The sequence below is a fragment of the Yimella radicis genome (assembly GCF_054778255.1).
In genome coordinates this window covers 57,477-114,024 of sequence record NZ_BAAGZR010000006.1, presented here as the reverse complement: position 1 = coordinate 114,024, position 56,548 = coordinate 57,477, and the positions used below count along the sequence as shown (strand labels likewise).

Sequence of the window (56,548 nt, the reverse complement as noted above, 5' to 3'; positions counted from 1 at the left end):
TCGGGTGGGCGAGTACACCGCGCGCCTCGGCAAGCAGGCTGCGGTGGGTGATCACGCAACCCTTCGGGCGTCCGGTGGTGCCGGAGGTGTAGATGATCGAGGCGGGTGAGTCGAGCGTCAGACCGTCCAGGCGCGCCTCGATCGCGTCGTCGGGCACGTCCACCCCGCGCCGACGCAGGAGGCCGGTAGCGCCGTCGTCGATGACCATGATGTCGGCATCAGCGAGGTCGGCCCCGGAGAGGTTGTCGCGCGCAATCGCGTCCTCCACCAACAGGATTCGTGCACCGGAGTCCTGGACGATCCACTCGACCTGCGACGGCGAGGACGACGGATAGATCGGTACGGTCGCGCCACCGACGGCCCACACGGACGCGTCGAGCAGGATCCACTCATATCGAGTGTTGGCCATCAGTGCGACGCGGTCGCCGGCACCGACGCCGGACGCGAGGAGTCCCTTGGCCGTCGCCTTCACCTCGGCCAGGAAGCGTTCGGCGGTGACCGGCAGCCACTGTCCGTTCTCGAACCGCTCGAAGCTGGTGTGCTGCGGACGCTCGGCAGCACGACGCCACGGGAGGCGGGCGAGAATCCCGTCCTCGTCGAGGGTGAAGTCCTGCTCCACCGCGAACTCACGGACGGACGTACTGCTGCTCACTCGGGATCCCCCTGATCGGTTTGGAAACGGCCGAATCAGGTTAGCCGCCACACGGATGGGACCTACGTCGCGGCCGAGCCGGACGGTCAGCGGCCAGAGACGTTCTCCAGCACGAGCGCCAGTCCCTGACCCACTCCGATGCAGATCGCAGCTACACCCCACCGCTGGCCCGACGCTTGCAGCGCCCGGGCCAGGGTGCCGACCACGCGACCGCCGGACGCGCCGAGCGGGTGACCGATCGCGATCGCGCCTCCGTGGGTGTTCACGATCTCGGGGTCGATGTCCCAGGCATCGACGCAGGCGAGCGACTGGGCGGCGAACGCCTCGTTCAACTCCACCAGGGACACGTCCGACCAGTTGATGCCGGCCTTCGCGAGCGCGCGATTTGCAGCTTCCACCGGCGCGAACCCGAAGAACTGCGGCTCGTTCGCTGCCGCGCCACGGCCGGCGATCCGCGCGAGCGGCTGCAGACCGGTCAGGTCGGCAGCGGCCTCGGACCCCACCAGCACCGCGCTCGCACCGTCGTTCAGCGGCGAGGCGTTACCGGCGGTGACCGTGCCGTTCTCCTTGCGGAACGAGGTCTTCAGGCCGGCCAGCTTCTCGACGGTGGTGTCGGGACGGATGGATTCGTCACGGGTCAGCTCGACCTCGGGAACGGCAACGACCTGGTTGTCGAAGAAGCCGTCGCCCCAGGCTCGGTTCGCCAAACGGTGTGAGCGAGCGGCGAATTCGTCCTGTCGGTCACGGGTGACGCCGTGCTTCTCACGCAATTGCTCGGTCGCCTCACCCAAGGACACCGTCCACTCCGGTCGCATCCTCTTGTTGACCAGACGCCACCCCAGGGTGGTCGAGACCAGGTCCATGTTTCCGGCCTGGAAGGGCTTCTCCGGCTTCGGCATCACCAGCGGTGCGCGGCTCATCGACTCGACGCCGCCGGCGATCACGACGTCCGCATCGCCGACCTCGATCGCACGGGAGGCGAGCATCACCGCGTCCAGGCTCGAGCCACACAGCCGGTTGACCGCGGCGGCCGGAATGCCCACCGGTAGGCCCGCGAGCAACCCGGCCATACGCGCCACGTTGCGGTTCTCCTCGCCCGCACCGTTGGCGTTGCCGAGAAGGATCTCGTCGATGCGTTCGGGGTCCAATGCCGTTGCGCGCCGCGCTTGTTCACCGACGACCAGTGCGGCGAGGTCGTCCGGGCGCGTGCCGGCGAGCGCACCGCCGTAACGACCGAAGGGGGTACGAACGGCGTCGTAGACGAATGATGCGCCCATGGAGAGCTCCTTGTCGCGGCAACGATCACATCGACGGATGGTGATGACTTTAGGAGCACCGAGACCTGCGACGATCGCCGGTATGAGTTCCACGAGCGCCGAACTGGTCGAACGAACGCTGGCCCGCATCGCCGAGGTGAACCCACAGATCGCAGCGGTGTGCACGGTGGCCGACGACGCTCCGACCCAGGCACGGGCACGTGACGCCGAAGCACCCCACGGACCGTTGCACGGCGTCCCGGTCCTGGTGAAGGACAACATCGACACGGCCGACCTGCCGACCACCGCCGGCTCCCTCGCGCTCGCCGAACTGCCGAACCCTGCGCGGGACGCGGCTCTCGTCACCCGTCTGCGTGATGCCGGAATGGTGATCGTCGGCAAGAGCAACCTGAGTGAGTGGGCGAACATCCGCGACGAGAACTCGATCAGTGGATGGAGCGGATATGGCGGGCTCACCCGCAACCCGTACGCGCTCAACCGCTCCGCCGGTGGGTCGAGTTCGGGCAGCGGCGCCGCGGTGGGTGCGGGCATCACGGACTTCGCGATCGGCACCGAGACGGACGGCTCGATCACCTGCCCGGCGGCGTTCAACGGGTGCGTCGGGCTCAAGCCGACAGTCGGTCTGGTGCCGACGACCGGGGTCATACCGGTGTCGGTCTCTCAGGACTCACCCGGTCCGATGACCACGACCGTCGCACAGTCGGCCGCTTTGCTCTCGGTACTGACCGCTGACGACTACGCCATCCCCGAGCCCGACGACAAACCGTTGCGCGGCAGGCGGATCGGTGTCCCGCGCAAGACCTACTGGGGTTACAGCGCCCACGCGGACGCGCCCGCGGAGCGCGCCCTCGACCTGCTCTCCCGGGCCGGCGCGACGATCATCGACCACACCGATCTCGCGCCCGAGTACAGCTGGCCGGACGAGGAGATCGTGCTGCTCGCCGAACTCCGGGTGCACCTCACCGACTACCTGGCGACCCGCGGCGGCCAGGGCCCGCGTGACCTCGCCGATGTCGTGGAGTTCAACAGGGTCAACGCCGATCGCGAGCTGCGGTACTTCGGCCAGTCGCTGTTCGAGAAGGCCCTCGAGGGTCCCGACATCGAGTCACCGCAGTATGAGCAAGCGCTCGCCCGGTGTCGACGTGCGGGACGCGAGGACGGGATCGACGCGGTGCTGCGCGAGCACGATCTGGACGCGTTGGTCTCCCCCGCCTACCCGCCGGCGTTCCTGATCGACCATGTCAACCAAGAGCACGTCTCGGGTTCGTGCACCGCACCGTCCGCTCAGGCCGGCTACCCGCTGCTCACCGTTGCGTCCGAACTGGCGGTCGGCCTGCCGGTGGCGGTCACGTTCTGGGGCACGGCACACAGCGAGCAGACCCTGCTGGAGATCGGGCACGCCTACGAAGCGGCGCGCGACGCGTCCACCGGCCGGCTGCCCGGGCCGACCTTCGTCCCGTACGTCTGAGCACCATGACACGACGTAGGATTCTCGGGTCAGCCCCGCACCACACTCAGAGGATGTAGCCGCAGTGAAGGACAAGACCGGACTCAGTATCGGCTACAGGTTGCTGTGGCGGCTGGAGTACGCCGGCCTCACCGTCTTCGGCCCGGCGCAGGTGTCCACCCAGGGTGATCCGAAGTCGCGGCTGCGGCTGGAGCGGGCCCAGAAGGTCAAGGCGGCTCACGAGAAGCGCGGAACCGAGGCACCTGCGGAAGTGCTCGCGATGATCGCCCGCGACGGTGGACTGCCGCCGTTCCGCGAGCGGCACGCCAAGCGCTGAGGCAGTGCCACCCCACGGGGTGATTTAGTGCCGAATCAGTGCAGCATCGGACATTTGTCCGCGAAAACTCCATACGGTAACCCTTGCCCAACGACCGGGCGAAGACCCGAGTCCTCATCGATTTCCCAGGAGGTGCTCAGCCGTGAAGGTTGCATTCCTGACAGCCACCGAAGGCGTCGAAGCCGTCGAATTGACCGACCCGTGGGAAGCCCTGCGCAACGCAGGTCACGACACCGAACTGATCAGCACCGAGTCCGGCACCGTTCAGTTGTTCAATCACCTCGACAAGACCGAGACACAGAAGGTCGACAAGGTGGTAAAGGACGTGAGCGTCGACGACTACGACGCGCTCGTCCTGCCCGGTGGAGTGGCCAACCCGGACGAACTACGCACGAACGATGACGCGGTGCAGTTCGTCAAGGATTTCGTGGCGAGCGGCAAGCCGGTCGCAGCGATCTGTCACGCACCTTGGACATTGGTTGAGGCAAACGTGGTCAAGGGCAGGACACTGACCTCGTGGCCGAGTCTGAAGACGGACATCGAGAACGCCGGTGCCACCTGGGTCGACCAGGACGTCATGGTCGACGGCAATCTCATCACCAGCCGCAACCCCAACGACCTGCCGGCGTTCCAGCACGCCGTACTCTCCGCCTTGAATTGATCGCACGCGGTCGTGCTTTCGGACGCGGTCGACCCGCTGCCGGAAACCGAATGGCCCGGCAAGGACATCGACCTGACCGAACGCGAGGCCGAGGTGATCGGGCTCATCGCACAGGGCTACTCCAACGAAGAGATCGCCCTGCTGTGCTACTTGTCGATCAACACCGTGAAGACCTACATCCGCTCGGCCTACCGCAAGGCGGGCGTCAACACGCGCGCTCAGGCCGTCGCCTGGGCGCTGCGTCACGGATTCCGTCCGGAACGCACGCCGTCACTGTGACGTTGCTCCACATGGTGGCCGTGAACATACGACCATTCACGCGCTTATCTACGATGGTTCCTCGAAGCGATCCGGCGTAGGTACGGCGCCGCACGCGAACACACCCCCAGGAGCAGAGCCTTGTCGAAGACCGACACCACGAAGACCGGCCGCGAGCGCCTCGCCGAGGAGCGGGCACGTCAGGCACGCGGTGAACGCAACCGCAAGATCGGCATCATCCTGGCGGTGGTCGTGGCTTTCGCCCTCGTCGCTGGTGGGGGTTTCGCACTGGTTCAGTCGCAGAGCGGTGACGACACCGAACCCACCGACTCGCTCGCCGGGTCCAAGGTCATCAACTCACCCGTCAAGGGCGTGCGCCAGTGGACCGACCTGAGTCGTGACCACACCAACGCCGAGCAGAAGTACCCGATGAACCCCCCGGTCGGTGGCGCCCACCACCCGGCGTGGTCCACCTGCGGCATCTACGACAAGGAGATCCCGAACAACCACACCGTGCACTCCCTCGAGCACGGGGCGGTCTGGATCACCACGAACGACAAAGTGTCCGCGGGCGACATCGCGACGCTGAAGAAGGTCGCGAGCCAGGACTACATGATCATGTCCAAGGTGCCTTCGCAGAGCTCCCCGATCGTGTTGTCGGCCTGGGGTCTGCAGCTGCGCGTGGACAAGGCGTCCGACCCGCGTATCCAGCAGTTCGTGAAGGCCTACCTGCAGGGTCCGCAGACCCCTGAGCCCGGTGCTGCCTGCTCGGGTGCGTACGACCCGGCCACCGGCAAGACCGGCGGACAGATGTGACCGAGCGCGACGCGCTCAACCACCACGTCGAAGCCGACGAGGAAGTCGAGCAACAGCGCCGCGCACTGAGTTGGAACGAGGCGAAGAAGCCATTCCTGCTCTCGGTGGCAGCGGCGACCGCGATCGTGCTGGCGGTGCTGGCCGGGTACTGGCTGGGTCAGCCGAAGTACCCGTCCGACGACAGCGTCGACGCCGGATTCGCCCGCGACATGAGTTCGCACCACGCGCAGGCGGTGAACATGTCGATGGTGGTGCGCGCCAAGGACGTCGCGAACGACGTCAAGACACTCGCCTACGACATCGCCACCACCCAGGAGAACCAGCGCGGACAGATGATGGGCTGGCTGCAGCAGTGGGATCTACCGCTCGCCGTCAGTGGCGAGCGCATGGCCTGGATGAAGAAGACAGGCCACAACCACGCCGGGCTGCCGCAGGGTCAGATGCTGCTGCCTGACGGACGGATGCCGGGCATGGCCTCCACCGCCCAGCTGCGTCAGTTGGAGAACTCGGACGGCAAGGCCGCGGAGATCCTCTTCCTGCAGTTGATGATCGTGCATCACCGTGCCGGCGTCGACATGGCCAAGGCGGCGCAATCGTCCGGCGACCAACCGCGCGTGGTGCGTCTGGCACGGTCGATGGTCGAAGGACAGTCGGGCGAGATCAACCTGATGACCGACATGCTCAAAAAGCGCGGGGCGACCCCCTGGCCGGCTGCGTCCTGACCTGTCAGAGCCCGCTGAGCGTCTCGCCGTCGAAGCGCACGAGTTCGAGGCGGTCGAACTCCCGCAGCCATCCCTCCATCGGCCACCGACCCCAGGTGGAGTGGAAGATGCGTGCATTGCGGACGATGTCGTCCAGGTGGTGCACCGGCGGCATCCGGTTTTCGTGGAACTGGTGATACGCCCGTGCGCCGCCGACCCAGACCAGGGACGCGCCCGCAGCCTGGAACCGCAGTGCGAAGTCGGTGTCCTCACCGCCGTAACCGACGTATCGCTCGTCGAAGCCGCCGATCGCCGTCCACGAGTCGGCGCTGAGCGCGAAAGACAGCGACCAGAACAACCGGACGTCGTCCGCCTGCCTTGACTGCGCCGGTTCGAGCACCGGACGGGCCGGGTGCGGTTTTGCCAGGCTGTCGAGTTCGCCTGCGGGATAGGGGCGTTCGTGCTCCGGCAGGTAGGCGACGTCACCGGCGAGGACGGACGGCTCGCTCGCCTCATCCATCGCCGAAGCATAGGTACCGATCAGGCCGGGCGACGGAACGCAGTCGACGTCCAGGAAGACCAGCGCGGTCGCACCACGGGAGATGGCGGTCTGCGCGGCACGATTACGGGCCGCTGCCAGCGGGAGCGCTCCATCGACCGTGGGTAGGTGTTCGACGATCGCACCGGGCCAGGCGTCCTGAGCCAGGTCTTCGATGTCCGGATCACTCATCGCAACGACGATCACCATGTCGGGCGCCCGGTCCGAGCGCCGGCAACCCGCCAGCAGGCCACGCAGGTGATCGTGGCGGCCATGCGCGATCGTCAGCACGGCAACTGTCATGGAAGGTTCACGATCGGTCCGCCAAAGCCTCGACGGCGGCCGCGAAGTCCGGTGCACCGTGGCCGGTGCTCCAGCGTGACCAAGCGTCCCCGCCTTGCGTGCGAGCCTGTCGGAGCAGGGCCGGCCATTCCCCGGACGAGGGCCAGTCGTCGACTGCAGGCACGATCCCCAGGCGACGCAACGCACCGACGGTCGCGAGTTGTTCGTCGTGCGGACGCTCGGTGGCGACCACGATGGCGGGTTTGCGTGCTGCCGCCACCTCGGCCACGGCGTTCTGCCCGGCGAACGTGACCACGACGTCCGCCTCGGCGAGTTCTCGCCACAGATCCTCGCTCGCCGGCCAGTCCCCTCCGCGAGCGACCCAGTCCCAACCTGTTGCCGCAGCAGCTTGCTGGATGTCGTTGTCGGTCAGCGAGATTCCCCCGCCACCGCAGACGACGAGCACTCGCCCGAACTGCACTTCGACATCCGGCGACCGCTCCCCGTCGAAGCGGGAAACCCCGCCGACGTTGACGATGCGGTCGGCGATCGAGGGACTCACCTCATGAGCACCCGCCGGCCAGAGCCCGATGAGCAGGTCGGCCAGGTCATAGGCCATCACGTGGGGGCGGTCCGATCGGACGCCGGGCATCACGATCGTCGCGGTCGGCACACCGAGCAGCCGCGACAGTGCAGTCACCTCGGCCGACACGTCCACGACCATTGCGCCGGGACGTTCGGCATCGATCCAGGCCGCGATCTGTCCCATCCGCTCCTGGTAGCCCTCGACGGTGAGCGGCGCCCAGTGCAGCGCGCCGCGAACAGTCGGATCAGGGTCCGGATCGGGACCCACGTCGTGCGCCAGCTCCACCCAATCCCCCTGCCACCCGGGCGGGGCCGGCAGACAGGAGAAAGCAGTCACAGGTTGCGTCAGGTGCGCAGCGACTGTCAGCAGGCGCTGCAGATGTCCGCTCCCGTGATGGTGCACGTACCAACCGATCACGCTCGTTCGACCATCCGTTCGTAGAAGCCGATGTACTCCAGACCACCGGGGAACGGCTGCGCGATCGGCTGTCGCGCGGCGGCGATCACGGTGACACGCATCTCAGTTCCCCATGGCCGCGCTGTAGATCTTCACGTGCGCGTCCGCCAATCGGTCGCGCTGCAGGCGTCGCTCGGCCGAGGTCATCATCGGGTGGTTGCCGCGGCTGTCGTAGGCCGAGCGCAGCGCGGACTGCACGCTGTGCACGTCGAGCCCGAACTCGTCCCAGCGGTAGACGAAGCAGTCGAGTTGATCGGCGTAGTACCCGCAGTCGGGAGCGAGCACGCCGGTACCCAGATCGTGGCAACCTTCCGCCCACCCCGAATGCGTGCCATGCCGATAGGGCAGCACCGACAGGTCGAGGGAGCGCAGGTAGTCGCGCAGTTCGTCGTGGGTGAAGTAGTCGTGCACCTGCAGGTCGAGCAGCCCGTCGGCGTCGGCCCGCCGCAGGTAGGTCGCCAGATCGTCGGCGTACCGGTCGTACCCCGGCGTCATGATGTCGGTGTGCGCATCGACCCGCAGCCGCGCTCCGGGCAGTTCGGGCAGCGTCTGCACGATCGCGCGGATCACCGGTTCGGGCTCCATGCACGCCCGCAGGCTCTTGCAATGGACGCCGACGAGGAACTCGTCCTTGCCGGGTCGGACGCGTCCGACCTCGTCGAGCTCGAAGACGTGCGGATGGTGCAGGACGTGGGCCTTACGACCCCAGCGATGCTCGATCTGCCTGGCAGCGCCCGGCGTGAGCGTGATGAGCTCGCTCGCCGCAGGGACGAGCACGTCGAGCTGGGCGTCGTGCAGCTCGGTGGTTTCGTGATGGGGATTGCGCAGGTCGTGCACGGTGAACACCAGCGGCCGCCCGGCCGTTTCCAAGGCATCGGCCAGCTTCTGGAGATCCTCGGGGCTGCGCGCATCGAAGCCGAAGTGAATGTGCATCAGGTCGAAGTCACCGCTGTGCGCGGCAACCCACTCGGGATCAAGCATCACCGGTGGCCACCAGCGACCCGGTTCCTCGGACGGCGGATCCGGCAGACGGACGACTCCGTCATCGTGCCCGGACGGGGCGAGGTGACGGATGTAGACGTGATCGGCCGGCACGGAGGCAACCCGCATCGGCCCGCGCGCGGCAGGCTCCACCCTCGTGACATTAGACGCGTGTCAAGACCGCCAGGCACACCCTGTTGGGTGCCCGGTCTCGTGCGGCCCTGCTGCCTGCGTCGTCAGCGCTCCGTCTGATCACGCCCGGGCTCGAGGTTCCTGGAAGCGGCCTTCGAGCCGAGTGTGGTCAGCCGTGTCAGCACACGCCGCGCCCTCGGGGAGAGCATCGGCTCGACCCGGTGTCCGGGAAGCACCTCGGTGTGCCCGCTCGGTGCGTCCGGCAGAGCGCGTCCGACGACGCCGAGCAGACGCTGCGTCAGCCCCGGAGCGAGGCCGTGGACGCGCGTACCGACCTGCGCGAGCGGGGTGAACGTGACGAACGGGCGTCCGCGCAGCAGGCTGTCGACGATCTTGCGTGCCGCGCGGTCGGCGTCGATCGCGAGCAGCGGTGCCGATGCCCCGGCCGCGAACCAGGCGTACTCCTTGGCGTGGTCACCCTTGAACTCCGCAGCCAGGTGCGAACCGACCCGCATCAGCCCGGGGGCGACGCTGGTGACCGTGACTCCCGTGCCGGAGAGTTCGGCACCGAGTCCCTGGGAGAAACCGAAGGCACCGAATTTCGCTGTGCTGTACGGCAACAGATGCGGCGCGCTGACCTGGCCGCCGACCGAGGACACCACACCGAGTCGTCCGTGGCCGCGTCCGGCCATGCGATGGGCGAGCGGCATGCAGAGATTGACCGGCCCCCAGAGCATCGTGTCGATCGCGTCCTCGAACTGCTCGCGCTCCCACTCCTGCCAGGGACCGACTTGGATGATGCCCGCGACATGCAGCGCGACCTCGATCGGCCCGACGGTGCGTTCGACCTCGTCGATCAGATCGTCCACCGCATCACCGTCACGCGCATCACAGGCTCGGGCGTGCAAATGCTCGCTCGAAAGGCCTTGTGCGGCAAGGTGATCGGAGGCCTGCTTGCAACTATCCAGCGAGCGCGACGCGAGCACGACGTCGTACCCGCGCCTGGCAAGTTCGCCCGCGCACAGCAGGCCAAGACCGCGGGAGGCACCGAGGACGAGCGCGACCGGCCGCGGCGCCTGCCCGATCACGGCGTCAGCACCACCTTCAGGCACTCATCCTCCTTGTCACGGAAGACGCGGTACATCTCCGGAGCCTCGTCGAGCGAAACGCGGTGCGTGGCAAGCGTTTCCAGACCGAGGACGTCGTCGTCCTGTTCGACCAGGTCGTACAGCTCGTCGGTCCACTGCTTGACGTGGCACTGCCCCATCCGCAGAGCGATGCCCTTGTCGAACATGTCCATCATCGGCATCGGGTCGACCGCGCCGCCGTAGACGCCGCTGATCGAAACCGTGCCGCCGCGTCGGACGGCGTCGATCGCACCGTGCAGCGCGGCGAGACGGTCGATGCCCATGTTCTCGATCATCGGTTTCCCGACCGGCTTCGGCAGACGCGCTGTTGCCTTGATGACGGCCTCCGAGACGGGGTTGCCGTGTGCCTCCATGCCGACTGCGTCCAGCGTGCCGTCCGCGCCGCGTCCGTCGGTGAGGTCACGCACCGCGTCCCCGACGTTCTTCACCTCGTCCAGGTCGATGACCTGGGCACCGGCCGCCGCGGCGACGGCCAGGCGGTCTGCCACCCGGTCCACGGCGATGATGTTCTCGATACCCATCCGGTGGGCCGAGCGCACCGCGAGCTGACCGACCGGACCAAGACCGAAGACGCACAGCGAACCGCCCTCGGGGACCTCGGCCCACTGCACTCCCTGCCAGGCCGTCGGCAGGATGTCGGAGAGGTACAGGTAACGCTCGTCCGGGTGGTCACCGGTGATCTTGATCGGCCCGAAGTCGGCATGCGGTACGCGCACCCGCTCGGCCTGGCCGCCGGGCACCTGGCCGTAGAGGCTGGTGAAGCCGAACAAGCTCGCGCCCTTGCCCTGATCGGTGTTCTGCGTGGTTTCGCACTGAGCGAAGAACCCACGCCCGCACATCCAGCACTTGCCGCAGGAGATGTTGAACGGCACCACGACCCGGTCGCCGACCTGCAGGTTGGTGACCGCGGACCCGACCTCCTCGACGATGCCCATGAATTCGTGGCCGAGTATGTCGCCGGGGGTGAGGAACGCCGCCAGGACGCCGTACAGGTGCAGGTCGGAGCCGCAGATCGCGGTCGAAGTGACCCGCACGATCGCGTCCGTGGGGTCCTGCAACACCGGGTCGGGGACCTCCTTGATCTGCACGTCGTTGATGCCTTGCCAGGTCAATGCCTTCATCGAGTTTCCTTCGGTGGTTTTCGGATTTGGGGGGGGTGTGTGCGGATCGGGTCAGAAGACCGGCTTGCCGCCGGTCACGCCGAGCACCGTGCCGGAGACGTACGACGCCTCGTCCGAGGCCAGGAAGACGTACGCCGCTGCAACCTCGATCGGCTGGCCCGGGCGTCCGAGCGGGGTATCGCTGCCGAAGCCCTCGACCTTGTCCTTCGCCATCGTCGCCGGGATCAACGGCGTCCAGATCGGGCCCGGCGCAACGGCATTCACCCGCGTGCCCTTCGGACCGAGCTCCTGAGCGAGGTTGACGACGAGGTTGTTCAGCGCCGCCTTGGTCGCGGCGTAGTCGAGCAGGTGGTCGGTCGGCGCATAGGCCTGGACGGACGTGGTCACGATGATCGTGCCGCCGTCCTCCAGCTGCGGGGCGAGCGCCTTGATCAACCAGAACGGTCCGAAGACGTTGGTCTCGAAGGTGCGCTCGATCTGGTCGTCCGGGAAGTCCAGCAGTTCGTCGTGGGTCATCTGATAGGCAGCGTTGCAGATGAGGATGTCGACACCGCCCATGTGCTCGACCGCCACGTCGGCCAGTTCTTGGTTGGCTTCTGCGGTACGCAGGTCCGTCGAGTGCAGGGTGGCCGAACGCCCCTGCGCTGCAACGAGTTCAGCGGTCTTCATCGCGTCGTCCTCCTCCTGCGGCAGGTGGGCGATGACCAGGTCGGCGCCCTCCTTCGCGAAGGCCACGGCGATGGCGCGGCCGATGCCCGAGTCGCCGCCGGTCACCACCGTGCGCTTGCCCTCCAGGCGTCCGCGGCCGGTCCACGAGTCGGCTCCGTGATCCGCCTGCGGGTTCAGGTCCGCGTCGCTGCCCGGCCACTCCTGCTGCTGACCGGGCACCTTCTTCGGACGGTCGTTCGTCATCGCGATCTCCTTGGCGTCCGATGGCGGTTTCTACCGACGCTATACGCCGGCACCGCACGACGGCACACCCGCAGGGACCGCGTCGACTCGCGTCGACTCGCGTCGACTCACGGATGTGCCGCTCGGGTGTCATCACGTTCGGGGTGTCGAAGTCTCGAATCTCACGGCACTCGCGTCAGCGATAATCGCCGGATGAAGCGACTGCCAGGGATCCGTCCCACCCGACGGATCTTCGCGATCGCAGCCGCCATCGCTCTGCTGGCGGTTGCCGCGATCGTCGGCGTGTACCTGCGCGACGACGACCCTGCCGACGCAGTGCGGCGCACCGACACCGTGCTCGACACCGGTGGGGCGCGCATCGACACCTCGTGGTTCACTCCGAAGAGCGCCGGTGGCGGTCGCCCCACGGTGCTGCTCGGGCACGGGTTCGGCGGCAACAAGACCGATCTGCTGCCGCAGGCGCAGCGACTGGTCGGCGAGGGTTACAACGTGCTCACCTGGTCGGCCCGAGGGTTCGGACGATCGACCGGACGCATCTCCCTCAACGCCCCCGACGCCGAAGTCGCGGACGTCTCCACGTTGCTGGACTGGGTGGCGAAGCAGCCGAACGTGCTGTTGGACAAGGCAGGCGACCCCCGCGCGGGTATGGCAGGCGGGTCCTACGGCGGCGGCATCGCACTCATGACCGCGGCCCTCGACCACCGAGTCGACGCGATCGCGGCGTCCATCACCTACTGGGACCTGGCCGACGCACTCGTACCGAACGGGGTCTTCAAGAAGACCTGGGCGGGCGTCTTCTTCAACAACGGCGGCGGGTGCGTGAAGTTCGACCCCGCACTGTGCGCCGCCTACACCCGCATCGCCGAAACCGGGCGGGCGACCGCGCCCGACCTGAAACTGCTGCGCGACCGCAGCCCCGTTGCGGTCGGCGACCGGATCAAGGCACCGACGCTGCTGTTGCAGGGACAGAGCGACTCGCTGTTCCCGCTCGATCAGGCCGACCGCGCGGCACGACGAATCGCCGGGAACCGAACACCTGTCGCCGTCGACTGGATCGCCGGCGGACACGACGGCGGCGATGCTGAGACCGACCGGGTCGAGCAACGGACGCTGGCGTGGTTCGACCAGCACCTCAAGCGCGAATTCGGGAACGACACGGCCGCGTTCCGGGTCAGTCGTCGCGCCGGCACCAACACACAGAACGGCAGTGCGCTGCTGCGTGGTGCGAGCCGGGCGCAGTACCCGGGCCTGCTCGGCACGAGTTCGAACACGATCGCGCTGACCGGGCGTCCACAGAGCTTCGCGAACCCGCCGGGCGGCCAGCCGGCCGATGTCAGCAGCCTGCCGGGCACCGGCGCATTGGGGGACGCCGGCGAGGTTTTCGACCTGTCGCTGAACTTCCCCGGCCAGTCCGCAGCCTTCAGCAGCGCGCCCCTCACCGAGGCCGTCACGGTCACCGGGACTCCCCGCGTGCGGCTGAAGGTAGGTTCGTCGACACCCGAAGCCGTGCTGTTCGTGAAGCTCTACGACGTCGGTCCCGGACGTTCGCAACCGGTGTTGCCGGCCCGCCTGGCCACCCCGATCCGGGTCGCGACGGGCGGGTCGGAGCGGGAGGTCGAGGTGACGCTTCCCGCGATCGACCGCCGCTTCGAGACCGGGCATCGCATGCGGCTGGTGGTCTCATCCACCGACATGGGATACGCGACACCCGCGAAGGCCGCGACGTACCGGGTGTCGATTGCGGGCGCCCTCACCGTCCCGGTCGTCGGTTCGTTCGAGACCACCGCCGAACCGCTGCCCACCTGGGTCTGGCTGCTCCCGTTGCTGGCGCTGCTCGCAGCCGGTGCGATCCTGTTCGGCCGGCGCCGCAGGACCACCGCCGAACAGGTCGAGGAGGAACTCGCCGACGTCCCGCTGCAGATCACCGGTCTGACCAAGGCGTACGGCGGCAACAACCAACTGTCGGTCGACGACCTGTCGTTCACCGTGGAGCGCGGGCAGGTGCTCGGGCTGCTCGGCCCGAACGGCGCCGGCAAGACCTCGACGCTGCGTATGCTGATGGGTCTGACCATGCCGGACGCCGGCGAGATCCGGGTGTTCGGGCGTCCGATCCAGCCCGGCGCGCCGGTGCTCACCCGGCTCGGCGCGTTCGTCGAAGGCCCCGGCTTCCTGCCGCACCTGTCCGGGCGTGCCAACCTCGACCTCTACTGGCAGGCCACCGGGCGGCCGGCGCATGAGGCTCACCTGGACGAGGCGCTCGAGGTCGCCGCACTCAGCGACGAGGCCCTCGCGCGCCCCGTCCGCACCTATTCCCAGGGCATGCGACAACGGCTCGCGATCGCGCAGGCGATGCTCGGGCTGCCGGACGTGCTCGTGCTCGACGAACCGACCAACGGGCTCGACCCCGGGCAGATCCGGCAGATGCGCCAGGTGATGTCGGCGTACGCCGCCGGTGGCCGCACGGTGATCGTGTCGAGCCACCTGCTCGCCGAGGTCGAGCAGTTCTGTACCCATCTGGTCGTGATGGACCGTGGCCGGCTCGTGCGCGCCGGCACCGTGGCCGAAATCGTCGGCGACGGCCGACTCGAGGAGACCTTCCTGCGCATCGTCGCCGAAGGAGGCGCCCGGCAATGACCACCACGACACCACCCGCCCTCACCCCACTGGAGGGCCAGCACCCGTTCCCGATCACTGTCGAGTTCGCGCGGCAACTGCGGCGGCGCCGGACGCTGGTCGTCGCCGGCCTGCTCGCGGCACTGCCGGTGATCGTGATGATCGCTTTCCAGGTCGGCGGGGGTGGTGACGAGGAAGGCGGCGGTGGCCAAATGCGCATCCTGGACGTCGCCACCTTGTCCGGCCCGAACTTCACCGTGGCAATGTTGTTCCTGGCGTCCGGTTTCTTCCTGGTGATCCCGGTCGCGCTGTTCTTCGGCGACTCGATCGCCAGCGAGGCGAACTGGTCGACCTTGCGTTACCTGCTCGCCGCACCGGTACCCCGCACACGGCTACTGGTCGTGAAAGCCGTTGTCGCACTTGCATTCTCACTCGGCGCAATCGCACTCCTCGCCGTCGTGAGCTTCGTCATCGGCACCCTCGCGTACGGCACCGGACCGCTCGACCTGCCCACCGGTGCGCCGATCTCGTTCGGCGACGCAGCCGGCCGCAGCGCGCTGACCGTGCTCTACGTGATGCTCAGTCAGCTGACCACGGCCGGCCTCGCCCTGTGGCTGTCCACGCGGACCGACGCCCCCCTCGGTGCCGTCGGTGGCGCGATGGGACTGCAGATCGTGTGCAGCATCCTCGATCAGGTCAGCGCGCTCGGCGGGCTGCGCGAGTTCCTGCCGGCGCACTGGGATTACGCGTGGTTCGACCTGATGCAACCCACGATCGACTGGAGCGACCTCGCCAAGGGTGTCGCGCTGTCGTTCAGCTACGGGATCGTGCTGTTCGCGCTCGCCGTCCGTGGCTTCGCCCGCAAGGACGTCGTGTCCTGATCACTGAGTCGGTGGCCATCGCCGGACTTGGTGATGTACTGGCTCGAGGCCTTCGAGGGGAGCGGCCGAAAATGGGGAGAGATGTTCGACAAACTGTTCAACCGCGCGAAGTCGGAGCCGACGCACACAGCGTCGCGCACAAACGCGATCCGGCCCCGCCGCATCGTCGTCGTCGGGGCCGGTATCGCCGGGCTGGCGCTTGCGGCAGCTCTGGATCCGGCGAGCTTCGAGGTGAGCGTCCTGGAAGCCGAGCCCCAGCGGGAGACCTTGGGCGCTGCCCTCGGACTGTGGCCGGCCGCCCGTCGCGCACTGGCCGGTATCGGCGCTGCGATGGGTAGCGCCGACCGACCCCACAACGGGGCGCTGTTCACCGTGGGTGGGCGCCGGCTGGTCAGGTTGCCCGAGCCTGACATCCACCTCGTCCCGCGCCCGGCCCTCCTCGCCGCCCTGCGCCGAGCCGTACCGGCCGGCGTCCGGATCGAGCAGCAAATGGTCGAGGATCCCGCGCAGTTCGACGCCGACCTCGTGATCGGTGCGGACGGCGTCCGCAGTCGGGTGCGTGCCCTGGTGCACCCCGCCGCCTCGGAGCGAGTGGAGTCGCCGTTCGTCACCATGCGCGGGCTGACGGACGACTTCAACCCCGATCGTTTCGGCGAATACTGGGGCCGCAGAAGGCTGTTCGGTGTCGCGTCGGTCACCGACGAGCAGGCGTACTGGTTCACGGCGCACCGCAGCACGATCGGTCCGGAGCCGTTGTCGAGCGACGAGGTTCTCGCTGAGGCCCGGGAGATCTTCGCGGGCGACGCGCGGGTCATCCGGCACACCCTCGACCGCTGCGGGAGCGACACGATCGCAACCCGGCTCTGGACCACCCCGCCGATGCCGCGCTACGTCCGGGATCGGTACGTCGTGATCGGCGACGCCGCACATGCGTCCCTGCCCAACTTGGGCCGAGGAGCCTGCGACGCGATCCTGGACGCCGTGACATTGGCGCACACGCTCAACCGCGGCGGGTCGCTTCGCGCCTGGCAGACCAGACGGCTGCCCGTGACACAAGCGGCGCGCCTGACGGCCGCGTCCCTGATGCGGGTGGCGACCGCCCTGTGACGAGTCCGGCGGTGCCGAGCCCGGCAACGTACGCGAAGGCCGATTAACCTCTCGGGAGGAGTTCGCGGATGCGGACGAACGGGAACATCGCGGCTGCCGGCTGCGGTTGAACCCGAACGAGATTGCTCACAGCAGGACGAGGTAACCAAGTCATGAACGCAACCCGGCTCGGCAAGGCTGCCATCAGCGGCCCGGGCAAGGCCGCCCTCGGCACCGGTATCGCCGGAAGCGCACTCACTGCGTTGTCCAGTGCGCCCGGGCAGATGGCGCACCTGTTCCGCCGTCGCTTCCCGACGGTGGCTGTCACCGGCATGACCGGCGTGGGAAAGACGCGCCTGGCCGACCGCCTCGCCAAGCACGCGAGCAGCGACGCCGTCGATGCAGGGTCCGCAGTGATGGAGCGTCGCACCAAGCATTCCTCGCGCCTGCACGGCTTCCGCTTCCGCGTCGTGCCCGGCGACAACGCGGCGACCCGGCTGGGCGCACTGGACGAGGTGTTCCATGACGATCCGGTGGACGGCGTTCTGCACGTGGTGGCCTACGGCCACGCGACGCCCCGACGCACCGGCGGCACCAGTGGCGCGGCCGAACAGCGCACGCGCGAGGAGCAGCTGGCTGCGGAACTGGAGGACTGGTCGATCACCGCGCACCGCATCGCAGCCATGTGCGTACGTCGCGACCGCCCGGTCTGGTTGGTCATCGTCGTCACCAAGGCCGACCTGTTCGCGAACGACATCGACGCGGCCGTGCGTTACTACTCCCCCGGCAGTGGCTCGCCGTTCGCCGCCAAACTCGACGAGCTGCGTTCGCTCGCCGGTGGCGCCCGGCTGTCGATCGATGTGCTGCCGGTCAGTGCCGAGAACGACTCCAAGAGCACGAAGGAACTGAGCAAGCTGCTGAGCACGCTGGAGAACCGGATGGCGCAGCTGAGCGGTCACGTCTGAGGTTCCGGCGGCGGTGCACCGTCCGGGTTGCTAGTTTGTGCGGGTGCCAGCTGCTCCGATCACCCTAGCCCTCGTCAACGACTACCAGGTTGTCGTGGCGGGCCTTGGGCAATTGCTGCGCCCGTTCGAAGACCGCGTCCTGGTCGTCGACACGGAGGTGAGGGCCATCCCGGCCGATCCGGTGGACATCGTCATCTACGACACGTTCGCCGCACCCAACGGCAGCAACTCCCGCATCCACGGACTGCTCGCCTCGCCGAACGTGGGCAAGGTCGTGGGCTATTCCTTCAACGACAACCCGCAGGCGGCACGCGACAGCATCGCCAGTGGTGCAGCGGGCTACATCTCCAAGGCGGTCCCGATCGAGCAACTGGTGGACGCCCTCGAACGCATCCATCGCGGCGAGACCGTCATCGCGCTGGGTGCCCCGGATGCACCGTCCATCATGGAGGAATGGCCCGGCCAGGGCGGCGGGCTGACCGCGCGTGAGGCCGAGATCATCGGGCTGATCACCCAGGGGTACTCCAACCAGGAGATCTCCCAGAAGTGCTACCTGTCGATCAACACCGTGAAGACGTACGTCCGCTCCGCCTATCGCAAGGCGGGCGTCGCTACCCGGGCGCAAGCGGTCGCATGGGCGATGCGCAACGGTTTCAACTCCGAACGCACGGCATCCTGAGGCCTCCCCCTCTCGGGTGATTCCTTCGTCCGCCACGAACCGCTCGTTCGGCTGGTCACATCGCGCAATCTGCGCCCCATAGCGTCGAAGGCAGCACCCAGACCACCGTCGCCACGGCCTCAACTCTCGGCGCGGTGGCGACGACATCAGGAGCAGGACATGTCCGACAAGAAGACCAACAAGTCCGACCAGCAGCTCGACGAGCGCGGCCAGGGCGGCGAGATCCACCAGCCGGTCGAGAACGGCGAAGTGTTGACCACCGCGCAGGGCGCCCCGATCTCCGACGACCAGAACTCATTGCGCGCGGGCGACCGGGGCCCGACGTTGATGGAGGACTTCGTCCTTCGCGACAAGATCTTCCACTTCGACCACGAGCGCATCCCCGAGCGCGTGGTCCACGCCCGCGGTTACGGCGCTCGCGGCACCTTCGAGTGCACCGACGCGCTGACCGACGTGACCAAGGCGGACCTGTTCGGCGAGGAGGGACGCAAGACCGAGGCTTTCGTCCGCTTCTCGACCGTCGCCGGCAACAAGGGGTCCTTCGACCTCGCGCGCGACGTCCGTGGCTTCGCGGTGAAGTTGTACACGCGAGAAGGCAACTGGGACATCGTCGGCAACAACATCCCGGTGTTCTTCATCCAGGACGCAATCAAGTTCCCCGACCTGGTGCACTCGGTGAAAGAAGCGCCCGACCGCGCGTTCCCGCAGGCCCAGTCGGCCCACGACAACTTCTGGGACTTCGTCTCGTTCACGCCTGAGTCGATCCACATGACCCTGTGGCAGATGAGCGACCGCGCCATCCCGCGCTCGTTGCGCTTCATGGAGGGCTTCGGCGTCCACACCTTCCGGTTCATCAACGCCGAGGGCAAGTCCAGCTTCGTGAAGTTCCACTGGAAGCCGGTGCAAGGTCTGCAGTCGGTCGTCTGGAACGAGGCCGTGAAGATCAACGGCGCCGACCCCGACTTCCATCGCCGCGACCTCTGGGACGCGATCACCACCGGCGACGCACCCGCCTGGGACCTCGCGGTGCAGATCTTCGACGAGGACTTCGCGGAGAAGTTCGAGTTCGACGTGCTCGACCCCACGAAGATCATTCCCGAGGAGCAGGTGCCGCTGCGGGTCGTCGGACGCCTGACCCTCGACTCCGTCGTCGACAACGACTTCGCGCAGACCGAGCAGGTGGCTTTCCACACCCAGAACCTCGTGCCGGGAATCGACGTCAGTGACGACCCGCTGCTGCAGGGCCGCAACTTCTCCTACCTCGACACCCAGCTCAGCCGCCTGGGAAGCACCAACTTCACCCACCTGCCGGTGAACGCACCGCGGTGCCCGGTGATGAACTTCCAGCGCGACGGTCACATGCAGACCACCGTCCCGACCGGCCGGGCCAACTACGAGCCGAACAGCTGGACCGGTGACGAGCGCGGCCCGCGCGCGGACACCGAGGGCGGCTTCCGTTCCTACCAGGAGCAGGTCAGCGGGCCCAAGGTGCGCCACCGCTCGGAGACCTTCGCCGACCACTACAGCCAGGCCCGGGTGTTCTGGATCAGCCAGACGCCCACCGAGCAGGACCACATCGTCGCGGCGTACACCTTCGAGCTCGGTAAGTGCGAGCGCGAAGCGGTGCGTTCGCGGGTGGTTGCCCATCTGCGCAACGTGGACGAGGAGCTCGCCTCGCGGGTCGCCGAAGGCCTCGGGCTCGACCTGCCGGACGCCGCGGAGGCTGCGATCAAGCCCCGTACCGATCTGCCCGGCTCGGACTCACTGAGCATCCTCAAGAACGGCCCGAAGTCGTTCGCCGGGCGCAAGCTCGGCATCCTCACCAGCGAGGGCGCGGACGCGTCCGTGATCAACGCGGTGAAGGACGCGGTCACCGCGGTCGGCGGCAAGGTCGAGTTCATCACCCCGACCATCGGTGGAGTGACCTTCAGCGACGGCACCAAGCAGCCGGGCGACCAACACGTGCAGGGCGGCCCGTCGGTGCTCTACGACGCCGTCGCGGTCATCCCGGGCAAGGAGTCGGTGGCCGACCTGGCGAAGAAGGCGAGCGCCAAGGACTTCGTGACGGACGCGTTCGCGCACCAGAAGTTCATCGGCTACACCGCCGACGCGAAGCCGTTGTTCGAGGCGGCCGGCCTCGCCGACCAGCTCGACAAGGGCTGCATCGAGTTGGACGCCTCGTCCGGCAAGAAGTTCGTCGACGCGCTGAAGCCGATGCGTGTCTGGGATCGCGACGTCGAAGCCTGATCCGCACCGAACGCAGAACGCCCGGCCACTTCATGTGGCCGGGCGTTCGTGTCTGTATTCGGCTGCTTCAAACCACCACACCGGTGGTCGAGTAGGTACGAGACGCTAGCCGAGGACCGCGATCGAGACCCGGTGAGATTCGCTGGGACTCGGCGATACTCAGTCGTTGTCGCCGCCGGTGGTTTGCGGGCCGCCCTTCGACTTCCCGGTGTCGCCGGAGTCGGACCAGACCCAGTCCTGCACCTCGTCGATGTCCTCCCCGTACTCGTAGGCGTGCATGCGCGCCTCGAGGCGGGCGTCCTGCATCTCCTGACGAAGACCGGCGTACCGCGAACTCAGGCCGGGCACGCGGTCGAGGACGTCGATCACCAGGTGGTAGCGGTCCAGGTCGTTGCGCATCACCATGTCGAAGGGCGTCGTGGTGGTGCCCTCCTCCTTGAACCCGCGCACGTGCAGGTTGTCGTGACCGTTGCGGCGGTAGGTCAGCCGGTGGATCAACCACGGGTAGCCGTGATAGGCGAACACGATCGGGGTATCCGCGGTGAAGATCGTGTCGAACTCGCGGTCGGACAGTCCGTGCGGGTGCTCGCGCGCGTCCTGCAATCGCATCAGGTCGACGACGTTGACCACGCGCACCCGCAGGTCCGGGGTCCGCTCGCGTAGAATTTTCGCCGCGGCCAGCACCTCGATCGTCGGGATGTCACCGGCACAACCCAGGACAACGTCCGGGTTCTCACCCGGTTGTTCGGTGCCGGCCCACTCCCAGATGCCGAGGCCGCGCGTGCAGTGCTTGATCGCCTCGTCCATCGACAGCCACACCGGACCGGGCTGCTTGCCGGCGACGACGACGTTGACGTACTGCGTCGTGCGCAACACGTGGTCGAACGTCGACAGCAGGGTGTTGGCGTCCGGCGGTAGGTAGACCCGGACGATCTCGGCCTTCTTGTTGACGACGTGATCGATGAAGCCAGGATCCTGGTGACTGAAGCCGTTGTGGTCCTGGCGCCACACGTGTGAACTGAGCAGATAGTTCAGCGACGAGATCGGGCTGCGCCAGGGAATCTCGTTGGTGACCTTCAACCACTTCGCGTGCTGGTTGAACATCGAGTCGACGATGTGGATGAACGCCTCGTAGGACGACATCAGCCCGTGGCGTCCGGTGAGCAGGTACCCCTCCAGCCAGCCCTGGCACTGGTGTTCCGAGAGCATCTCGACGACCTTGCCGACCCGCGCCATCGGGTCGCCCTCGTCGTTCGGTTCGTACTCAGCGAGCCACTGCTTGTCGGTCGACTCGTACACGCCCTGCAATCGGTTGGACGCGGTCTCGTCCGGACCGAAGATCCGGAAGTTGTCGGGGTTGTCCCGCATGACGTCGCCCAGCCAGGTGCCGAGCACCTTGGTGGCCTCGGCGATCTCGCCACCCGGCTCGGAAACCTTCACCGCATGATCACGGAAGTCGCTGAGCTTGAGGTCGATTCGCCGCAGTCCACCGTTGGCATAGGAGGACGCACCCATCCGTAGTTCGCCCTCTGGGGCCAGGGACGCGATGTCGTCCAGCAGCCGTCCCTCGTCGTCGAAGAGCTCGTCCGGACGGTAGCTCGACAGCCAGTCGGACAGATCCTGCAGATGCTCGTCGGTGTCTCGCGCACTCGCCAACGGCACCTGGTGACTGCGCCAGTGCCCCTCGGTGACCTTGCCGTCGATCTTCTTCGGACCGGTCCAGCCCTTCGGTGTGCGGAAGACGATCATCGGCCACATCGGACGCTCGGCGTTCTGCGCGCCCTGCTTCTCGGCCTTCGCCTTGATGCCGGCGATCGCGTCCATCACCTCGTCGAGCAGCTCGGCGAACCGGCGGTGCACGGACTCCGGAGCCTCGCCGTCGAACCCGGCCGTGAACACGTACGGCGTATGTCCGTAGCCGCGCAGCAATGCGTCCAGTTCGTCCTCGCCGATGCGGGCGAGCACGGTAGGGTTGGCGATCTTGTAGCCGTTGAGGTGCAGCACCGGAAGCACCACGCCATCGGTCGCCGGGTTGGCGAACTTGTTGCCGTGCCAGGACGTGGCCAGCGGTCCGGTCTCCGCCTCGCCGTCACCGATCACGGTGAAGACGAGCAGGTCCTTGTTGTCGAACGCGGCACCGTAAGCGTGGCTCAACGCGTAGCCGAGCTCGCCGCCTTCGTGGATCGAACCGGGCGTCTCCGGTGCGACGTGTGAAGGGATGCCGCCGGGAAAACTGAACTGCTTGAACAGTTTTCGCAAACCGTCGGCGTCCTGGGAGATCTGCGGGTAGCGCTCGGAGTAGCTGCCCTCGAGGTAGGTATTGGCGACCAGGCCCGGGCCACCGTGACCCGGACCGGTGATGAACAGCGCCGGTTGCGAACGCTCGTCGATCACCCGGTTTAGGTGTGCGTACAGGAAGTTGAGACCGGGAGTCGTCCCCCAGTGGCCGAGCAGCCGCGGCTTGACGTGGTCCTTCGACAGCGACGTGCGCATCAGCGGGTTGTCGAGCAGGTAGATCTGCCCGACCGAGAGGTAATTGGCTGCCCGCCACCACGCGTCGATGCGCTGCAGGTCGGCCTTGTCGAGCTTCTTGCCCCCGGTGTCCTTGCGAGTGGTCCAGACGTGGTCGGTCATGGCTGCCTTTCACGGGCTGTTTTTCGTACAGAGTCTGTTCTCAACGGTAACCACGGACGCCCATCCGAACAGGCCCGCGACCGAGCGATTTCTCGCTCGACTTTCCGAGGGGACGACGAACGCCGCACCCGATCGACGGCTGCGGCGTTCGTGAGTCTCGGTGACGTCAGGCGCGCAACTTGCCGGCCAGCTCGACGACCTGGCCCAGGACACTCTTCAGCTCTTCGGCGCGACGCTCCTGCGGACGGAACCCGTCCTCACCGAACTCGGTGAACAGCGACAGTGAAGCCTGCGCGCGGACGACATGCGCGTGCAGGTTGGCCATGATCACACGCCAGGCGCGACCCCGCCCGGCGAGGCGAAGTCGTCATATGCGACTGTGTCGCATATGGAGATCGATCGGGTGTGCGCATCGAACGCGTCCGCACGCACCGCGCTCGGGGTCGACCGCTCACACCGCCGGTACCGCGCCTGGCTGATCGGACTCTGTTGCGGTCTGCTTGCCACCGGCCTTGCCGCGATCGCCCTCGGTGCCGTCACCACACCGATCAGCAGCATCGTCCGGATCATCGGTCACCACACAACCGGCACCCCGGCAACGGCCACGTGGAGCCCGGCGCTCGACGCAATTGTGTGGGAGGTCCGGTTGCCACGCATCGTGCTCGGCGCCGTTGTCGGAGCCGGCCTGGCGATCACCGGCGCGGTGCTCCAGGCGATGGTCCGCAACGTACTGGCCGATCCCTACCTGATCGGCATCAACTCCGGTGCGTCGACCGGCGCCGCCGCTTCGATCCTGTTCGGTATCGGCGCCGGCATGGGCGAGTACGCGTTGCAGGGCAGCGCCTTCGCCGGCGCGCTCGCCGCAGCGTTCCTGGTCTTCTTCATCGCCCGCGGCACATCGCGGGTCACCTCGGTGCGGCTGATCCTGGCCGGGGTCGCGGTGGGTTACGCACTGTCCGCGCTGACCAGCTTCCTGGTGTTCGCGTCCGGGTCGGCCGAAGGCGCTCGGTCGGTGCTGTTCTGGCTGCTCGGTTCACTCGGCCTGGCCCGATGGGACGTTGCGCTTGCAGTCGTCACCGCGGTGGTCATCGGTACCACCGCATTGCTGATCGTGTGGTCGCGCCGCCTCGACGCACTGGCCATCGGCGACGAGACCGCGCTCACCCTCGGCATATCCCCCAGCACGTTGCGCTCCAGGCTCCTGGTCGTCGTGTCGCTGAACGTCGGCGCCGTCGTGGCGGTGTCCGGGAGCATCGGTTTCGTCGGGTTGGTCGTGCCTCACCTGGCCCGTCGCGCGGTGGGGTCGAACCACCGCCACATGCTTCCTGTGGCAGCCCTGATGGGGGCGATCCTCCTGGTGCTCGCCGACCTCGTCGCCCGAACTCTGTTGCGCCCGCAAGAGATTCCGATCGGCATCATCACCGCTCTCGTCGGGGCACCGTTCCTGCTCGTGCTGCTGCGCCGGATGACCGCAGCCCACTGATTCCCGACCACTAGACCCCGACAGAAGCGAGAGGAAATGCATCTCCCACCCAGCCGCCGTTCGCTGATGCCCGCCGTCGTCTGCACTGCCGCGCTCACCATGACCGCCGCGTGCGGCTCACCGGAGCCCACCAAGCAGGAGAGCCGCGCCGGCTATCCCGTCACGGTGTCGAACTGCGGCACCGATCAGAAGTTCGACGCGCCGCCCGAGCGTGGCCTGCTGCTGAAGTCGGCGTCCGTGCCCTACCTCGACGCCATCGGCGCCCTCGACCGCATCACCGCCAAGGCCGGTGTCTACCCGAAGGCCTATTACAACGCAGACACGAACGCTGCACTCGAGCGCATCCCTTCGCTGACGGACAAGATCGACTCCTCCGGCCACCTGCAGATCTCCAAGGAGACCGTGCTCGCGCGGTCACCCGACCTCGTCCTGGGCCACACCGACACCGTGAACCCGAAGACACTCGCCTCGACGAAGGTGCCGGTGTTGGAGGTCCCGGCCCTGTGCGAAGGTGCGAGCAAGCCACCGACCTTCGACGATGTGTACGCCGAACTGCAGACGTACGGCAAGGTCTTCGGCAAGCAGCAGCAGGCCACTCGCGCGGTCACCTCGATGCGCGGGGAACTCAGCAAGATCACGTCGAACGTGCCCGACCGCAAGGGGGCAACCGCAGCCGTGCTGTACCCGACACCCGGCGGCGGCACCACATACGCCTACGGCAACCGCTCGATGGCCGATCCGCAGCTTGCCGCCGCCGGTTTCAAGAACGTGTTCGCGGGTGTCGCCGAACGCGTCTTCGAGATCTCCCCGGAACAGTTGCTCGCCAAGAACCCCGACGTGATCGTGCTGCTGCACAACGAGGGCAAACCGCAGGAGATCGAACGGGCAGTGACCTCGCTGCCCGGTGCCGGACGGTTGGCAGCGGTGCAGAACAAGCGCATCCACGTCCAGTTGTTCAACTTCACCGAGCCGCCGTCGCCGCTTGCGATCACCGGACTGAAGAAGATCGTGAACGCCTTTCCCACCGTGCGATGAGTACGCGATGAGTACGCGATGAGTACGCGGTGAGTACGCGATGAGTGCTGCGGTGGGCGGACTGCACGTGCGCGGGGTGCGCTTGGGTTACGGACGAACCGACGTCCTGCACGGGGTGGACATGGTCGCCCGCGAGGGGCGGGTGACCGGTCTCGTCGGCCCGAACGGCAGCGGCAAGACCACGCTGTTGCGGTTGCTCTTCGGCGCGCTGCGGCCGGCGGAGGGTGAGGTGCTGATCGGCGATCGGCCGCTCGCGCAGTTCGACCGAACCGAACTCGCGAGGTCGATGGCCGTTGTCGTGCAGGATGATTCGGGCGACACGGCACTGAGCGTCGCCGAGGTGGTGCTGCTGGGACGGCTGCCGCATCATTCCGCGCTGGGCCGGTACAGCGACAGCGACCACGCGATCGCGCTGGACGCCCTGCGCCGCGTCGGCGCAGCACACCTGGTCGACCGCGACCTCAGCGAGTTGTCGGGCGGCGAACGGCAACGGGTGATGGTCGCGCGGGCGCTCACCCAACAGCCGCGCTACCTCCTGATGGACGAACCGACCAACCATCTCGACATCCACTTCCAACACGAGATCCTGCAACTGACCGAGCTCAGCCAGACGGCAGTCGTCGTGCTGCACGACCTCAACCTGGCCGCTCGTTACTGCGACGATCTGGTGGTGTTGCAGTCCGGGCACGTGGTCGCGTCCGGAACGCCCGAGGACGTCCTGACCACCGAGTTGATCAAGGACGTCTATGGGGTGCGTGCCACGATCGTGGTCGACGACGGCATCCCGCAGTTCCTGTTCGCTCCTCGGTTCAGCCTTGCGGCGAACCACGGATGAAATAGGTCACCCCGAGCAAACATCGGTTTCCGCAACGTGCTGGGCAGCAGTACTGTTGCGCGGGCTCTGCGCGTCTCGCAGACGCCCCTGCCACCCTCGAACGATGAGGAACTCATGTCTTCGGTTGCTCCGGAATACCCGGACAAGATCGACGGTGCCGTCCTGAAGATCGCAGGTGTCGTCGTCCTCGGCGCCATCATGTCGATCCTCGACATCACCGTCGTGAACGTCGCTCTCCCTGATCTGCAGACCACCTTCACCGGCGCCGACAACCCGCTGCCGTACGCCACGGTCGCGTGGACGGTCACCGCCTACACGCTCGCCCTGGCCACCGTCATCCCGTTGACCGGTTGGGCCGCCGACCGCTTCGGCACCAAGCGTCTCTACCTGCTCGCGGTGGCGCTGTTCACCGCCGGCTCCGTGCTGTGCGCGATGGCGAACAGCATCAACATGCTGATCCTGTTCCGCGTGCTTCAGGGCCTGGGCGGCGGTCTGCTCATGCCGCTCGGCATGACGATCATGACCAAGGCCGCCGGCCCGAAGCGCATGGGCCGCCTGATGGCGATCCTCGGTGTGCCGATGCTGCTCGGTCCGATCCTCGGCCCGATCCTGGGCGGTTGGCTGATCGAGCACTACAGCTGGCACTGGATCTTCCTGATCAACCTGCCGCTCGGCATCGCCGCACTGGTGTACGCGTGGTGGGCCCTGCCGTCCGATTCCCCCGAGCCCACCGAGTCCTTCGACTTCGTCGGCATGCTGCTGATGAGCCCGGGTCTCGCGCTCTTCCTGTACGGCATCTCCTCGATCCCGGAGGAAGGCACGTTCTTCTCGGCCAAGGTCATCGGCTTCGGCACCGTGGGTCTGCTGCTGCTCATCGCGTTCGTGCTCTACAGCTTCAAGCCCGAGCACCCGCTGCTTGACCTGCGCCTGTTTGCCAACCGTCAGTTGACCGTCGCGACCATCACGATGTTCATCTTCGCGGCCGCGTTCTTCGGTGGCCTGCTGCTGGTGCCGACCTACTTCCAGCAGGTGCGCGGCGAGTCGCCGTTCGACGCCGGTCTGCTGGTCGCCCCGCAGGGCATCGGCGCCATGCTGACCATGCCGATCGCCGGTGCGCTCGCCGACAAGATCCCGGTCGGACGCATCGTGCCGTTCGGTCTGCTGGCGATCATCGGCGGCATGTTCGCCATGACCCAGGTCGACGGCGACACCTCGTACTGGGGCTACATCATCCCGGTGCTGTTCGTCATGGGTCTGGGCATGGGCGCGACGATGATGCCGATCATGACCTCGGCGATCAAGACGCTGACTCACCACCAGGTGGCCCGTGGTTCGACGCTGCTGAACATCACCCAGCAGATCGCCTCGTCCGTCGGTGTCGCGATCATGTCGGTCGTCCTCACCAACGGCCTGAAGAACGACAAGCTCGTCTCACAGGCCCAGGGCTTCCAAGAAGCGACCAAGGGCACCAAGGACCCAGCCCTCATCCAGGCGACCCTGTCTAAGTTCCCGGCCGTCGCCGAGATCGTCGCGTCCGCCGGCTCCAACCCGGCCGCCGCTCAGGCCAAGCTCATGTCCGCAGTGTCGGACGCGATGGGCAAGGTCTTCGGCAGCACCTTCCTGGTGGCTGCGATCCTGGTGTCGCTCACGCTGATCCCGGCGCTGATGATGCCGCGCAAGCACGAGGAGTCGCACTTCGCGGACGACGCCGACGGCACCGCGCCGCCGGTCTTGATCCACTGATCGCTGCGATCATTCAACGAAGCGGGTCCGGGTCTTTCCCGGGCCCGCTTCGCTTTCCCGGCCCCGCTGAGCAGAATGGGGCCATGACCACACCCGGACCGCGCACCGACGCCGAGGTGCCCGGGTACCTGTCTCGCCTGGGTATCCCCGGCCTCACCGACATCCACGTCCACTTCATGCCGGACGCGGTGCTGGACAAGGTGTGGAACTACTTCGATCACGCCGACACGAACTACGGGACGCCCTGGCCGATCACCTACCGGCTGCCCGAGGACGAGCGCATCGAGCAGCTGAGGACGCTCGGCGTCCGGTACATCCCCAGCCTGAACTACGCGCACAAGCCCGGTATGGCCACATGGCTGAACGAGTGGAACCGCGAGTTCGCCGGACGGGTGGACGGCGCGGTGCACAGCGCGACCTTCTACCCCGAGCCAGGCGCGGCCGCGTACGTCCGGCAGGCGATGGACGCCGGCGTCAGGCTGTGGAAGGTGCACGTTTCGGTGAGTGCTTTCACGCCCGAGGACCCGCTGCTCGACGATGTGTGGCCGCTGATCGACGAGGCGGGAACGCCGGTCGTGATCCATGCGGGGTCGGGTCCGTTGGCGGGTGAGTTCACCGGTCCGGAGCCGGTGCGCCGGTTGCTCGAACGCCACCCGCGGTTGCCGTTGGTGATCGCCCATCTGGGGATGCCCGAGTACGACGCGTTCGCCGACCTGGCGCAGCAGTACGAACGGGTCCATCTGGACACGACGATGGTGGCGACCGATTTCACCGAACGCCTCGCTCCGCTGCCGGACGGCTACGTCGACCGGCTTGGTTCGCTGAGCGACAAGGTGGTGCTCGGCACCGACTTCCCGAACATCCCCTACGCCTACGCCCACCAGATCGAGGCCCTGGCCCGCCTGGACCTTGGTGATGAGTGGATGCGGAAAGTGCTGTGGCACAACGGTCATCGTCTGATGGGTGCCTGAACAAAGACTCAGGCCAATCGCCGTCATGCCCTCGCCCCGGGTCGCGTTGTGGGCGATGCCCGACTGGAGCGCGGACGGCTTGGATGTCACCGAGTACCTGATCCCATCGTCCGAGGTGCGGCTGCCGTTGCACCACTGAGGGGACGGCGAGGTCGTCCCGTTCGCGCACCTGGTGCTCAACTCCGTCCGGTTGCCCGCCGCGAGCGTTCACGAGTACACCTCTGGTGGGCACCAATTCGTCGGTCTCGCAGGCGAACTCAGCCCCGCTTTGTCTCGCTGATCCTTTCGTCAACCGGTTGACGTGCTGCTCGACGCACTCGTCGCGGGCTGCGCCCCTGCGCCGAGATCTTCGATCGTGACGTTCGTTCCGGCGTCCATGGTCGGGGTGGCCAGTTCGATACGTCCGCCGCGACGCAACCGGAAGTTCTCCTTGGCGTCGCCCATTCCGTCGCCGTCCTGGTAGAACGACCCGGTGCTCTTCAGATGGACGGAGCGCTCGCGCACCTCCACCGTGAAGGTCACCACCTCTCCCATCGCCATCACCCTGAAGATGTCACCCGAACGGTACGCGTCGGTCGTGACCTTCACCGGCGCTTTGTAGCCCGGCGGCGGCGAGGTCCACCCGCTCCAGTCGCTCACTGAGACCTTCAGCGTGACCTCATCGTCCGACGGGGCTTCCCCACCCAGCCGGTCCAGTCCGTCGTCCTGGCACCCGGCGAGTGCGATCGGCAGCAGAAGTACGGCGCTCGAGGCGCGCAGCAGAGCCCTGCGAGAAGTGGTCATGCCGTGTGGACGCCGACGTCCGGGGTCCCGTTCCCGCGCCGCGACAGTTGGCAGGATCAAGCCCGTGGACCTGACCGCTTTCCTTTATTCCTCTGCCGGCGCCGATTGTCCGAAACGCTATGGACCCTGCATGAGAGCTGGATGAAACGTGGATGAAGAGCTCCACCTACTCCAAACGGTCACGGACAGCCATAGGGTCGATCCGTGAATCAACGTGCATTCCGGATGGATGACCTTCCGGCTCCCGCGCCGTATCGCTTACTCACGGGGTTGGTGATCCCCCGGCCGATCGCATGGGTCAGCAGTGTGGACGCCGAGGGCCGACCCAACCTTGCGCCGCACTCGTTCTTCACCGTCGCGTCCGGCAATCCTCCGATCGTTCAGTTCACCTCGGTGGGTCGAAAGGACTCACTCAACAACATCGAGGCGACTGGTGAGTTCGTGGTCAACTTCGTGCCCCGGCGGTTACTGGAGCCCATGAACGCCACCGCCGAGTCCGCCCCGCCGCACGTCGACGAGTTCGAACTGGCCGGTCTCACAAAGACCCCCTCGCAGCAGGTGCGTCCACCTCGGGTCGCCGCATCGCCATCTGCACTGGAATGCCTGCTGCACAAGGTGATTCCCGTCGGAGACTCGTTCATCGTGCTCGGACGCGTGGTGTGCGCCTGGGTCGATGAGGACGTCTTGGACAACGACCGTCCGTGCGAGTGGAACCTCGATCCGGTGGCTCGCCTGAGCGGGTCCCGCTACGTCACCTACGGCGAGACGGTCACGCTGCGCCGTCCCGAGTAGTCAAGCGTGACCGGGTCATGCGGCCGGTCGGTCGGGTGGCGACCAAGGCGTCCGGTATCGCGAAGGTGGAGATCCGTGACGGTGCGGACGGCGCGGTTCTCATGTCGTCCAGCGCACCGGGCCGGGCCTTCCCCGGAACATGAGCTGCGCCCGCAGCCCGTCCTGCCGGACGAACGAGTAGATACTTAGTGGGTTGCCCAATTACCTGAAGGGAATCTCGATGACCTCCGTACTGATGATTCTGTCCGCCGCCGACCACTGGACGCTCGAGGACGGCAGCAAGCACCCGACCGGCTTCTGGGCCGAGGAGTTCCTGGCGCCCTACAACAAGTTCAAGGAGGCCGGCTGGGACGTCGTCGTCGCGACGCCCGGCGGGAAGAAGCCGACCGTCGACCAGACCAGCCTGAGCGTCAAGGGCGGGCTGCTGCCCAACAAGATCGGCACGCTGAAGGACGAACTCGCCCGTCTCGCACCGGTTCTCGACGCGCCGGAGAACCTCTCGAACGTCGACCCGGACGCGTTCGACGTGGTCTTCTACCCCGGTGGCCACGCCCCGATGGAGGACCTCGCGTACGACGAGGTGTCCGGCGCGATCATCCGGAAGCGTCTGGAGTCAGGCCGTCCGCTGGCCCTGTTGTGCCACGCGCCGGCCGCGATCCTCGCCGCTCAGAACGCCGACGGCACCTCGCCGTTCGCCGGTTACAAGATGACCGGCCTGTCGAACGCCGAGGAGACGCTCAACGGTCTCGCCAAGAAGGCGAAGTGGCTGTTGCAGGACAAGCTGGAGGAAGCCGGCGTGCAGTACGAGAAGGCCAAGCTGCCGATGCGTCCGCACGTCGTCGTCGACCGGAACGTCTACACCGGCCAGAACCCGCAGTCGTCCGAGGACCTCGCCGACCGCATCATCGCCGACGTGAGCTGATCGCGTTCGAGTACCGGGGCGGCCGCGTGGAACATCCACGTGGCCGCTCTGCCGTACGGGCCGAGTGTTCAACCATGGCGCAGTGACGTCCTTCAGGCGGGAATCGTGACCACATGGGGGCGATCCTTCGGGGCGAGCCAGGTGTGAATGGCGCTGTCGAACGTCGCCAGCACCGTTCCACGGCTCGCCGCGAGGTTCACCAAGTGCAGATCGGTCACCTGACGATGTCCCATGAGGACCACCGGACTCACCACCGCTTCGACGAGGGTGGAGTCGTCGGGCAGGAAGTTCCAGCGCGGATCCGATCGCATGCCGCGAAGGATTGGCCAGACCTCGGTTACTTCGCGCTGTGAACCGGTGATGACCGGATTCAACAGCATCCGGATCAGTCCCGATTCGGTGACCGGGCAGGTGGCCCATGTCCGGACGGACGCCAGGAAGGTGTGCGCACTGCGGTGGTGCTGGTGGGTCGTCAGCGCCAGAGCGACCAGCGCGTTGACATCGAACAGGACCGGGCGATCATCACTCATCGCGCAACTCTGCGACCAACTCGTCGGTGACGATGACGTCCGATGAACCCACCATGATCGGGAATGGACTGTAGGAGAAATCGACGCTCGACGGGATGCCGGCGCTCAGACCGCGCTGGGCCAGCTGGGACACCGCCGCACCGATCGAGATACCTCGACTGCGAGCCAGGGAGCGCGCTGCAGCCAGCACATCGTCGTCGATCTCCAGTGTGGTCCGCATCACCACATCGTAGCATCAGAGCATCACACTTCAAAGATTACAAATAAGGTGACGCCAGTCCGGGCAACGACCGGACCGCAAAGCAGCCACGTGGCCGCCCGGATGATCCGCGCGGCCACGTGGAAAAGCAAATATGCGCCCATCCCCCGGCCGGCTGTTCGTCCGGGTTGCGGTCAACGCATTCGGGAGTGACGAGGCTGCAACCTCAGTGGCCGCCGGGAAGAACGTCCTTCACCCGATCGAGCAACGACTTGTCCTCGCCGCCCTGCGCCCACGGCGGGTCGTGCGGAAGCGGACCCATCGGGTCGGCGTCCTTCGGCTCCGCCGTGCGCTCGGCCAGCGAACGCTGGATCGCCTCACGCATCGGTATCAAGCGGTGCCCTTCCGGCAGCAGTTCGCGGACCCCCGGCCCGCCGTCGCCACAAACCATGTCGTGGTGCAGGCTCTCGACCAGCGCTTCGACGGTCGGTTTCGGCACGTCGATCAATGTGGCAACGAGTGACCCCACCAGTCCGGTCGGCAGGAGCGGCACGGTGACCTGCGGTCGCTTGAGATCGGCGACGTCGGCGTAGAGGTCGAGCAGATCGGCGTACGGCATCGACTCGGGCCCGCCGACGTCGAAGTGACGCGAGGGGCCGTCGATCGTGAGCGCACCCACCAACGCCTGGATCGCGTCGACGACCGCAATCGGCTGCACGTCGGAGTTCATCCATTCCGGAACCGTCTGCAGCGGCATCCGTTCGCTGACCTGCCGGATGATCTCGAACGACGTCGACGCGCTGCCCAGCAGCACGGCAGCTCGCAACGTGATCACGGTCGCCGGACTGGCGGTCAGGATTCGTTCCACTTCGAGGCGCGAGGTGATGTGCTCGGACAGTTCACTCTCGGGAACGTCGGGGACGATCCCGGACAGGTAGACGACCCGCTGCACACCGTGCAATTCGATTGCGCCGCGGACGAGTTCGGCAGCCTTGCGGTCGTTGTCGGCGAAGTCGTCGCCACCCATCCCGTGGATCAGGTAGTAGATGGCGTCGACGCCGACGATCGCGTTTTCCACGTCGCTCTGATCGAGCACATCCATCTCGACGGTCTCGACCTGATCGCTCCACCACGGGTGGACGTCCTCGTTCGCCGTCTTGGTGGTGCGGACATCGTGGCCCGCCTTCAGCAGTTCGGGCACCAGTCGCCCACCCACGTACCCGGTCGCGCCGGTCACAAGAATCTTCATCGTTCGTCTTCCTCTCGGTTCGGGTCGTGCCGCGGGGTCCAGGCACGACGCATCGCGACGCGGCGCCGCGTCCGGGCGGGGAGGACGCTGCTCGGCCTGTCACCGGCCGATCGAGCGGCACCGCTGTCACCGGATGCCGTCCGAGGGTGCCGCGGCACCCATCCGTCACCGTAGGGGACACCGGCACCCGCCAAGGGTCAGCGCAGGTGCTTGTCCAGGTTGCGTGCGAAACCATTGCCCATCTGGGTCATCACGACGGTCATCGCGGTGCGGACCGCCGGACCCATGATCTTGGGGAAGGGCATCCGTGCGGTGATGTCGATGTCGATGCTCAGGTGCGTACCGCCGTCGACGGGCGTGAGGGTGTAGATGCCGTCGACCGCAACGAGCTCGTCGCTTCGCGCGGGGTCGTGGGAGTAGGAGATCCCTTTCTTGGGATCGAAGTCCATGAGCGCGGTGAAGACCGGCTTGAACTTCTGGTTCAACACCGGGACAGAGGTCATCTCCCACAGCCAGCGGTCGCCGTCCGGGGTGATCCGGTGCACCAGCGGGGTCAGCTTCTGCAGGGTCTTCGCGTCGGTCAGCACCTCCCACAGAGCGTCGACGTCGTACGGCACGGTCTCCTCGGAGACATTGCGTGCGGAGAATGAATTCACGGCGGAAGCCCTTCGGGACGGTGGGTGTTCCACACTAGGAGCTACCGACCACCCAGAGGAGTTTGCAGCAGATGCGTCATTCGTCACGCCTGACCGAGATCGCGGGGCGCTTGAAACAGCTGCCGTGGCTACGCCCGGTGGACCGCGATCACTGGCAGACACCCGCCGAATTCCGCCGCCGCCAGCTTGTCTCGCTCGGCACGCTTGTCGTCGGCGCGCCGGTGTTGCGGACGGCGCTGCGCCAGCCACCCGGCAGCCGTTCCTTCCAGTTGTGGACCGTGGCGCTGGCCGGTGTCTGGACCGCCGGCGCGTTGGCGTCCGGACCGCTGCATGTTGGGCACTCCAACTCCTCGCGCGGACCGGTGCGGCCGATCGTGCGACCATTGGCGATCGGGTCGGCAGCGGTGGCGGTCTTTACTCTCGGTGGCATGGTCGTCGTGCAGATCCCTCTGCTGCGCAAGGAGATCGAGAGCGTCGTGCAGCACGCGCGGGTCGGCGACCTACGCATCGTGGTGCCGCTGACCATCGCAACGGGCGCCGCCGAAGAACTCTTCTTCCGAGGCGCGTTGTACGCAGCCACCCCGCAACCGCATCAGGTTGCGGTGACGACCGTCGTGTACGGCACGACCACCCTGGCGACGGGCAACCCGATGCTGGTGTTCGCGTCCGTGCTGCTGGGTGGACTCACCGGTGTTTCACGGCGCGTGACCGGTGGCGTGCTGTCCCCGATCATCGTCCACGGCACCTGGTCGACCGGGATGCTGGTGATCCTGCCGAAGCTGACCGAGCGGGCGGCCGCATGGGGCGAACTGCTGATGAGCCGCCGGTCGGGCCGATGATCCTGGTCACCGGAGCAGGCGGCTACATCGGTAGTCGTCTGGTACCACGGCTGCTGGCCGACGGACATCGGGTCCGCGCCACCTTCACCAACGTCTCGCGCGCGAATTCGCTGTGGTGGCACGAGGATCCGCGGGTCGAGACCGTGCAGATGGACGTTTTCGACTCGGCTTCCGTCGACGCAGCAGTGGAGGGTGTGGCGACGGCGTACTACTTGATCCACGGACTGGCTGATCGTGATTTCGAACGGCTCGATCGCCTGGCTGCGGAAACATTCGCGGAAGCAGCAACCCGCGCGGGTGTGGAGCGAGTGATCTATCTGTCGGGTCTGGTGCCCATGCTCCCGGCGTCCGAACTGTCGCCCCACCTTCGGTCGCGACTCGAGGTCGAGCAGGTGCTCACCACTCGTGCACCCTCGACGGTGACGCTGCGCGCAGCAATGGTGATCGGCGGTGGATCCACCTCACTGGAGATCATGCGCCAGTTGAGCAATCGCCTTCCAGCACAACCACTTCCGACGTGGATGAACTCTCGCCTCCAGCCGATCTCTGTTGTCGACGCGCTCGAAGCCCTGGTCGGCGCACTGGATCCGCGCGTGCCCTCCCGCTGGTACGACATCGGCGGACCCACCGCGATCGGATACGGCATGTTGCTGTGGGAGTTCGGCCGAGCCGCCGGCCTGCGTCGACGTCCGCGCGTGTTCGTGCCGTTCCTGCCCGAGCCGCTCGTCGCCGACCTCGCAGGCGCGCTCGTCGGCGCGCCGGGCTCGACGGTCGAAGCGCTCATCGACAGCCTCTCCCACGACATGGTCTGCGCCGATGACGACTTCGTGACCGACCTACTGCCCCCCGGATGGCAACTCATGCCCCTACGGGAGTCACTGCAGAGGGCGATCGTCGAACCCGATTCCGTTTGTGACCAGCGAGATCCGATGCAGCGTATGCCCCACGACGCAGTATGGACGGCGTCTTCGGACGGGATGGTCCGAGGGTTGACTCGAGGTTTGATTCGCCTGACGACGCGCTGACCGCTTCTCCCGTCCCGGCTTGCTGAAGGTGGGTCTGGGAAAGATCGCGCCGAATTCGTCCCGTCGTCCCTTGCCGGTCACAGCGCCGACGTCGCACACATCGGAGTGGGTCAGTTGGGCATCCAGAGCGAGCAGTACATCCGCGATTACTGGGCCGATACCGTCCAAGCCGTCGGTGCCAGGGAAGCTGTGGACGCCCGCCACGCTTGATCGTCGACAGCACTCCCCGATTGCCGGGGATCTCCAACAGCTTCCGCAGCGCTTCGTCGCTCATTGCCTCACCATGGCTCCGGCCCACAGAAGCGACCCGAAAATCGGATGCGCCCGAAAGAGGGATGCGGTTGCATCGAGACATGACCAGCAACTATCCGGCGCTCCACGAGCCGACCGTCAGCGAACTGCCGGACCTGCTCCACGCGCTGGCGTCCTGGCAACACGACGGGCTTCCTGTCCAGTTGCACCCGGCAGACCTGGGTTGGCAGTGGCGTTTCGGTGCGGAGCAGGTCGCACGGTCGATGCGGGTCTGGAGCATCGACAGCACTCCCGCCGCCGTCGCCTTCGTGGATACGGACGTGCCCGAAGGTGAAGCAGCCGTTGCCCGCATGGCGATGGCTCCCGACTTCGCAGTCGACGAACGACTGGCTCGTGCGCTGGTGCACGACCTGCCCGCTCCGCAGCGGATCGGACTGCCCGGCGGAATCAGCATCATCGAAGCTCGCTTCGGTGACGCGTTCCGAGCAGAACTGACGGCACAGGGTTGGATAGCGGACGAGCCGTGGACGCCCCTTCGCCGGGCCCTGTCGCGGGAGGTGGCGCCGTGCGGATTGCGCATCGAAACTGTCGAACCGGGCAAGCCGGACGACCGGGTCGAGGTTGAGACCGCTGCGTTCGAGAACTCCACCTTCACCGTCGAACGGTGGCACACCATGGCGCAGGGCCCGGCGTACGCGAACGCGCGATGCCTGGTCGGGTACGACGAGAACGGTGCTGCCGTCGCTGCCATCACGGTGTGGTCGGCGGGCCCCGGACGGCCGGGTGTCATCGAGCCGATGGGCGTGCATCGCGACCATCGCGGACGCGGTCACGGACGAGCGATCACTGTGGCCGGTGCGGCAGCACTGCGCGAGATGGGTGCCTCGAGTGCACTGGTCGCCACGCCGGCGTCGAACGAAGCCGGAGTCGCGACGTACGTGTCGGCCGGTTTCGAAGCCGGCACGCCCGTTCCCGACTTCGTACGCCCCATGAACTAACCGAACCGTCGCCGATTCCCTTCTGAGACACCTTCGGTCATAGCGTCCTTCCACGAGACGAAGGCCTGACCGATGGGCGGCGACATCACCATGCTGCCCGCGCTCACCCCGATCCACACCTTGACCTCGAACGAGGGCAGCATCTCGGCGAAGCCGGACTCACGATCAGAGCGACCAACGCCTCACGGATGCTGTCGTTGGTAACACCACCGGAGGTCGGCAGCAGTCATGTGGTTGCCCGAACGAGGGCGTCAGTCCTTGTCGGACGACGAATCGTCCGCGTCCTCGTCGGTGGCAGGGCCTTCCGGCATGGCGCCGCCTTCGCCGCTCCAGTCGCTTCCCACCTCGTCGTCATTGGCGGGGTCGGAGACGGTATCGGGCTGAACCTTCGGGTCTTGTTCGCTCATGGGCACAACTCTGCTGCGCTCGACGCGCCCGCGCAACACCCTGGAGCAGTAGTTGTGACCTGGATGGCCAGATGCGAGCCGCACCACCAGATGTGGACCGCGTCAGCGACGGGCGGCCAGTGACTCGAACAACGCGCAGTACTCCTCGACCATGCGCTGCTCATCGAATCGGGCGACCGCGTCCGCTCGGACGTCGGCACGGTCGAGATCGCGGACGCGGGACACGGCGTCCGCGAGTCCCGCGACGAGATCGGCCGTGGCGGTTCCTGCCTCACCCACCAGCACCCCCGACCGCTCGGAGACGACTTCGCGCAGACCGCCTCGTCCGATGGCGATCACCGGGGTGCCAGACATCATCGCCTCGGCGGCGACCATGCCGAACGGCTCGTCCCAGCGTGGAGTCACGAGAATCGCAAGGCTCGAGCCGACGATCCGGGCGGTCGCTCGTTGATCCAGGTGACCGGCATGACGAACGCCGTCGCCGAGCAACGGCTCGACGTGGTCTCGGTAAAAGGCTGCGTCCGCGATCGGGCCCACGATCGTGAGCAGCAGCCCGGCAGTACGGGCCGCTCGGATCGCGAGGTCGGTGCCCTTCTCTGGGGTGATTCGCCCGACCCAGACGAGTTGCTCTCCACCTGAACCGAATTCGAACAGACACGACCGCACACCGTTGTGAATCACCAGCGGTTCGATCGGGAGCAGACGCCACATGCTCGCAACCGCCTCACTGACACCGACGTACACGGCATCGTCCGCGGCGAGCGAGACACCGATCTCTGCCAGCGGGTACGGCGGGCAGTGCAACGTCGTGACCATCGTGCTGGGCATGGCCCGGCTCATCGCCAGCGGGAAGTGATGCAGGCTCTGGTTGTGCACCAGATCGACCGGTCGTCGCACGAGGTCGGCCATCGCCCAGGACATCGCGGCATCGTCCCGCCAGAGCCCGGCCAACGGTTCGTCCTCGGGTGTGCGGATGGTGGGAACCTGTGCGTACGTGGCCAACTCGTCCGCAAGACGAGGATCGGTGCCGGGCTGTGCGTACAGCCGAACCGTGTGTCCGCGAGCGCGCAGACCCGCGGTGAGCGACGCCGTCTGTGCTTCCTGGCCACCGGCGAACGGTTCACGCAATGGGTTGCGAGTCGTGGCAAGAACCGCGATGTGCATGGCATCCGATCGTCCGTCCCGCCCTGCGTCGCTGCACCGGTCGGGCGGATGAAGATCGGTGAGCCGAGGGACAACGCTACGGCCAGCGAGCACTTCATCGACGCCCCGGTTGGTCGGCGGGCTGTTCGCGCGACCGGAACAGCCAGGTTCGGCAGGATCTCCAGGACTTAGGCTGACCTCGCCGGACGGCCGGATCTCAGGTCGTGTGGAAAACCTCGATCCGTTGTCGGTGACCGCGGTAAGAATCGTGCCGACGAGAGGACAACCACGTGAGCACGAAGCGCCACAAGCAGAAGCCCCGAAGGCGGCAGCCCCACACAGGAGCCGCTTTCGGGCGCGACGACAACCGCCGGCACTCCAACGACGACCCGGCGGACGCCGTCCGTCTGCTGCTGCAGGATGCGGCCGTGGCGTTGCAGGTCGATGATCTGACTCGGTTCGACGACAACGTGGTGATGCTGGCGGCCCAGTGCGACCGACCGGCCACGCGTGCGACCGTGCACAGCCAGGTGCGACAAGCGCTGGAGGATCGCCTGCAGGTGGCGTGGGACAGCGGCTGGCAGCCCGCCGATATCCATCGGATGGTGCTTCGGCGCTCGACCAAACCGGTTGCCGACTTCACGCTTCGGGTGATCGAGCATCAGTTGCGCAGCTACGCGCGAGACACGATCCATCCGGGCTGGCGAGCTCAGATCGCCGAACTGCGTGAGGGCGCCGAGTCGCCGCAGGATCCGATCATGTCCTATCGCGCGGGCGGCATGAGTTGGCTGGCGATCATGGACGCTGCGGCTCGTTGCCTGCACGTGCTCCTGATCCTGCCGCCGGTGCAGATCATCGGCCCGCGGCCCGGCGAGTGGGTGAAGTCGATCGATCCGCAAGAGACCGAGGTGGACGATCGGATCCTCACCCGCGTCCGGATGCTGTTGGCGAAGGCGGAGTCGACGCCGTACGAGGCCGAGGCCGAGACGTTCACCGCCGGTGCCGCCTCACTCATCGCACGGCACCGCATCAGTGAAGCGATGCTCGCGGCGTCGCGTACCGACCAGCCGAAGGACGGTGCCAGCGCGACCCGCATCGGCGTCGAGAACCCGTACGAGCAGCCCAAGGTGCAACTGCTCAACGCGGTCGCCGAGGCGAACTCGTGCAAGGTCGTGTGGAGCAAGGAGCTCGGTTTCGCCACGGTGGTCGGCTTCCCGTCCGACCTGTCGGGTGTCGAGTTGCTCTACACCTCGCTGCTGCTGCAGGCGACCAACACGATGACGGCGGCCGGGCAGCGATCGGTCCAGGGCGCCCACCGCCGGTCGCGGTCGTTCCGTGCCTCATTCCTCAGCGCGTTCGCCTTTCGCATCGGGGAACGATTGCAGGAAGCCACCGATGTCGAGGAGCGTTCTGCAACAGCGGAGTTCGGCGGAGCAGCCCGCGGAGAGCGCCTGCCGGCTCTGGTCGAACGCGACCAGCACGTCACCGACACCTACGAACGGCTCTTCCCTCAGGTCGTACAGACCAGGTCGCGGGCGAGGTTTGACCGGGAGGGCTGGCACCACGGCCGGCAGGCCGCGGATCAGGCCGACATGCGCTCCCGCGCCGAATTACGCGGGTGAGGGTGTGCGCATGATTCGCCAATGGGCTTGCGGTGGTCACTCAGGACGATGACTTCGACGCGTTGCATGATCTCGGCGCACTCGAGGTCATCAAGGTCTGAGTGAGCATCGACCCGAATTGACGCCCAGGGCTGATCAGGGTGCGGACCAACCCTCGCGCCCGAGGTTTGTGCAGATGCACGCCTTGTTGCCGTCCACATCCTGCAGGACGACGTACGCCGGCGATCCGTCACGGACGACGGTGCCACCGGCATCCACGACCTGCTGGATGCGCTGTGCAGCGATGTCATGCGGCACCCGGACGTCGAGGTGGGAGCGCTGCTCGTCGTCAGGCTCCCGGTGCTGGAACCACAGCGTGGGTCCGATGCCGGCCTGGCCGTGGACCTCGTCCCCGTCGACCTCGTAACCGAGGGCGGCTGCCCAGAAGGGGGCGATCTTCTCGTGGTCCGGTGTGTCGAGGGCGATCTCGAAGATCGACCGGTCTCCCGTCAGCGAGCAAGCAGGTTGAGGATCACCGTGAGGATGATCGAGGCGACGATTGAGAACAGGATCATGCCCACGCAGCCGGCGGTGCCGCCGAGCGGGCGGACGCGGAATCGGGGTCCAGGTTCGGTCATCCGGCAACCCTCGCACAGGGAGTCACCGCGCCAGTGCTCAGCGAGCGGGTGGCTCACCCGAACCAGGCGTGCCGACAGCGCAAACAGCCCGACGCTGCACCGATTCCCCAACCCTGGACAAACCTGCTTCCCGCAACCGTCGAATCGCCCCGGCCGCGTTAGGTTCGAAGGGCCCGCCACCGCCTCAGCAATGGAGACACCATGTCCACAGGCCGTACTCTCGCCCGCGTCGCACTCGGCTCGTTCCTGACCTTCGCCGGCACCGGTCACCTCACTTTCGCCCGCCAGGAGTTCCAGGCTCAGGTGCCCGACTGGTTCCCCGCCGACAAGGACGCCGTCGTCCTCGCGTCCGGCGTAGTGGAGATCGTGCAGGGGCTGGCGCTGATCTCCGGTTGGAACCAGAAGACGGTCGGCAGGATCATCGCAGCGTTCTTCGTCGCCGTGTTCCCCGGCAACATCAGCCAGTTCCTGGAGCAGAAGGACGGTTTCGGCCTGGACACCGACACCGAGCGCGCCGTCCGGCTCGCGTTCCAGCCGCTGCTGGTGGCGTGGGCCCTCTGGGCGACGAACCAGGGTGACGAGGAGACTGAGTTCTCACAGAAATCGAGCTGATTCAGGCAGAAATCACAATGCAGACCGTCCTCGGTGCGAACGGGCAGATCGCCGAAGAACTCGCCCGCGAGCTGTACCGCAACCACACCCGCGACATCCGCCTGGTCCAGCCGCAACCCGAAGAAGGTTCACGACACCGACGAGCTCCACGCGGCCGATCGATACCGCGGCGACAACCTGTTCAACCCCTCGAAGTTCGACGCTCGGTTCCCGACTTCGAGGTGACGACGTACCGCGAGGCATCAACCAGGTCATTGGGGTGAATCAACCCCGGTTGTCACGGGCGCGCTGCTTGATCTCGGCGATCACCTGACCCTTGGCGTCCGAGTACGCGTTCATGTCCGGCCAGTCCTGAGCGACTAGGTCCCGCTTGGTGCGTTCGTACAGTTCTCGATCGCCCTGGTCGGTGCGCAGTCGGTCGCGCAACAACAGGTAATCATCAGCGGCCACGTCGCCGGTCTCGAGGATGTGCACGTGCACGTCGAGTTCGGGGGTGCGCACGAGCCGGTGTCCGGGCTCACGAACCCGCAACATGTAACCGGTGTCCAGGAGTTGCGGCAGGTAGTCCTCTTCGGCGGTGACGTCGTCGACGACCACGAGGATGTCGATGATCGGCTTGGCCGCGAGTCCGGGCACCGAGGTGGAGCCGATGTGTTCGACCTGCTTCGCGGTCTCCCCCAGAGCCGCCCTGATGCGATGCTCGTGCTCGGTGGAAGCGCTGGTCCAGGACGGGTCGTATTCCTCGATGACGAGGTCGCGCTTCTCCACTCCGCCGACGAGTTCGACGCAGGTGACGTCGGGACCGCGGCGGCCGGGATTGGGAGACTCAGTCATGCGGCGAGGTTAACGTCCGGTGCGCTCAGCCTCATGACCCAGCACGAACGCCCGTTCGTACTCGAGAAGCTGCTTGAACTCGCCGTTGCGCACCATCTTGTCCAGCCGTTGATGCTCGCCGCTCCTCCTGGTGGTCGTGATGATTCCGACCGCACCGACGGAGCATCGACCGACGGGAGTCGTCCGTGCGTGAATTTCGGGGTGCGCCATGCCCTACGTGCCGAGCAGTTCGTCGACCTCGGCCCGTAGTTGTTCGGCGTGACGGGACACGACGGCCCAGACGAGTTCGTAGTCGACTGCGTCGTACTCGTGAGCGAGGCGGTTGCGCATGCCGATGGCCCGCCGCCACGACGTGTCTCGGCGATGCTCATCGAGGAACGCCTCGGGAAGCCGCCGCACCGCTTCGCTCAGCTTGAGCACGAGAGAATCTGCAGCAAGCTTGGGCACCTCGAGGTCGGGATCACTGTCGTACCACTCTCGTCCACGTGCCGCGAGCTGCTCAGCTCTACGGCACAGTCGTGAGATGTCGGACAGCTTGTCGGATGTCCCCGGGGCCGTACCTCTCGTCCAGCAAACTCACAGCGGCACCGAGGTGCGATCGATCTCGTGCCCCGACCAAACTGCCCGAGCAGTCACCAGATCCACTGCGCAACCGAGCAACTGCTCCAACTCGTCGGCGGCATCGATCAGGTCGAGCACGTCGCCGTCACGGCCGATCTCGACGACGAGGTCGATATCGCTGCCCGGAGTGTCATCGCCGCGAGCCACCGACCCGAACACCCGCGCAGACGTGAGGCCGTGACCGGACAGGATCGCCAACACCTCGGCACGGTGATGCTTCAACAGTTCACTCGGGCGCGGCCGGACGGCATCCCGCAAGCGATCCAGCATCTGGGGGGACGGACGTCGGCGACCGGTTTCGTAGGCGGCGATGTTCGGTTGCGCAACACCGCTGCGGCGGGCCAACTCAGCCTGACTGATTCCCGCAGCGGCACGTAGTTCAGCAACCGTCGACATCAGGTGATGATATCTCGTGATATGGATCGTGGACGTTGGAATCTACCTCGTTGCTGACCCGATTCTTGCGGCGCTCCTCTGCTCAGGATCTGCCCGCCAGGACGTCCCTCAGGTACGCGGCCGTGAGGCTGTCGGCGTCGGCGGCGACTTCGCCGGGGGTGCCGGTGGCGACGATGCGTCCGCCGTTGTCACCGGCGCCGGGACCCAGATCGATCACGTGGTCGGCCTGGGCGACCATGCGCATGTCCAACTCGACCATGACGACGGTGTTGCCGGCGTCGACCAGGCCCTGCAGATGCGCAATCAGGCGGTCGCTGTCGGCACTGTGCAGACCCGCGGTGGGTTCGTCGAGGACGTAGAGGGCGTCGCCCCGGTGGGCACGCTGCAGTTCGGAGGCCAGCTTCACCCGCTGCGCTTCGCCGCCGGAGAGTTCGGGCGCGGGCTGGCCGAGGCGCACATATCCCAACCCGACGTCGCGCAGTACGTGCAGCGAGCGCTCGATCTCGGTCTCATCGGCGAAGAATTCGTGGGCTTCGTCCACGCTCATCGCCAGGACGTCGGCGATGTTCCGGTCGTGCCAGGTGATCTCGAGCGTGCTCTCCTTGAACCGTGTGCCGTGACACGTGGGGCACGGGCTGTAGATGCTCGGCAGGAACAGCAACTCGACCATGACCGAGCCCTCTCCCTCACACGTCGGGCATCGTCCGGCGGCGACGTTGAACGAGAACCGGCCGGCCTTGTAGTGGCGCCGACGGGCCTCCGGGGTCGCCGCGTACAACTTGCGGACGTGGTCGAACAGTCCGGTGTAGGTGGCGACATTCGACCGAGGGGTGCGACCGATCGGCTTCTGGTCGATCGCAACCACTCGACGCAGACCTCCGAGTCCTTCTCGTCCACCCTCGACGTGCCCGTGCACCGAACCCTGATCGCCGGTGAGCAACAGGTCGACGTCGTCGTCCCCGTCCTCGAGCTCCACTGTCGTGGACCGACCGAGAGCGGCCTCGACCAGCGTGGGCACGGCCTGACTGACCAGGCTCGACTTGCCCGACCCGGAGATGCCGGTGACCGCGGTCAGACATCCCAGCGGGAACTGCACCTTGACCTCGTGCAGGTTGTTGCGGCTGACGTCCGCGAATCGCAGCCAGCCATGCGGCTCGCGGGGCCGCCTGGACACCGGTGTGGGAGGCGCGAACAGGTAGCGGCGGGTGACCGATTCCTCGACGTCCGCGAGGCCCGAGGGTTCGCCGCTGAACAGGACGCGTCCGCCCTGCTCGCCGGCGCCGGGTCCGATGTCGACCAGCCAGTCGGCCTCCTTGACCACCGGTATCGAGTGCTCCACCACGAACACGCTGTTGCCGCGCTGCTTGAGTCCGCGCAGGATGCCGAGCAGCGCTTCGAGGTCACGCGGGTGGAGGCCGGCGGACGGTTCGTCCAGCACGTACACGACACCGAAAAGCTTGGACGACAACTGAGTTGCCAGCCGTAGCCGCTGCAGTTCACCGCCGGAGAGGGTTGGTGTCGTCCGCCCCAGCGAGAGGTAGCCGAGGCCGAGATCGATCATCGGTTGCAGTCGTTCGAGCAGTTCGGCGCACAGGCGACCGGCCGCGGCCTGCTTCTCCGCCGAGATGTTCGAGGTGCGACGGACGTCGGGTGCCGCGTCATGGGACGCACCGCCGGCATCCACCCGCTCCTTTCTGGCACGCGCCCGGGACGCGTCGTCCAACGCTTCGCCTGCCGTGCCCTCGACCGGCACCCGATCATCGGCGATCACACGCCGCGCGATGTCGGCCACCTGAGCCAGCGGCAGCGCGGCGAACTCGGCGATGTCGAAGCCCTCGAACGTGACCGACAGCGACTCGACCTTGAGTTGCTTGCCGTGACAGGTGGGGCACACAGCACTGGTGACGAATTGGGAGACGCGGCGTTTCACGATCGCGCTTTTGGTGGACGCGAAGGTGTCCAGCACGTACCGGCGAGCGCCGACGAAGGTGCCTTGGTAGCTCGGTTCGAGGTCCTTCTTGATCGCCCGCTTCGTCTGGGCCGGAGTCAGGCCGGCGTACACCGGGACGGTCGGGCGCTCCTCGGTGAACAGGATCCAGTCGCGCTGCTTCTTCGGCAGGCGGCGCCACGGGATGTCGACGTCGTAGCCCATCGAGACGAGGATGTCGCGCAGGTTCTGCCCCTGCCACGCCGGCGGCCAGGACGCGATGGCGCGCTCGCGGATCGTCAGCGACGGGTCGGGCACCATCTGTTCTTCGGTGACCTCGTAGACCCGGCCGATCCCGTGGCAGGTCGGGCACGCACCCTGGACGGTGTTGGACGAGAAGTCCTCGGCGTAGAGCATCGGTTGGCCCGGCGGATACCAACCGGCGCGCGAGTACATCATGCGGACGAGGTTCGACAGCGTCGTCACGCTCGCGACGGTGGATCGGGCGTTGCCGCCGCCGCGTTGCTGCTGCAGTGCGACCGCCGGCGGCAGTCCCTCGATCGAGTCGACATCGGGGACGCCTGCTTGGTCGATCAAGCGGCGCGCGTACGGTGCGACCGATTCCAGGTACCGGCGCTGGGACTCGGCGTAAAGCGTCCCGAAAGCGAGAGAGGATTTCCCCGACCCGGACACTCCGGTGAACGCGACGATCGAATCGCGCGGCACGTCGAGGTCGACGTCCTTGAGGTTGTTCTGCCGGGCTCCCCTGACTTCGACTGCGGTGTGCCTGGGGTCGTCGGTCGTCGTCATGTGCCGACTGTATGGGCCAGGTTCGGACGCCGCGGACGCCACCTGGCACGCGCAACCGAGCCGTACCGTCCTCCGATGATCACCATCGATCCAAGCTCCTGCGTCGCCTCCTGCGCGATCGTCACGGGAGATGTCCGTATCGGGCCGGGTTCGCGCGTCCTGCACGGTGCGGTGCTCAACGGTGACCTGGGTCCGATCCATATTCGCTCGAACGTGCTGGTGATGGAGAACGCGCTCCTTCGCGGACGCGCGAACACACCGCTGACCATCGGCGACGCCGTCCTCGTCGGGCCACACGCCCACCTCAACGGAGCCACGGTCGAGGACGAGGTGTTCATCGCCACCGGAGTGAGCGTCTTCGCCGATGCTCTCGTCGGCACCGGAAGCGAACTGCGCATCAACAGCGCGCTGCCCGCAAATACTGTCGTGCCGATCGGGTGGATCGCGGTCGGCGACCCGGCCCAGCTGTTCTCACCGGACCGGCACGAGCAGTTGTGGGCGATCCAACAGACGCTTGACTTCCCCGGGGCCATGTACGGCGCGACCTGGGAAACGCCAATGCGCGACATCATGCGCTCCCAGTGTGAGGCCTGCAGCAGCAGCAGCTGTCGAGATGCAGCGAACTTTGATCAAACGGCGATTCGATCAAAGTGGGGCCTCGTTTTGGCTCTCATTGGGCATTGCGATTGCACAGATTGGACACTTGTCCGGTGTGAGAACTGTTCTCATCGTGGTCACGTTGCAGCATTCATGCAGGTCAACGAGTCGACGCATTCGCGTGGTCGAGTTATGTACCACGAGGTGTATTGGGCTCCTCTGTCCGAATGCACCGTGGTCCCAACGGGTTTGCGTTGCCATCGCGCCATGTCGAGGGCGTCGACGACCAGCTCGGTGCGCAGGTGGTCAGCGATGGACCAGCCCACGCAGCGGCGGGAATGCACGTCGATCACCGCCGCGCAGTAGACCCATCCCTCGCTGGTGCGGTGCTGGGTGATGTCGGTGACCCACAACCTGTTCGGGGCGTCCGCGACGAACTTGCGTTGCACGTGGTCCTCGAACACCGCCTCGGAGCGTTTCGCGTGCCGCCACCTGCGGCGGTGCACACCCTGCAGCCCGTGGACCCGCATGAGCCGTTCCACGCGTTGCCGGCCGCAGCGGCGGTCCTGACCGAGGGTGAGCTCAGCATGGACACGACGGACCCCGTACGTGCCACGGGCATCAGCGTGGACGGCGATGATCGCGTCGAGCAGGTGCGCGTCCTCAAGGTCACGGCTGCTCGGGCCACGGGTACGCCACTCGTAGTAGCCCGAGGTGGAGACCTTCAACACCCGGCACGTCACCGCCACAGGCAAGCCCTGAGCGGCGAGTTCGTGGACGAACCGGAACCCTATTTTGGGAGCACGTTCTCCCGCGCGAAGTACGCCGAGGCCCGCTTGAGGATCTCGATCTCCATCGCCTGGACTCGAGTCTCCCGGCGCAGCCGGACCAGCTCGGCCCGCTCGTCCTTGGTCAGGCCGTGGCCGGCGTCGATATCGGCTTGGTCCATCCACCGCCTCAGGCATGACTCACTGATCGAGAGGTCCTTGGCGATCTGGGCGATTGGCTTCTCCCTCAAACGCGCTAACTCCACGGCGCGCTGCCGGAACTCCGGCGACTTCGGTGCAGGCATCTCCTGTACTCCTTCCCGAGAGGATCATCCCCTCAAGATCGGTGCCCGGAAACCTCAGGACAGGTCATTGCCGAGTCAGGCCGTGCGGCTGCGGAGGGGAGGCGATCCCCGGAGTCGAGTCTTGAATATTGGCTAACGCCCGGGGAGTGGGAGGGTGAGTATGAGGCGTGTGCCTTCTCCCTGGCCGTCACTGTTGGCGGAGATGCTTCCATGGTGGGCGTCGATGAGAGCTTTGCTGATGGTCAGCCCGATGCCTGAACCTGTGCGGTCGCGGGTGCGGGCGGCGTCACCTCGATAGAACCGTTCGAAGGCGTGCTCGAGTTGTTCGGGGGTCATTCCGTCGCCGTCGTCGATCACGGAGATTGCCGCTTCTTCACCTTGGCGGTTGGCCGCCAGGATGACGGTTCCACCTGGGGGGGTGTGGCGGAGTGCATTGGTGAGGAGATTGGTCAGGACCTGTCCGATGCGGTTTCGATCGACGTGGACATCGAGCCCTGTGGCGGTTGGTGGCTCGACGACGAGGTTGATCCCCTTGGCGGCAAAGGCGTCACGCATGCCCTCGTGGGCCGCCCAGAGAAGATCCCTGACGTGGTGTGGGCGGAGGTCGAGCGCGAGTCGGCCCTCCTCGGCTGTGGAGACCTCGTCGATGTCGTCGGCGAGGCGCGCCAGCCGGCGGGTTTGCTCCTCCAGCGCCGCGCGAGATTCTGGCCCGAGGGCGGCGATGCCGTCGTGGAGCCCTTCGTGGTAGGCGCTCAGGGTCGCGATCGGTGTGCGGAGTTCATGGGCGAGGTCTGACAGCATCCGTCGACGGGTGTCCTCGATTCCTTCGAGCCTGCTGGCCATCGTGTTGAACGCGGTTGCGAGGGTCTCCAGTTCGGTGCCTGAGGCGCTGGTCGGCACGCGCGTGGAGTAGTGCCCACGGGTGAGTTCCATTGCAGCAGTGGTCACCTGTTCGAGAGGGCGGCGGAGCCGTCGGGTGAGGAACCATGTCACCGCGCCGGCAGCGAGCAGCGAGATCAGAAGACCAACCCCGACGGAGATCAAGGACGCATCGCGGTAGGCCGTCTCGATATGGACGAGCTCAGGCGAGTTCTGTTGGTGGCCGGACTCGACGAGGTGCTGGTGGAAGATGGGTGGGCCGATCATGGCGGCGACCAGGCCGACAGTGAGGGCACCGGCGACCAGCACGATGGCCTGTCCAGCCAGGAGGCGGGTCGCCAGCCCAGCGCTGTTGGTGCGCGCTGGCGCCATCACCCTTGTCCCATCCGATAGCCCACGCCTCGGACCGTGGTGATGTATCTGCCAGTTTCGGGGTCGTCGCCGAGTTTGCGGCGCAGGTGAGCAACGTGAACATCGACGAGGTGCTCGTCGCCAACCCAGTCCGGTCCCCAGATGTCGTCAATGAGCTGGCGCCGGGAGAACGCCATCGACGGACGGCGCGCCAGAGCCATGAGCAGGTCCCGTTCGGTGGGGGTGAGGGCCACCTCGACGTCGCCCAGGTGCACACGCTGGCCGTCCGGGTCGACACGTAGTGCACCGAACACCCTGGTCGGTTCACTACGGGCGGTCCCGGAGGCGGTGGTGGATCCGGTGCGGGGTCGTCGCAGTACCGCTTGGACTCGTGCGACCAGTTCGCGGACGCTGAACGGTTTGGTGATGTAGTCGTCCGCGCCGACGGACAACCCGATGAGGGTGTCGATCTCGTCCTTTCGGGCGGTGACGACGATGACGTAGCAGTCGGTGAAGGTGCGGAGCTGACGGCACGCTTCGATGCCGTCCAGCCCGGGGAGGCCCAAGTCCAGGATCACGACATCGGGTGCTAGATCACGCGCGGCTTGGACGCCGTCTGGGCCGGTGTGGACCACACTGGAGTCGTAGCCAGCGCGGGAGACGTAGGCGGCGATCATTCCGGCCAGCGTTGTTTCGTCCTCGATGATCAGGACTCGAGCGCCCGGTGGTGGTGTCGTGCTCACCCTGACAGTGTCCCTGCCCGCCGCCCACGCCACGACCTCTCTGACGGTGCCGGGGTAGATCTTCGTCAAACCTCAACCTCGCCGCGGTCCGGTCTTGAGGGTCGAGTTGCACTGTGGATCGTGACGGTGCAGCGCGCCACGACGACGGGAAGGGAGGGCGCTCATGATGTGGGGCAACGGGACCGGGATGGGCTGGTGGATGTGGCTCGTGATGGGCGGCGGCGCCCTCGCCTTCTGGGTCGTCATTGTGCTGGTGATCCGGGCCCTGCTCCCGGCCGCGCGCGTCAGGCAGGAATCGGCCCGACCGGATCCGCTCACTCTCCTCAAGGAGAGCCTGGCCCGCGGCGAGGTGAGCCTGGAGGAGTACGAACAACGCCGCCGCCTCATCGTCGATGGCCACTGACAGCGACCACCCAATGAAAGGCATCATGACTTCGCCCCTGCTCTCCCGCCGCAACGTCCTCCTCGGCGGGCTCGGCCTGGCCTCGACCGCAACGTTGGCCGCCTGCACCTCCAGTTCGTCAGGGACGGGGGTTATGCCGTCGCGCACCTTCGGCCCCCCGACGCCAGTCTCCCCCTCACCGGGACAGAAGGTGCTCGAGAAGACGTTGACCGCCCGACCGGTCAGCCTTGACCTGGGCGGGCGGACGGTGGCGACGTGGGCCTACGACGGTGCGCTTCCCGGCCCGTTGGTGCGAGCGATCGCAGGTGACTTCCTGCGCCTCACGCTCGACAACCAGCTCCCCGCAGACACCACGATCCACTGGCACGGCATCCGACTGCCAAACGCCGCCGACGGCGTCCCCGGCCTCACCCAGGATCCGGTCAAGACCGGCGGCAAGTTCGTGTACGAGTTCACCGCCCCGGATCCGGGAACCTACTTCTTCCACCCCCACGTCGGGGTCCAACTCGACCGCGGCCTGTACGCCCCAATGATCATCGACGACCCCACCGACCCCGGCCGCTACGACGCCGAATGGGTTGTGGTTCTGGACGACTGGATCGATGGCACCGGCACCACCCCCGACGAGGTGTTCAAGAAGCTGATCGCCGACGGTGGCCCCGCCAACGGAGGCGGCATGGGCGGAATGGGTGGCATGGACCACGGCTCGATGAGTCGGATGTCGATGGGGACCGGACCCTGGGGTGACGCCGGCGACGTCACCTATCCGCTGTTCTTGATCAACGGCAAACCCCCGACCGACCCGGACGTGCTGGCCGCCAAGCCGGGCCAGAAGGTGCGGCTGCGGGTCATCAACGCGGCTTCCGACACCATCTTCACCGTGGCCCTTGGTGGGCACCGGCTCACCATCACCCACAGTGACGGGCACGCGGTCGAGCCCACCGAGGTGGGCGCCTTCTACATCGGGATGGGCGAGCGGTACGACGCCATCGTCACCCTCGCTGACGGCGCCTTCCCCCTTGTGGCCCGACCGTTCGGCAAGACCAGCGGCGGCCAGGCCATGGCCGTGGTCCGTACCGGCGCCGGCGCTGCTCCTCCGGTTGCCGCTGACCCCAGCGAGTTGGCTGGCCAGGTCCTCATCGGCTCACAGTTGCGCCCGACCGAAGCAGCCAAGCTGCCGGGCAAGCAGCCGGACGCCACCGTCGACCTGGCCCTGCAAGGCTCGATGAAGCCCTACCAGTGGGGCATGAACGGCGCCAAGTACGGCGAGAACGAGCCACTGACCGTCAGGGCTGGGCAACGGCTGCGGATCAACGCCACCAACATGACGATGATGACCCACCCGCTGCACCTGCACGGGCACACTTTCGCCCTGCCCTCGGGGCTGCGCAAGGACACCGTGCTGATGGCGCCCATGCAGTCCTTCGCGATCGACCTCGACGCCGACAACGCCGGCGACTGGATGATCCACTGCCACAACATCTACCACGCAGAAGCGGGCATGATGATCGCCCTGGAGTACCGCTGATGATCACCACCACCCGACGCCGCGTCCTCGTCGCAGGGGGCGTACTCGTGACCACGACGATTCTGGCCGCGTGTGGCGCCACGACCACACCCACCGGCAATACGACGTCCATCGCGACCCCCACCATGGCCGGAGGAGGGTCAACCTCCACCGCATCAGCAGCCAACCAACCGCCGGTCGCGATCACCCACATCCACGCTGTCGCCCGCGACCCCAAGACCGGTGACCTACTCCTGGCCACCCACGAGGGACTCTTCCGCCACGCCAACGGCGAACTCCTACAGAACGGACCGGTCATCGACCTGATGGGTTTCACCGTCGCCCCGGACGGCACCTACTACGCCTCAGGGCACCCCGGCGCAGGCGTCGACCTGCCCCAGCCGGTCGGGCTCATCACCTCCACCGACTCCGGTCGCACGTGGCGCGTCAGCTCTCGAGGCGGAGAGTCCGACTTCCACGCCCTCACCTCAAGCCCAACCAGCGTGGTCGGCTTCGATGGCACTCTTCGCAGCACCACCGACGGCGAGACCTGGACCACCCGCACCATCCCGGCTGCCCCCCGCACCTTGGCCGCGTCACCGCAAACCGGAGCACTACTCGCCACCACCGAAACCGGGCTCCTCCACAGCACCGACGACGGCCGCTCCTGGAAGGGCCTGACCCCACCCGCGACGGCCCTGCTCGCTGCGTGGGCCGACGAGCAAACCATCGTGATCGCCACCACGAACGGCCAGATCGCGACCAGCAACGACACCGGAGCGACCTGGACCCTGCAACCCAAGCGCATCGGAGCTCCACAGGCCCTGTTCGCCCAACGCGGCACCGACGGCCAGATCGAAACCATCCTCGTCGCCGACGGCGCAGTACTGCGCACCGCCGACGGGGGCGCCACCGTCGAGAAGCTCTTGTGAAGCCCGCATAGACCTAGACCAGATCTTCACCGAACCACGACCCGAGGGCCACATCGACCTCGCAGGCTGAAAGCACCCGGGGACAGCCCCGAGCACCGCAACCGAGACCAAGGGAGCAGCCATGCAACAGCAGAACACCCCGAACCCGACCTACGCACCCCTCACCCCACCCGCCGAGCCGACCCCCACCGAGTCATCCCCCACTGAGCCCGGTCGCCGCAGCGGCCACCACTGGCTGATGTGGCTCATGTGCGTGCCCATGCTGCTGCTCGTGGGCACCTTGATCACGACCGGCCGGCTCGGCGCCGGCGGCCTGCTCTACGCAATGGGCTGCCTGCTCATGATGGGCGTGATGATGGCCTGGATAAACCACGGCACCAACCACGAGCACAAGCCGTGAGAACCCCCACCGCCCCACGACCCAACATCAGGGAATACCCCTAGGGGGTATGCTTGTTGGGAGGGCGTCACCTACAGAAGAGGCCAGACCTGATGAACTCCACCCAGACGTATGCCGTCACTGGAATGACCTGTGGCCACTGCGAGAGCAGCGTCCGCGACAAGGTCTCCGCACTGCCAGGCGTGCAAGCCTGACCGTCAGCGCCGCCACCGGCGAACTGATCATCACTACTAGTGGTCACGTCTCCGACGACGCTGTCGTCAGCGCCGTCGTCGAGGCGGCTACACCGCCCGCCGCAACTGACACACGCCTAGCCGTGGCGACCACAACGGGCGGCACGAGTTCTGCCGGAGGAGAACCTGGACATGCAGCACGACCATCAGCACCACCAGAGCGTCACCAAGACCAGCCATTCCGTGACCGACCCTGTGTGCCGGATGCAGGTCGATCCCAACACGGCGCTGACCCTCGATCACGAGGGCACGCCATACCACTTCTGCTCTGAGCGTTGCCGCGACCGCTTTCAGGGCGACCCGGCCAGCTTCCTCACGCCCCCACAAGACTCCGACGACGCGGCCTCGCGCAACCAAGACGTGAACGAAGACGTTGCCGAGTGGACGTGCCCGATGCACCCCGAGATCCGCCGTCCCGGTCCTGGGTCGTGCCCGATCTGCGGGATGGCTCTCGAGCCGGTCACCGTCACCGCCGACACCGGTCCCAGCCCGGAACTTGCCGACATGACCCGCCGCTTCTGGGTCGCCACCGCCTTGACCATCCCGATCGTGATCCTCGAGATGGGCCGCCACTTCGTCCCCTTCCTGCATGACCTGATCTCCGCGCGTGCCTCCGTCTGGCTCCAACTCATCCTGGCAACGCCGGTGGTGCTGTGGGCCGGGTGGCCCTTCTTCGTGCGCGGCTGGGCCTCGGTCCGCACCCGCAACCTGAACATGTTCACCCTCATCGCGATGGGCACTGGAATCGCGTGGCTGTTCAGCGTCATCGCGACCGTCGCGCCCGGGATCTTCCCCGCCTCCTTCCGCGGCGACGCGGGCACCGTCGATGTCTACTTCGAGGCCGCTGCCGTCATCACCACCCTGGTCCTGCTCGGGCAAGTCCTCGAGCTGCGTGCCCGCGAACAGACCTCCGGAGCCATCAAGGCCCTGCTGGATCTGACACCGAAGACCGCCCGCCGCATCACGGACAGTGGCGACGAGGAAGAGATCTCTCTGGACACGGTCCAACTCGGGGACCGGCTGCGGGTCCGCCCCGGCGAGGCCGTGCCTGTCGACGGGACAGTCGAGGAAGGCCGCTCAGCAGTCGACGAGTCCCTGGTCACCGGGGAATCCATGCCCGTGACCAAGACAAGCGGAGACACCGTCATCGGCGGCACCATCAACGGCAGCGGCGCCCTGATCATGCGCGCCGAGAAGGTCGGCCGCGACACCATGCTCGCCCGGATCGTCGCCATGGTCGCCGACGCGCAACGCTCCCGCGCCCCCATCCAGCGCATGGCCGACAAAGTCGCTGGCATCTTCGTGCCGGCCGTCATCGTCATCGCCGTCGTCGCGTTCATCGTGTGGGCGCTGGTCGGACCCGACCCCAAACTCGCGCACGCGCTCATCGTCGCCGTCGCGGTCCTGATCATCGCCTGCCCCTGCGCGCTCGGGCTGGCCACTCCCATGTCGATCATGGTCGGCGTCGGACGCGGCGCGGGACTGGGTGTGCTCATCAAGAACGCCGAAGCCCTCGAGCGTATGGAGAAGGTCGACACACTCGTGGTCGACAAGACTGGAACGCTCACCGAGGGCCGGCCCACCGTCACCAACATCGTCACCACCAGCGAACACTCCCAGGACGACCTGTTGCGCCTCGCCGCCGGCGTCGAGCGTGCCTCCGAGCATCCGCTCGCCCTGGCCATCGTCGAAGCCGCCACCGCCCGGAGCCTGCCCATCCCCGACGTCACAGACTTCGACTCACCAGTCGGCCGCGGCGTCATAGGCACCGTCGAAGGACAGGTCCTGGTCCTCGGCAGCTCCGACTTCCTCGACTCCCACCACATCGACACCACCGGCCTCAAGGACCGTGCCGATGAGCTGCGCGGCGACGGAGCCACCGTCATCTACATGGGAGCCGATGGCCGGCTCGTAGGCCTCTTCGCGATCGCAGACCCCATCAAGGCCACCACGCCCGCCGCGCTAAAGACACTGCGGGAGGAAGGCATCCGGATCGTCATGCTCACCGGCGACAACCGCGTCACCGCCCACGCTGTGGCCAAGACGCTCGGCATCGACCAGGTCGAAGCTGAAGTCCTGCCCGACCACAAGAGCGACATCGTCACCAAGCTCCGGAGCGAAGGCCGCGTGGTCGCGATGGCTGGCGACGGCGTCAACGATGCCCCCGCACTGGCTGCCGCTGACGTGGGCATCGCGATGGGATCGGGCACCGACGTCGCCATGGAGAGCGCTGGAGTCACCCTCCTCAAGGGCGACCTCACCGGTATCGTCCGTGCACGCGAACTCTCCGAGAAAACCATGCGCAACATCCGACAGAACCTGTTCTTCGCGTTCGTCTACAACGCCCTCGGCATCCCCATCGCCGCCGGCGTCCTCTACCCCGTCTTCGGGCTCCTGCTCTCACCCATCATCGCCGCAGCCGCCATGGCCCTCTCCAGCGTCAGCGTCATCGCCAACGCCCTACGCCTCCGCGCACAAACCATCGACTGACCCTCAGCAAACTCGAGGACTGGCGCGTCAGTCCAGAAGCACCGTTACCGGACTGTCACCCCGACGACTGTTCGCAGGTCGTTCACGACGGCGAGCTGGCTGCGAGGAACGCGCTCTTCTGGCCTCATATAGGAGGTGACCTCTCCAGATCACTCGCGGGCGATCTTGCACGACCCCACCGAGCGGGCCGATCTCGGCAATGTACGCCGCACGACATCGTGCAGTCTTGG

57 protein-coding genes (1 of these 57 running past the window's edge) are annotated in these 56,548 nt (G+C 66.9%); 31 read left to right on the top strand and 26 right to left on the bottom strand.

Annotated features, from left to right (window positions below):
* Both ACYU8W_RS04290 and ACYU8W_RS04285 read right to left on the bottom strand, forming a co-directional pair.
* Positions 1–652, bottom strand: partial view of an AMP-dependent synthetase/ligase gene (locus ACYU8W_RS04290; protein ID WP_499466921.1) — the start only. Its footprint begins 1,169 nt before the window's first position; 652 of the gene's 1,821 nt are visible here — the first part of the coding sequence; it begins with the start codon at positions 650–652; the stop codon falls past the left edge of the window.
* A gap of 86 nt (positions 653–738) precedes the next feature.
* Positions 739–1,929 (bottom strand): thiolase family protein, encoded by a 1,191-nt coding sequence (locus ACYU8W_RS04285; RefSeq protein ID WP_499466919.1) that lies wholly within the window; start codon positions 1,927–1,929, stop codon positions 739–741.
* 82 nt (positions 1,930–2,011) lie between these two features.
* Here ACYU8W_RS04285 and ACYU8W_RS04280 point away from each other — a divergent pair, with 82 nt between their 5' ends.
* From ACYU8W_RS04280 to ACYU8W_RS04255, 6 genes are all read left to right on the top strand, one after another.
* A complete protein-coding gene (locus ACYU8W_RS04280) occupies positions 2,012–3,397 on the top strand; it encodes an amidase family protein (RefSeq protein WP_499466917.1) in 1,386 nt (461 codons plus the stop codon).
* Positions 3,398–3,461: 64 nt separating this feature from the next.
* Positions 3,462–3,713, top strand: coding sequence for a hypothetical protein (locus ACYU8W_RS04275; protein ID WP_141927134.1), 252 nt, complete (start codon positions 3,462–3,464; stop codon positions 3,711–3,713).
* A 142-nt stretch (positions 3,714–3,855) separates the two neighbouring features.
* Positions 3,856–4,374: a type 1 glutamine amidotransferase domain-containing protein gene (locus ACYU8W_RS04270; protein WP_499466915.1), complete on the top strand. Its 519-nt coding sequence runs from the start codon at positions 3,856–3,858 to the stop codon at positions 4,372–4,374.
* A gap of 12 nt (positions 4,375–4,386) precedes the next feature.
* Positions 4,387–4,653: a response regulator transcription factor gene (locus tag ACYU8W_RS04265; RefSeq protein ID WP_499466913.1), complete on the top strand. Its 267-nt coding sequence runs from the start codon at positions 4,387–4,389 to the stop codon at positions 4,651–4,653.
* 120 nt (positions 4,654–4,773) lie between these two features.
* Positions 4,774–5,448, top strand: a complete 675-nt coding sequence (locus tag ACYU8W_RS04260) for a thioredoxin-like domain-containing protein (RefSeq protein ID WP_499466911.1) — start codon at positions 4,774–4,776, stop codon at positions 5,446–5,448.
* Complete coding sequence (locus ACYU8W_RS04255) at positions 5,445–6,170, top strand: DUF305 domain-containing protein (protein WP_499466909.1); 726 nt, start codon at positions 5,445–5,447, stop codon at positions 6,168–6,170. The genes ACYU8W_RS04260 and ACYU8W_RS04255 overlap by 4 nt, the downstream gene beginning before the upstream one ends.
* A gap of 4 nt (positions 6,171–6,174) precedes the next feature.
* On the opposite strand, the gene ACYU8W_RS04250 is transcribed toward ACYU8W_RS04255, so the two are convergent.
* From ACYU8W_RS04250 to ACYU8W_RS04225, 6 genes are all read right to left on the bottom strand, one after another.
* Complete coding sequence (locus ACYU8W_RS04250; protein ID WP_499466907.1) at positions 6,175–6,990, bottom strand: glycosyltransferase family 2 protein; 816 nt, start codon at positions 6,988–6,990, stop codon at positions 6,175–6,177.
* Between the two features lie 7 nt (positions 6,991–6,997).
* Entirely contained in the window at positions 6,998–7,840 is an 843-nt protein-coding gene (locus ACYU8W_RS04245; RefSeq protein WP_499466905.1) for a glycosyltransferase, read from the bottom strand.
* Positions 7,841–8,074: 234 nt separating this feature from the next.
* Positions 8,075–9,145, bottom strand: coding sequence for a glycosyltransferase family protein (locus ACYU8W_RS04240; protein WP_499466903.1), 1,071 nt, complete (start codon positions 9,143–9,145; stop codon positions 8,075–8,077).
* 83 nt (positions 9,146–9,228) lie between these two features.
* Positions 9,229–10,236 carry an SDR family NAD(P)-dependent oxidoreductase gene (locus tag ACYU8W_RS04235; protein ID WP_499466901.1) on the bottom strand — a complete coding sequence of 336 codons (1,008 nt, stop codon included), beginning with the start codon at positions 10,234–10,236 and terminating at the stop codon, positions 9,229–9,231.
* A complete protein-coding gene (locus ACYU8W_RS04230) occupies positions 10,209–11,393 on the bottom strand; it encodes a zinc-dependent alcohol dehydrogenase (protein ID WP_499466899.1) in 1,185 nt (394 codons plus the stop codon). The genes ACYU8W_RS04235 and ACYU8W_RS04230 overlap by 28 nt, the downstream gene beginning before the upstream one ends.
* Positions 11,394–11,444: 51 nt before the next feature.
* Positions 11,445–12,305, bottom strand: coding sequence for an SDR family oxidoreductase (locus ACYU8W_RS04225; RefSeq protein ID WP_129625385.1), 861 nt, complete (start codon positions 12,303–12,305; stop codon positions 11,445–11,447).
* Positions 12,306–12,497: 192 nt separating this feature from the next.
* On the opposite strand from ACYU8W_RS04225, the gene ACYU8W_RS04220 reads away from it, so the two are divergent.
* From ACYU8W_RS04220 to ACYU8W_RS04195, 6 genes are all read left to right on the top strand, one after another.
* Complete coding sequence (locus ACYU8W_RS04220) at positions 12,498–14,939, top strand: alpha/beta fold hydrolase (protein ID WP_499466897.1); 2,442 nt, start codon at positions 12,498–12,500, stop codon at positions 14,937–14,939.
* Positions 14,936–15,799, top strand: a complete 864-nt coding sequence (locus tag ACYU8W_RS04215) for an ABC transporter permease (protein WP_499466895.1) — start codon at positions 14,936–14,938, stop codon at positions 15,797–15,799. Before ACYU8W_RS04220 ends, ACYU8W_RS04215 begins: the two co-directional genes overlap by 4 nt.
* Positions 15,800–15,880: 81 nt before the next feature.
* Positions 15,881–16,906, top strand: a complete 1,026-nt coding sequence (locus tag ACYU8W_RS04210; protein ID WP_499466893.1) for an FAD-dependent monooxygenase — start codon at positions 15,881–15,883, stop codon at positions 16,904–16,906.
* A 152-nt stretch (positions 16,907–17,058) separates the two neighbouring features.
* The gene (locus tag ACYU8W_RS04205) at positions 17,059–17,850 is read left to right on the top strand and encodes a GTPase domain-containing protein (protein ID WP_499466891.1); all 792 of its coding nucleotides are present in this window, start codon (positions 17,059–17,061) and stop codon (positions 17,848–17,850) included.
* A gap of 43 nt (positions 17,851–17,893) precedes the next feature.
* Complete coding sequence (locus tag ACYU8W_RS04200) at positions 17,894–18,529, top strand: response regulator transcription factor (RefSeq protein ID WP_499466889.1); 636 nt, start codon at positions 17,894–17,896, stop codon at positions 18,527–18,529.
* Between the two features lie 159 nt (positions 18,530–18,688).
* Positions 18,689–20,776, top strand: a complete 2,088-nt coding sequence (locus ACYU8W_RS04195) for a catalase (protein WP_499466887.1) — start codon at positions 18,689–18,691, stop codon at positions 20,774–20,776.
* Between the two features lie 159 nt (positions 20,777–20,935).
* Here the strand turns inward: ACYU8W_RS04195 and ACYU8W_RS04190 are convergent, their stop codons facing one another.
* Positions 20,936–23,410, bottom strand: a complete 2,475-nt coding sequence (locus ACYU8W_RS04190) for a phosphoketolase family protein (RefSeq protein WP_499466885.1) — start codon at positions 23,408–23,410, stop codon at positions 20,936–20,938.
* A 166-nt stretch (positions 23,411–23,576) separates the two neighbouring features.
* Positions 23,577–23,735 carry a hypothetical protein gene (locus ACYU8W_RS04185; RefSeq protein ID WP_239700709.1) on the bottom strand — a complete coding sequence of 53 codons (159 nt, stop codon included), beginning with the start codon at positions 23,733–23,735 and terminating at the stop codon, positions 23,577–23,579.
* A gap of 63 nt (positions 23,736–23,798) precedes the next feature.
* Here ACYU8W_RS04185 and ACYU8W_RS04180 point away from each other — a divergent pair, with 63 nt between their 5' ends.
* From ACYU8W_RS04180 to ACYU8W_RS04160, 5 genes are all read left to right on the top strand, one after another.
* Positions 23,799–24,893 (top strand): FecCD family ABC transporter permease, encoded by a 1,095-nt coding sequence (locus ACYU8W_RS04180; protein ID WP_499466883.1) that lies wholly within the window; start codon positions 23,799–23,801, stop codon positions 24,891–24,893.
* Between the two features lie 36 nt (positions 24,894–24,929).
* Positions 24,930–25,928, top strand: a complete 999-nt coding sequence (locus tag ACYU8W_RS04175; RefSeq protein ID WP_499466881.1) for an ABC transporter substrate-binding protein — start codon at positions 24,930–24,932, stop codon at positions 25,926–25,928.
* A 40-nt stretch (positions 25,929–25,968) separates the two neighbouring features.
* Positions 25,969–26,763, top strand: a complete 795-nt coding sequence (locus ACYU8W_RS04170; RefSeq protein ID WP_499466879.1) for an ABC transporter ATP-binding protein — start codon at positions 25,969–25,971, stop codon at positions 26,761–26,763.
* Positions 26,764–26,877: 114 nt separating this feature from the next.
* Complete coding sequence (locus ACYU8W_RS04165; RefSeq protein ID WP_499466878.1) at positions 26,878–28,506, top strand: DHA2 family efflux MFS transporter permease subunit; 1,629 nt, start codon at positions 26,878–26,880, stop codon at positions 28,504–28,506.
* Positions 28,507–28,589: 83 nt separating this feature from the next.
* Positions 28,590–29,477, top strand: a complete 888-nt coding sequence (locus ACYU8W_RS04160; protein ID WP_499466876.1) for an amidohydrolase family protein — start codon at positions 28,590–28,592, stop codon at positions 29,475–29,477.
* Between the two features lie 288 nt (positions 29,478–29,765).
* Here ACYU8W_RS04160 and ACYU8W_RS04155 read toward each other — a convergent pair whose 3' ends face one another.
* Positions 29,766–30,260 (bottom strand): hypothetical protein, encoded by a 495-nt coding sequence (locus tag ACYU8W_RS04155; RefSeq protein ID WP_499466874.1) that lies wholly within the window; start codon positions 30,258–30,260, stop codon positions 29,766–29,768.
* 204 nt (positions 30,261–30,464) lie between these two features.
* Between ACYU8W_RS04155 and ACYU8W_RS04150 the strand changes: the two genes are divergently transcribed.
* From ACYU8W_RS04150 to ACYU8W_RS04140, 3 genes are all read left to right on the top strand, one after another.
* On the top strand, positions 30,465–31,052 hold the full coding sequence (locus tag ACYU8W_RS04150; RefSeq protein ID WP_499466872.1) for a flavin reductase family protein: 588 nt from the start codon (positions 30,465–30,467) through the stop codon (positions 31,050–31,052).
* Between the two features lie 17 nt (positions 31,053–31,069).
* Positions 31,070–31,195 carry a hypothetical protein gene (locus ACYU8W_RS04145; RefSeq protein ID WP_499466870.1) on the top strand — a complete coding sequence of 42 codons (126 nt, stop codon included), beginning with the start codon at positions 31,070–31,072 and terminating at the stop codon, positions 31,193–31,195.
* Positions 31,196–31,272: 77 nt separating this feature from the next.
* Positions 31,273–31,974, top strand: coding sequence for a type 1 glutamine amidotransferase domain-containing protein (locus ACYU8W_RS04140; protein WP_499466868.1), 702 nt, complete (start codon positions 31,273–31,275; stop codon positions 31,972–31,974).
* A gap of 92 nt (positions 31,975–32,066) precedes the next feature.
* Here ACYU8W_RS04140 and ACYU8W_RS04135 read toward each other — a convergent pair whose 3' ends face one another.
* The 4 genes from ACYU8W_RS04135 to ACYU8W_RS04120 form a co-directional block, all read right to left on the bottom strand.
* Complete coding sequence (locus ACYU8W_RS04135; RefSeq protein WP_239700693.1) at positions 32,067–32,504, bottom strand: TA system VapC family ribonuclease toxin; 438 nt, start codon at positions 32,502–32,504, stop codon at positions 32,067–32,069.
* Complete coding sequence (locus ACYU8W_RS04130; protein ID WP_239700691.1) at positions 32,497–32,724, bottom strand: type II toxin-antitoxin system VapB family antitoxin; 228 nt, start codon at positions 32,722–32,724, stop codon at positions 32,497–32,499. The genes ACYU8W_RS04135 and ACYU8W_RS04130 overlap by 8 nt, the downstream gene beginning before the upstream one ends.
* A gap of 205 nt (positions 32,725–32,929) precedes the next feature.
* Complete coding sequence (locus tag ACYU8W_RS04125) at positions 32,930–33,952, bottom strand: NAD(P)H-binding protein (RefSeq protein WP_499466866.1); 1,023 nt, start codon at positions 33,950–33,952, stop codon at positions 32,930–32,932.
* A 197-nt stretch (positions 33,953–34,149) separates the two neighbouring features.
* Entirely contained in the window at positions 34,150–34,608 is a 459-nt protein-coding gene (locus ACYU8W_RS04120) for an SRPBCC family protein (protein ID WP_168990201.1), read from the bottom strand.
* Between the two features lie 71 nt (positions 34,609–34,679).
* Here ACYU8W_RS04120 and ACYU8W_RS04115 point away from each other — a divergent pair, with 71 nt between their 5' ends.
* From ACYU8W_RS04115 to ACYU8W_RS04105, 3 genes are all read left to right on the top strand, one after another.
* Positions 34,680–35,447, top strand: a complete 768-nt coding sequence (locus ACYU8W_RS04115) for a CPBP family glutamic-type intramembrane protease (RefSeq protein WP_499466864.1) — start codon at positions 34,680–34,682, stop codon at positions 35,445–35,447.
* Positions 35,408–36,472, top strand: a complete 1,065-nt coding sequence (locus ACYU8W_RS04110; protein ID WP_499466862.1) for an NAD(P)H-binding protein — start codon at positions 35,408–35,410, stop codon at positions 36,470–36,472. Before ACYU8W_RS04115 ends, ACYU8W_RS04110 begins: the two co-directional genes overlap by 40 nt.
* Before the next feature lie 353 nt (positions 36,473–36,825).
* Positions 36,826–37,722 (top strand): GNAT family N-acetyltransferase, encoded by an 897-nt coding sequence (locus tag ACYU8W_RS04105; protein WP_499466860.1) that lies wholly within the window; start codon positions 36,826–36,828, stop codon positions 37,720–37,722.
* Between the two features lie 251 nt (positions 37,723–37,973).
* Here ACYU8W_RS04105 and ACYU8W_RS04100 read toward each other — a convergent pair whose 3' ends face one another.
* Together ACYU8W_RS04100 and ACYU8W_RS04095 are read right to left on the bottom strand one after the other, a co-directional pair.
* Complete coding sequence (locus tag ACYU8W_RS04100) at positions 37,974–38,129, bottom strand: hypothetical protein (RefSeq protein ID WP_499466858.1); 156 nt, start codon at positions 38,127–38,129, stop codon at positions 37,974–37,976.
* 102 nt (positions 38,130–38,231) lie between these two features.
* Positions 38,232–39,293: a glycosyltransferase gene (locus ACYU8W_RS04095; protein ID WP_499466856.1), complete on the bottom strand. Its 1,062-nt coding sequence runs from the start codon at positions 39,291–39,293 to the stop codon at positions 38,232–38,234.
* 269 nt (positions 39,294–39,562) lie between these two features.
* Here ACYU8W_RS04095 and ACYU8W_RS04090 point away from each other — a divergent pair, with 269 nt between their 5' ends.
* Complete coding sequence (locus tag ACYU8W_RS04090; protein WP_499466854.1) at positions 39,563–40,894, top strand: DUF2786 domain-containing protein; 1,332 nt, start codon at positions 39,563–39,565, stop codon at positions 40,892–40,894.
* Between the two features lie 135 nt (positions 40,895–41,029).
* Here ACYU8W_RS04090 and ACYU8W_RS04085 read toward each other — a convergent pair whose 3' ends face one another.
* A complete protein-coding gene (locus ACYU8W_RS04085) occupies positions 41,030–41,527 on the bottom strand; it encodes a VOC family protein (RefSeq protein WP_499466852.1) in 498 nt (165 codons plus the stop codon).
* 185 nt (positions 41,528–41,712) lie between these two features.
* Between ACYU8W_RS04085 and ACYU8W_RS04080 the strand changes: the two genes are divergently transcribed.
* Entirely contained in the window at positions 41,713–42,123 is a 411-nt protein-coding gene (locus tag ACYU8W_RS04080) for a DoxX family protein (protein ID WP_239700671.1), read from the top strand.
* Positions 42,124–42,387: 264 nt separating this feature from the next.
* Here the strand turns inward: ACYU8W_RS04080 and ACYU8W_RS04075 are convergent, their stop codons facing one another.
* From ACYU8W_RS04075 to ACYU8W_RS04040, 8 genes are all read right to left on the bottom strand, one after another.
* Positions 42,388–42,957, bottom strand: coding sequence for a GrpB family protein (locus tag ACYU8W_RS04075; protein ID WP_499466850.1), 570 nt, complete (start codon positions 42,955–42,957; stop codon positions 42,388–42,390).
* A gap of 213 nt (positions 42,958–43,170) precedes the next feature.
* On the bottom strand, positions 43,171–43,377 hold the full coding sequence (locus ACYU8W_RS04070; RefSeq protein ID WP_499466848.1) for a HepT-like ribonuclease domain-containing protein: 207 nt from the start codon (positions 43,375–43,377) through the stop codon (positions 43,171–43,173).
* A 156-nt stretch (positions 43,378–43,533) separates the two neighbouring features.
* Positions 43,534–43,974: a helix-turn-helix domain-containing protein gene (locus tag ACYU8W_RS04065; protein ID WP_499466846.1), complete on the bottom strand. Its 441-nt coding sequence runs from the start codon at positions 43,972–43,974 to the stop codon at positions 43,534–43,536.
* An 82-nt stretch (positions 43,975–44,056) separates the two neighbouring features.
* Entirely contained in the window at positions 44,057–46,711 is a 2,655-nt protein-coding gene (locus ACYU8W_RS04060; protein ID WP_499466844.1) for an excinuclease ABC subunit UvrA, read from the bottom strand.
* Positions 46,712–47,445: 734 nt separating this feature from the next.
* Positions 47,446–48,057 (bottom strand): IS3 family transposase, encoded by a 612-nt coding sequence (locus ACYU8W_RS04055; RefSeq protein ID WP_499467018.1) that lies wholly within the window; start codon positions 48,055–48,057, stop codon positions 47,446–47,448.
* A 41-nt stretch (positions 48,058–48,098) separates the two neighbouring features.
* Positions 48,099–48,380 carry a transposase gene (locus ACYU8W_RS04050; protein WP_129627187.1) on the bottom strand — a complete coding sequence of 94 codons (282 nt, stop codon included), beginning with the start codon at positions 48,378–48,380 and terminating at the stop codon, positions 48,099–48,101.
* Between the two features lie 132 nt (positions 48,381–48,512).
* Positions 48,513–49,631, bottom strand: a complete 1,119-nt coding sequence (locus tag ACYU8W_RS04045) for a sensor histidine kinase (protein WP_499466842.1) — start codon at positions 49,629–49,631, stop codon at positions 48,513–48,515.
* Entirely contained in the window at positions 49,631–50,353 is a 723-nt protein-coding gene (locus ACYU8W_RS04040) for a winged helix-turn-helix domain-containing protein (protein WP_499466840.1), read from the bottom strand. Before ACYU8W_RS04040 ends, ACYU8W_RS04045 begins: the two co-directional genes overlap by 1 nt.
* Positions 50,354–50,516: 163 nt before the next feature.
* On the opposite strand from ACYU8W_RS04040, the gene ACYU8W_RS04035 reads away from it, so the two are divergent.
* From ACYU8W_RS04035 to ACYU8W_RS04010, 6 genes are all read left to right on the top strand, one after another.
* A complete protein-coding gene (locus tag ACYU8W_RS04035; RefSeq protein ID WP_115921511.1) occupies positions 50,517–50,756 on the top strand; it encodes an SHOCT domain-containing protein in 240 nt (79 codons plus the stop codon).
* Positions 50,757–50,781: 25 nt separating this feature from the next.
* Positions 50,782–52,284: a multicopper oxidase family protein gene (locus tag ACYU8W_RS04030; protein WP_499466838.1), complete on the top strand. Its 1,503-nt coding sequence runs from the start codon at positions 50,782–50,784 to the stop codon at positions 52,282–52,284.
* A complete protein-coding gene (locus tag ACYU8W_RS04025; RefSeq protein ID WP_499466836.1) occupies positions 52,284–53,195 on the top strand; it encodes a F510_1955 family glycosylhydrolase in 912 nt (303 codons plus the stop codon). Before ACYU8W_RS04030 ends, ACYU8W_RS04025 begins: the two co-directional genes overlap by 1 nt.
* A 121-nt stretch (positions 53,196–53,316) precedes the next feature.
* Complete coding sequence (locus tag ACYU8W_RS04020; protein WP_499466834.1) at positions 53,317–53,595, top strand: hypothetical protein; 279 nt, start codon at positions 53,317–53,319, stop codon at positions 53,593–53,595.
* A 92-nt stretch (positions 53,596–53,687) separates the two neighbouring features.
* Entirely contained in the window at positions 53,688–53,789 is a 102-nt protein-coding gene (locus ACYU8W_RS04015) for a heavy-metal-associated domain-containing protein (RefSeq protein WP_115921514.1), read from the top strand.
* Between the two features lie 171 nt (positions 53,790–53,960).
* Positions 53,961–56,318: a heavy metal translocating P-type ATPase gene (locus ACYU8W_RS04010; RefSeq protein WP_499466832.1), complete on the top strand. Its 2,358-nt coding sequence runs from the start codon at positions 53,961–53,963 to the stop codon at positions 56,316–56,318.
* The last annotated feature ends 230 nt before the right edge of the window (positions 56,319–56,548 follow it).

Excerpts from the sequence above, each read along its gene's own strand:
- ACYU8W_RS04080 (WP_239700671.1), top strand. The coding sequence starts at position 41,713 with ATGTCCACAGGCCGTACTCTCGCCCGCGTCGCACTCGGCTCGTTCCTG.
- ACYU8W_RS04110 (WP_499466862.1), top strand. The coding sequence starts at position 35,408 with ATGGGGCGAACTGCTGATGAGCCGCCGGTCGGGCCGATGATCCTGGTC.
- ACYU8W_RS04050 (WP_129627187.1), bottom strand. The coding sequence starts at position 48,380 with ATGCCTGCACCGAAGTCGCCGGAGTTCCGGCAGCGCGCCGTGGAGTTA.
- ACYU8W_RS04010 (WP_499466832.1), top strand. The coding sequence starts at position 53,961 with ATGCAGCACGACCATCAGCACCACCAGAGCGTCACCAAGACCAGCCAT.
- ACYU8W_RS04215 (WP_499466895.1), top strand. The coding sequence starts at position 14,936 with ATGACCACCACGACACCACCCGCCCTCACCCCACTGGAGGGCCAGCAC.
- ACYU8W_RS04095 (WP_499466856.1), bottom strand. The coding sequence starts at position 39,293 with ATGCACATCGCGGTTCTTGCCACGACTCGCAACCCATTGCGTGAACCG.
- ACYU8W_RS04030 (WP_499466838.1), top strand. The coding sequence starts at position 50,782 with ATGACTTCGCCCCTGCTCTCCCGCCGCAACGTCCTCCTCGGCGGGCTC.
- ACYU8W_RS04230 (WP_499466899.1), bottom strand. The coding sequence starts at position 11,393 with ATGAAGGCATTGACCTGGCAAGGCATCAACGACGTGCAGATCAAGGAG.
- ACYU8W_RS04225 (WP_129625385.1), bottom strand. The coding sequence starts at position 12,305 with ATGACGAACGACCGTCCGAAGAAGGTGCCCGGTCAGCAGCAGGAGTGG.
- ACYU8W_RS04115 (WP_499466864.1), top strand. The coding sequence starts at position 34,680 with ATGCGTCATTCGTCACGCCTGACCGAGATCGCGGGGCGCTTGAAACAG.
- ACYU8W_RS04220 (WP_499466897.1), top strand. The coding sequence starts at position 12,498 with ATGAAGCGACTGCCAGGGATCCGTCCCACCCGACGGATCTTCGCGATC.
- ACYU8W_RS04205 (WP_499466891.1), top strand. The coding sequence starts at position 17,059 with ATGAACGCAACCCGGCTCGGCAAGGCTGCCATCAGCGGCCCGGGCAAG.
- ACYU8W_RS04250 (WP_499466907.1), bottom strand. The coding sequence starts at position 6,990 with ATGACAGTTGCCGTGCTGACGATCGCGCATGGCCGCCACGATCACCTG.
- ACYU8W_RS04135 (WP_239700693.1), bottom strand. The coding sequence starts at position 32,504 with ATGAGTGATGATCGCCCGGTCCTGTTCGATGTCAACGCGCTGGTCGCT.
- ACYU8W_RS04185 (WP_239700709.1), bottom strand. The coding sequence starts at position 23,735 with ATGGCCAACCTGCACGCGCATGTCGTCCGCGCGCAGGCTTCACTGTCG.
- ACYU8W_RS04060 (WP_499466844.1), bottom strand. The coding sequence starts at position 46,711 with ATGACGACGACCGACGACCCCAGGCACACCGCAGTCGAAGTCAGGGGA.
- ACYU8W_RS04170 (WP_499466879.1), top strand. The coding sequence starts at position 25,969 with ATGAGTGCTGCGGTGGGCGGACTGCACGTGCGCGGGGTGCGCTTGGGT.
- ACYU8W_RS04160 (WP_499466876.1), top strand. The coding sequence starts at position 28,590 with ATGACCACACCCGGACCGCGCACCGACGCCGAGGTGCCCGGGTACCTG.
- ACYU8W_RS04285 (WP_499466919.1), bottom strand. The coding sequence starts at position 1,929 with ATGGGCGCATCATTCGTCTACGACGCCGTTCGTACCCCCTTCGGTCGT.
- ACYU8W_RS04280 (WP_499466917.1), top strand. The coding sequence starts at position 2,012 with ATGAGTTCCACGAGCGCCGAACTGGTCGAACGAACGCTGGCCCGCATC.
- ACYU8W_RS04145 (WP_499466870.1), top strand. The coding sequence starts at position 31,070 with ATGCGGCCGGTCGGTCGGGTGGCGACCAAGGCGTCCGGTATCGCGAAG.
- ACYU8W_RS04195 (WP_499466887.1), top strand. The coding sequence starts at position 18,689 with ATGTCCGACAAGAAGACCAACAAGTCCGACCAGCAGCTCGACGAGCGC.
- ACYU8W_RS04100 (WP_499466858.1), bottom strand. The coding sequence starts at position 38,129 with ATGAGCGAACAAGACCCGAAGGTTCAGCCCGATACCGTCTCCGACCCC.
- ACYU8W_RS04105 (WP_499466860.1), top strand. The coding sequence starts at position 36,826 with ATGACCAGCAACTATCCGGCGCTCCACGAGCCGACCGTCAGCGAACTG.
- ACYU8W_RS04155 (WP_499466874.1), bottom strand. The coding sequence starts at position 30,260 with ATGACCACTTCTCGCAGGGCTCTGCTGCGCGCCTCGAGCGCCGTACTT.
- ACYU8W_RS04045 (WP_499466842.1), bottom strand. The coding sequence starts at position 49,631 with ATGGCGCCAGCGCGCACCAACAGCGCTGGGCTGGCGACCCGCCTCCTG.
- ACYU8W_RS04075 (WP_499466850.1), bottom strand. The coding sequence starts at position 42,957 with ATGACTGAGTCTCCCAATCCCGGCCGCCGCGGTCCCGACGTCACCTGC.
- ACYU8W_RS04165 (WP_499466878.1), top strand. The coding sequence starts at position 26,878 with ATGTCTTCGGTTGCTCCGGAATACCCGGACAAGATCGACGGTGCCGTC.
- ACYU8W_RS04140 (WP_499466868.1), top strand. The coding sequence starts at position 31,273 with ATGACCTCCGTACTGATGATTCTGTCCGCCGCCGACCACTGGACGCTC.
- ACYU8W_RS04020 (WP_499466834.1), top strand. The coding sequence starts at position 53,317 with ATGCAACAGCAGAACACCCCGAACCCGACCTACGCACCCCTCACCCCA.
- ACYU8W_RS04065 (WP_499466846.1), bottom strand. The coding sequence starts at position 43,974 with ATGTCGACGGTTGCTGAACTACGTGCCGCTGCGGGAATCAGTCAGGCT.
- ACYU8W_RS04035 (WP_115921511.1), top strand. The coding sequence starts at position 50,517 with ATGATGTGGGGCAACGGGACCGGGATGGGCTGGTGGATGTGGCTCGTG.
- ACYU8W_RS04015 (WP_115921514.1), top strand. The coding sequence starts at position 53,688 with ATGAACTCCACCCAGACGTATGCCGTCACTGGAATGACCTGTGGCCAC.
- ACYU8W_RS04130 (WP_239700691.1), bottom strand. The coding sequence starts at position 32,724 with ATGCGGACCACACTGGAGATCGACGACGATGTGCTGGCTGCAGCGCGC.
- ACYU8W_RS04210 (WP_499466893.1), top strand. The coding sequence starts at position 15,881 with ATGTTCGACAAACTGTTCAACCGCGCGAAGTCGGAGCCGACGCACACA.
- ACYU8W_RS04190 (WP_499466885.1), bottom strand. The coding sequence starts at position 23,410 with ATGACCGACCACGTCTGGACCACTCGCAAGGACACCGGGGGCAAGAAG.
- ACYU8W_RS04125 (WP_499466866.1), bottom strand. The coding sequence starts at position 33,952 with ATGAAGATTCTTGTGACCGGCGCGACCGGGTACGTGGGTGGGCGACTG.
- ACYU8W_RS04180 (WP_499466883.1), top strand. The coding sequence starts at position 23,799 with ATGGAGATCGATCGGGTGTGCGCATCGAACGCGTCCGCACGCACCGCG.
- ACYU8W_RS04175 (WP_499466881.1), top strand. The coding sequence starts at position 24,930 with ATGCATCTCCCACCCAGCCGCCGTTCGCTGATGCCCGCCGTCGTCTGC.
- ACYU8W_RS04025 (WP_499466836.1), top strand. The coding sequence starts at position 52,284 with ATGATCACCACCACCCGACGCCGCGTCCTCGTCGCAGGGGGCGTACTC.